Origin of the sequence: Segatella hominis, assembly GCF_019249725.2 — a bacterium.
Classification (GTDB): Bacteria; Bacteroidota; Bacteroidia; order Bacteroidales; family Bacteroidaceae; genus Prevotella.
This window is the reverse complement of the sequence record NZ_CP137559.1, coordinates 3,431,717-3,489,387: the sequence shown is the minus strand read 5'-3', so window position 1 is coordinate 3,489,387 and position 57,671 is coordinate 3,431,717. Positions and strand designations below refer to the sequence as shown.

The window sequence follows — 57,671 nt, the reverse complement described above, 5'->3', positions numbered from 1 at the left end:
CTCCACATTATCAGTGTGGCGCTCTAACCAACTGAGCTATAGGACTGTGTTGGTAAAGAGTAGCATCTCTGCCGAACATTCTCTATCTCTTATTTAATTAAACAGATGGTGCGTACAAGAAGAGAAGCGAACTTTTATCAGATTCCTATTTCTCCATAGGATAATCGTCTCTCCAGAAAGGAGGTGTTCCAGCCGCACCTTCCGGTACGGCTACCTTGTTACGACTTAGCCCCAATTACCAGTTTCGCCCTAGGCCGCTCCTTACGGTCACGGACTTCAGGCGCCCCCGGCTTTCATGGCTTGACGGGCGGTGTGTACAAGGCCCGGGAACGTATTCACCGCGCCATGGCTGATGCGCGATTACTAGCGAATCCAGCTTCGTGGGGTCGGGTTGCAGACCCCAGTCCGAACTGAGACAGGCTTTAAGGATTTGATCCGTTTTGCAAAGGACCATCTCTCTGTACCTGCCATTGTAACACGTGTGTAGCCCCGGACGTAAGGGCCGTGCTGATTTGACGTCATCCCCACCTTCCTCACACCTTACGGTGGCAGTGTCCCCAGAGTGCCCAGCTTGACCTGATGGCAACTAAGGAGAGGGGTTGCGCTCGTTATGGCACTTAAGCCGACACCTCACGGCACGAGCTGACGACAACCATGCAGCACCTTCACAGAGACCCCGAAGGGCGTCATTGTCTCCAAATCCTTCCTCTGCAATTCAAGCCCGGGTAAGGTTCCTCGCGTATCATCGAATTAAACCACATGTTCCTCCGCTTGTGCGGGCCCCCGTCAATTCCTTTGAGTTTCACCGTTGCCGGCGTACTCCCCAGGTGGGATGCTTAATGCTTTCGCTTGGCCGCTGACCTATTCAGGCCAACAGCGGGCATCCATCGTTTACCGTGCGGACTACCAGGGTATCTAATCCTGTTCGATACCCGCACTTTCGAGCTTCAGCGTCAGTTGCGCTCCCGTGAGCTGCCTTCGCAATCGGAGTTCTTCGTGATATCTAAGCATTTCACCGCTACACCACGAATTCCGCCCACGTTGTGCGTACTCAAGAAGACCAGTTCGCGCTGCAGTGCAGAGGTTGAGCCACTACATTTCACAACACGCTTAATCTCCGGCCTACGCTCCCTTTAAACCCAATAAATCCGGATAACGCCCGGACCTTCCGTATTACCGCGGCTGCTGGCACGGAATTAGCCGGTCCTTATTCATAAGGTACATGCAAAAAGTCACACGTGACCCACTTTATTCCCTTATAAAAGCAGTTTACAACCCATAGGGCCGTCATCCTGCACGCTACTTGGCTGGTTCAGGCTCTCGCCCATTGACCAATATTCCTCACTGCTGCCTCCCGTAGGAGTTTGGACCGTGTCTCAGTTCCAATGTGGGGGACCTTCCTCTCAGAACCCCTACTGATCGTCGCCTTGGTGGGCCGTTACCCCGCCAACAAGCTAATCAGACGCATCCCCATCCATCACCGATAAATCTTTAATCCCATTCGGATGCCTTCGTGGGATATCATTGGGTATTAGTCTTACTTTCGCAAGGTTATCCCCAAGTGGTGGGCAGGTTGGATACGCGTTACTCACCCGTGCGCCGGTCGACGCCCATCAAAAGCAAGCTTTCGATGTCGTTTCCCCTCGACTTGCATGTGTTAAGCCTGTAGCTAGCGTTCATCCTGAGCCAGGATCAAACTCTCCATTGTAAAATATCATTTTTACTTCTTGCCTCATTGCTGAAGCAATCGGTGTTTGTTGTCTGTACTTAGGACGAATATCCTTTTTCGTTTATTGAAGCTTAGTAAACCTGACTTGTCAATTTCTTGACGGTTCGTTTCTTTTACCCAGTCAACTTTCTTATTTCTAAGAAGTTAACCGCTTCTTGTACTACTTGTCTGTTTATGTAAAATCTTTCAAAGAACTCTTTCTTTTGTTGCTAAGAGAAAGTGTATTTCTCAAAAGCGAGTGCAAAAGTACTAACTATTTTTCATTCCACCAAATATTTCGAGAAAAAAGTTTCAAAAACAGCAAGATTTTAACATTTGATTACATATCAAAGAATAATTAATGCAAGTGCACATTATAATATACATACGCGCTCCTGCACCTGCACACTGGTACGCATACACAGGCATAAACATAATATGATTGGAAATTTGAAAAGCGAAACGAGAAAAAAACTTCACCCTTCACCTTATCAATATAAATATCTGGCATACAGATAGTTATAGACAAAACAACTAAAAACCACCCTTCACCACCCTTCACCTCCCATCACCTCAATCTAAAAATCGCATTTACCCTAAAAACCTACTATGAAGGCTAAAACTGGTCGTCTATTAAGACCAAAAGCAGTCGTCTATTAAGATCAAGAGAGTGTGTGCCACAAGTCCATGATGCAATTTTTCTCATCGGATTTAAACGGAAAAATATATATATTTTTCATAATCAGCCAAATTTCAAATAAAACGAAGAACCCGTCAATCCAAGCTAAAAAAGGCTAAAAACGGCAAAAAAAGTAAGCGGCTCCGCGTTTATACCTTGCATAATTGAAAAAAGCAGTAATAGCTGATTGAATAATGCTGTTACTGCTTTTTCCATCTGTCAGGAAGCAAGTCTCTGTATTTTTCCAATGGAGTATTTGGTTGCCATTCTACGGTCTTTTCTATGACGTCGCTAATGTATTCGAACAGATTAATGCCATTCATTTTGCATGAGATGGCGATAGAATATAGGATAGCTCCTCGTCTTGCCCCTTCGTGCGAACCAAAGAATAATGAGTTTCTTCTCGACAGCGATATGTACCTCTGGATTCTCTCAATATAATTGTTGTCGAGAGCAGTATCACCTCTTTTAAAAATGTCACAAATGGCATTATACTCGTTAAGGGCATAGCCGACGGCTTGCGCCAAGGGCGATTTGGGCAGCAAATCCTTCCTGGAAGATAATTCCTCCAGTTTCTCTAATAAATCCTGCAAAATGTCCGGTGCGTATGATTGCCGATAAGCCAGATGTTTCTCTATTGTCCATCCATTTACGCCAACCTTATGCTTTTTGTCTTCTTGATAAAATCTGTTGATGATGCCTGCTACTTCCTGTGCATCCTTGTCGTTCTTGCCACAGTCGATGAAGTTTCTCTTGACATGCTGCAGACAGGCAATTCTCATAATGTCCGGATAAGCATCCGACTCCAGCTTCCGGTAAGGAGCATATGCATCACTCTGTACTGTACCTTTATAATCCGAGAACACATCAAGTATGATCTGCTCAGAACGTGATCCAGCCTCATATACGAAGAACACAAGTCCCAGTTTAGGTGCGCTTACCGCCCACAGGTAACCTTTCTTCGAGCCATTGTCTGTAGGCTTTACCCTCGTCAGCAGTACTTTATGATAAGTTTCATCTGCCGTAACATAATCCTGCTGTAACACCTTTTGGCAGATGGCTCTATAGATATTTTCCAGTACGTCTGCGCTTCTGGCAATCAGCTTGTTTGCCGTGGCTTTCCTTAGTGTGAACCCACTGTCGGCAAAGTATTTGACGATTCGCTCCACCGGCATGGAATAGATATACCGCAACTGCAGTAGACCTGCTGCAAAAGAAGATGTATAGGATGAGTTTAGCAGCAATGCTGGTGGGGTCTTTCCTGGATACAGGACATTTCCATCCGTATAAGTGTTGATGTGATATACGGTCTTGATGAACTTGATGGGCTCCATGCTGTAACGCACACAGGTGCGGGTGCCATAGATGCGCAGCGTCTTCAAAAGTTCCGCATCCATGTCTGGATTAACCGTAACATGTTTCTCCTCCATCTCATAATGCATGTCACGCTTGGCCCCATTGTTTTTGCGCTCCTTTCTCTTTTCCGCCTGCTCTTTTTTCTTCCTGTCAAATTCTTCCTGAGTCATTGAGTCTTGCAGACACTTCTCCTGACGTTCGGACTTTTTGCCGGAAACGAGCTTGCCGAGCGCCCTGTTCTGACGATTCGCTTTGTCTATGGCGATTCCTTTCTGGACGAGTTGCTCTTCTAATGACTTTATACGTTCAATGAGTTCACCGACCTGTATGGTCAGCGAACTCACAGTATCGTTAGCAAGCTGAAGTTGCTCCTTCAAAAGTACTATGATTTCGTCCTTTGTCATAGTGCAAAGGTACGAAAAAATATTGAGACATGCAAGTATTATTGGATATTAATTTTATCTATTTTATTGATATACAGCACGTTATTGGCATTATAATACAGCTATAAGTTAAGCCTCTTTCTAAATCTCATACTTTTAAGGCAAATTCCGCTCATGATGGCAGACAGAGTCTTGTGCGGCATTTTGCATTGCTTGTTCTTAGGGTCAAAGAATGGCAATTCAAAGGTTCCTCGTTCCAGTCGCTTGTGATATAGCAAGAAACCATCGCCGTCCCATTTTAGCAGTTTAACCTGCTGGCGATTCTTGGAGAAGAAGATGAAGACAGCACCGCCAAGTGGTGGCAGCTCCATCTCCGTCCTTACTATCTGATACAAGCCATTAATACCCGTGTTCATTCGAACGTATCGCTGGCAGACATAGTATTGGGTGTTCTCATTTAATCCAAACATACCGCATCCTCCTTCTCATAAAGTTTCATTAACGCCATAACAGACTTGGCGCATCCTTTTTTGATCGACACAACGGTTCCATTGGGAAAGGTTATGTTTATGCCTTGAAGAAGATCCTCCATAGGAAGATCTATAGTTGGAGACTCCATAGGCACGAACATCACGCCGGTATTTGCAGTAGAGGCTTCTGCTCTTTCCTTACGGGCTGCCTCCTGAACTTCGCGGATTTCATGCTTGGCACGCAGGACAGAATATCCCTTCTCGGACATCCAATTTTGCATGGTACGGTGATTTACATGCCTTTCCTTCAAGAAAGGAGTCAGGTGAGCCTTTGGATTTCGATTCAAATAGATTAAGAAGGAATTCCAAGCCTTCTCAAAACGTTCGTTTGTTGTCATAATTCATGCAATTAAAAAATTATGGTGCAAAGGTACGAACAAACGAGAAAGCTACAATGGTATAAACGCGGAGCCGCTTACCTAAAAACGGCAAAAAAAGATGAAGGGCGGTGAAGGGTGGTGAAGGGTTAAATTTTACCATTCACCCACGAATCCCCAGTATTTATCGGCTTTTCAGGCGAACAGGTGAAGGGTGAAGGGTAAAATCGTTTTTCGATTTTAAATTTTCTATGCTATAAAGATTTTTCTAAAATCTACCACATTTATTTTTATATAAAGACCGCAACAAACATTTTCTATAATTAAGAAAATATGAGAACTGAATGCCAAGCAGATATTCTTGTTTCGCCAAGTTTGCAAAGTGCCTAAGGAAGGGCACTATTGTGCCAAGGCAAGGGCACCTTTGTGCTCGGATAAGAGCACTATTGTGCCCCCGAGAAGCGCAATGGTGCACAAGTCAGACACCACCCGTAAACCCGAAGCCCAGATTTCTATCTTTCAGAGATACAAGTCGCAAGCAAGTCATTTGGGCTTTGCAAACAAGCGATATACTACATTGAAATGACAGGCAAACGATTATATAGAAATGACATAAGTAGAGAATAAATGTTAATTATTAACGCATTTCGTGGCTATTCCAAGAAATGGCATTATCTTTGCAACCGTTAAATTGAAGAATAATGCTGCAAAATGAAGAATCATACATAATAGAGTAGGATTATCAAAATTTAGCAGGATTATCAAAACAAAGCAGTTTTATCAGAACAAAAGAATCATATAAACTAAATAAATAAGACTATGACAGAAAAAGAAATGTACAATTTCATAAATGAGCAGAATCAGGAGACTGGTTTCGCTTATAATGAGAAAGAGCGCGGTTTAAGCAACGTATTCTCTGCACTTATGCGCAAAGTATATGTATGGATGACCTTTGCACTCATTATCACAGGTGTTACCGCCTATGGTGTGGCAAGCAGTCCTACACTCTTAACTACGATTTACACTAACAGCGCTATCATGTGGGGATTGATTATCGCCGAGTTCGTATTGGTTTTCGCCATCAGTGGCGCAATCAACCGCCTATCATTGGGCACAGCCACATTGCTTTTCATTCTCTACTCCGTATTGAATGGCGCAACGCTCTCCTCCATCTTCGTCCTCTATGAGATGACAAGCATTGCAAAGGTATTCTTCATTACAGCCGGTACTTTCGGAGCAATGGCTTTTTACGGATACACGAGCAAGAGAGATTTGACCTCTATCGGCAAGATACTTTTCATGGCTTTGATTGGTCTTATTATCGCTACTGTGGTCAATATGTTCCTGAAGAGTCCTGGCTTTGACTACATTTTAAGTTATGTAGGCGTAGCCATCTTTGTTGGTTTGACCGCCTGGGACTCACAGAAAATCAAGCAGATGCTCCAGATGCAGTACGACATGAGCGAAGGCGCACAGAAATTGGCTTTACTCGGTGCACTCACCCTGTATCTCGATTTCATCAACCTCTTCCTTTATCTGCTCCGCATTTTCGGAGGCAGCAACAGAGACTAAAAAATAACAAAATACAGACGAAAAAGGGTGTGTCATAACTACATGACGCACCCTTTTTCGATGACACTCCCATTTTCACCAAATACTCTTTAAATATCCTTCTCTGCACGGGTATTTTTCCCTGCCCACGCAAGAATTTTTCCGTGGGCATGGAAAAATAAAAGTGGGTACATGGACGAAAAAACATATTATATAGCTATGGAAAGGGATTGAGAAAATCGATTGCAATAAGTAAAGGGAGTTACAATATATAAATATCCTACAGGATCTATCAGTATCATCTTATTTTCTTAAATTTTAATATTTAGGAGAATTCCCCATTCTGAAAGAAAGTTTTCCACCTTTCAGCAAATCATCATGAGACAAATAATAGCCAGACTTACCATTCAGGTCAACTTGCTGGATGTAGAAGTTCTCATCATCGACTCCCTCAGCAACAATTTCGAACTTTCTGCCGTTCTCCAAATTGAATGTAACCTTATCAAAACTTGGCGTGCCTATATAATAATAAGGTGTAGCCGGACATACGGGATAGAACCCGATGGCTGAAAACATATACCAAGCCGACATCTGACCCGCATCATCATTACCCGACAGTCCTCCAGGAGTATCATTATATTCGGTATTCAGAATATGATGAATGCGCTGCTGGGTCTTCCAGGGAGCACCAGCCTTATTATAAAGGTAGGCTATCTGATGACAAGGTTCGTTACCATGCCAGTACAATCCTTCATCAAACATTCTGTCCAGACGTGTGATGACGTTCTGCCCACTATTGTTGATAACTTGGAAAAGTCCCTCCACATTCTGAGGCACATACCAGGTATAGTGACAGGTAGCCCCCTCGGTAATATAACTCTTGCGATGCACCAGATCGAGATTATTTTCCCATTTCCGATTTTGATGACGACCGTCAGCCCATCCGGTCTTTGGATTGATGACATGACGCCAGTTTTCAGACCGTCGCATCAGTTGCTCATAGTCTGCTAATAGCATTTTCTTATCCAAGGACAGAAAATTGCCTTTATTCTTCTGATATTCCAGAGAATCAGCCAACAACTTTGCCATCTGTGCCACGGCAAAATCATCAAAAGCATATTCCAAAGTACGGGAGGTCTGCTCATTCTGATGAAAAGCCTCTTTCACACTATCCTCCATCGGAATAAATCCATATTTGAGATATGACTTCAAAGCCCTTCTTCCCATACCATTCTTATACTCCTCAAAAGACTTCGGACTCTGGAAAGCATTTTTACGCATCCCCTGGTATGCTGTCTGCGCATCAAAGCCACGAATGCCCTTGACATAAGCATCCGCCAGAGCAACACCGGCATGGTCGCCAATCATCGCTGCCGTATAACTGTTCCAACAAGGGAAAATTGGCATCCATCCACCCTCCTTGTACATATTGACCAGCGACTGCATCATGTCACCCGACAAAGTTGGCGTGATGATATTATAGAGAGGAAGTTCGGCACGATAGATATCCCACATAGAGAAATCTCCGTATGCTTTTGGAAGTGAAGAATGAAGAGTGACGAGTGAAGGATTCTCTTGCTTCGTCTCTCCATGAGCAAATGGTGGGTAGTCGCCATTCACATCACTCATCTGACGAGGCAGGAACGAAGCACGGTAGAAGGCTCCATAAAACTGGTTGACCTTAGCCGTATCCTTGCTTTGCACATCTATCGTATGAAAGCGGTCGCACCATGCATCGATGGCTCTTTCCCGCATCTCATCAAAACTACTTGCCAAGTTATCCACTTCTTTCTCTAAATTGGAAAGCGCATTTTCCTTGCCTGTAAACGAACTGGCGGTTCTTAATTCCATCGATTTTTCGGTCTGACCTTTGAAAGTAAGCCAAGCCCCGATGCGGGCACCTTTAGCCTCCAATCCCTTTCCTTTCTTATTCTCCTTGGAGAACACACCGAAATCAACCAGTCCTTCAGGATATTCCAAGATAAAATGCCCACTGAATCCTGCTGGTTCACCCCATCCTTGGTAGATGCGATGCACAGGATTATAACCATAAACTCTATGATTCAGCGTATCGATCTCTATGTATCCTTCCCCCTCGTCACTATTCGGATTGATGACGATATGAACATCTTGGTCTTCCTGTGGTGTTACACGCAAGATGGCAGTATGGCTCAAAGCCGTAAGTTCGGTTTTAAGATGTTCTTTCTTCAAGTTGATCGCATAGTAATGAGGGTGAGATATTTCATCTGCATGCGAAAAAGGAGTAGCACGTTCCTCTGGCTGCAATCTCAGTTTACCGCCCAAAGTTGCCACCGTAAAGGAACCGTAATCCTGGGTGCAACCTCCTACTATCCAATGGCTGTTGCGAAAGCCCTGCAATTCTGTATCCTTATAATAATAAGGTGCAATACACTTTTTCTCCGTATCTTGAGTCTGAGGAGTCCAGGAATTCTGTCCGTTAGGCACCAGTACGGCAGGAAGGGTTTGTCCATGTTCCTCACTTCCCTTACCAAACATGCCAGCCGTCTTGGTATTAGCCTGCGCTGTGCCCACCATCGTATTGAGGGCATGGAGCTGACGTACATGTTCTGCCTTGTCTATTCGGCTTTCCATATACTGCTTGAATTCTTCCCAGGAAAAATAGTTTTTATCATAAGACGGAGCATCAGAACCATAGAACACATCTTCCATGCCTTTGATCTGTGCCTCGTTCACCTCATTATACAACAGTCTTACCACAATATTTTTCTCAGGATGAGCCTCGTCCGGCACATCCTTCTTATAGAAAATCATCTGTAGGTTGGTAGCCATTGGAACCACAACATCCATGCGATTATAGTCATATCGGTCGCAGGAACTTTCAAACATTCCCGTCTCTTCAGTAACCCTTTCATAGCCAGCCCCCAAAAGAGTAAGCAGGCGATAGAGATTGGTATCATGTCCGAAGCGCAAATCAGCAGAAGGCTTACCCAAAGCCAAAGCCCTATCAGCATCATCTCTGATATGATGCCACAAAGAAACAGCAGAGCGCATCGGAATCCGTTCATTATAGAGATCCTCTCCATTACAGATCGTCATACGCTTATTGTTGGCTTCATAGAAAGCACGGAATTCCTCATCAGTAAAGAGGGCATTCAACTGCTCCTCTATATCTTTCGGATAAGACTTGAAATTCAAACCCACATCCTGAATAGAGGAAGTGATGGCCTGCATCTCCCCCATCAACTTCATCGGATCATCAATCTTGGAAATATCCTTGAAAAGCAGATGCATGAATCTTTCTGTAGAAACCTTTGGCGTAACCTTTGTCCTGTTTTCCAATGCTTTTTCTTCCGGAGAAGTATAGGCAATCCATGCCATATCAGCAGAATCGGTCTTTACATCCATCGTTAGTGACGGCTGCAAATGATGCAATTCATCCGTAAAAGCCAACATACTTTTCACACAACGGTCAACGACACTTGAACGTGCCGTCACACGATTACCTGTAGCAAAAATATGAGGAAAGCGTTGATACATACGATTGGCAATGCCCCGATGCTGAAGAGCGCCTAATTTCGACAGTTTACCACCATTACCCTGAGCATTATCCCATACTCGCCATAAGATTTTCCTTACCTTTTTTCCTAAAGGAGTAAGATTGGACACATCCTCAAAGTGACGGTTCACCCAGGTATAGCGGTCATCATGGGGCATCCAACGGGAACCATGACGACCATAATGACTTATATAGAAAGGAGTGTAACCCTCCAGAACCAGATTATCCTCATCCTCATATTTCTCGATGGAAAGAGTTTTACCAGTCTCTACCTCAGTAAAAGGATAAGCGCAGTACACCCCACCCATCTGGCGACGGGTCTGAGCTTGTACCAGCAAGAGACACATGACAAAACCGATTACTAATATTACTTTCTTCATTAGGCTTTTATATTTTTCCACAAAGTTACAAAATTAATTCTATTATTAGAACAAATCTGAAACAATTTTCCGTAGGAAGAATCATTTCCTGTCCGGAAGCATTCCTGTGAGGGTCCAATCAATACCTAAAGGATTGTTTTTCATCCAAAGCACCCATGGCAGTTGGTGACAAAGACTGATACACATCGTTGTGCCATCTATATCCGCCCGCACGACAACGATCTTTGCATCCCTTGACACCTGTCGCCAAGTAATATCATTATAGATGAAAGTACCAGAATGAAGCAACTGCTGTAAGGCTTTTCTGGAAATAAACAGGAAGGTACCATCACGCATACCTTTATTCTGCGACTTGTTGCAGACATAGATATTCTTTCCTTTCTGCGGACTATCCCAAGAGAAACCAGTAGCCTCATCCACCAGTCTTTCCGGTATCAGATAGACCGACTGGTTGCATTTCAAATACAGGGTGTCACGGTTTCCATTCAGATAAGTTGCCCCGAGCTCCCAATTGCGATACTGACGGTTTAAAACGAAATGAGAAATCCCTTGTGAAGGAATACTTTTCAACAAGTTATCCACATCTTGTTCACAACGTGGAAAACGCTCTTTCTGATTAGAAATCAGCATCTTAGCACCGTTATCAACAGTAGAATCAACAGCAGAAAAACCAGGAAGCACAAGTTTTCCACCATTTGTTAATAACTCATGAGTCAAGAATTTCCTATCCCAGGATTTCATCTTTTCATCCCTTACCACTTGCAGTTTTTTACCATTCTCCAGATGAATCGTATATTCAGGAATCAGCGGCGAGCCTACCAGATAGAGATTCTGTCCAGCCACGGGATAAAGCCCCATCATATTGAAGACAAGCCAGGAAGACATGGCGCCGCTATCATCATTTCCCGGCAAACCGAGCGGAGTATCGTTATAGTTGTCATTCACAATCTGTCTGATACGTGCTACACTCAGATCAGGTCTATCCACCCAATGGTAGAGATAAGGAGTCATAAAACTCGGTTCGTTAGCAACATTATAATGTTTGTTGGCAAAGAATGTATGAAGGCGCTTGATAAAAGCCTCCTTGCCGCCGCACAACTCTACCAATCCCGGCACATCATGCGGAATACTGAGACTATATTCAGCCGACAAAGCTTCATAGAAGAAAGTACTCCACCATGGCAGATACCAGGGAGCCACCTTCGTATCAGGGCGATAAGGAATCAGGGGATGGTAAACTTTTGATTTTCCCCAAGGCACAGAGTCGAGCCATCTCCCATTTTCATCACGAGGCATGATGAAGCCACGCATTCCCTGCCATTCATAATCACCACGCCAAAGATTGCGCCAGTTACCAGAGCGCTTGAGATATTTCTGATACAGGTCTTGATGTCCTAACCCTTTCGCCACCTGAGCGATACACCAATCATCATAACTGTATTCCACCGTACGGTTGCCAGCTCTGTCGATACCATAAGGGATATAGCCGAGCGTATTGTATTCCTTCAATCCACCACGACCCTGCTTTTCATCAGGCACACTTCCCAAATACCCATCATCATCCGTAGGTGGAACTTCAGCATCCTTGATCATAGCCTTGAGTGCCAATTCATAGTCGATGCCTTTCATCCCTTTGGCAAAAGCATCGGCTATCACAATTTCAGCATTGCTTCCTCCCTGCGTTCTTCCATTCCAATTACCACTCCGGGCATCCGGCATATAGCCATCATGCTTATAAATATTCAAAAGCGAATGGATCATATCCCGCTGCTTATCCTCATCTATCAGAGTAAGAAGCGGCATAGACGTACGGTAAGTATCCCAAATGGCATAGTAATCATCATAATAAGGAGTATCAGAGAAATGAGGGTTTTCCCCCGACTTATCCACAGGCATCAGCATCGTATGGTAGATGCCCGTGTAGAACATCCGTTTCTGTTTTTCAGTTCCTGCGATTTCTATCTTCCTCAATTTTCCATTCCAGGTTTCTCGTAGATGCTTCAACTGGGCATCGAAACCACAGGTAGGGATATTCCGCTTGGCTTGGGCGATACTGATATGCGAAATACCCAATTTCAGATTGGCAATACTTTTCAAGAAAGTGACATCCAATCTTGCTTTAGATTCTTTCACCTTATTATATAATAGAGGAACATCGCTCTGCAAATAGAAATATACGGTATAAGGACCGCCATTGTTCCAGCCGCCCCGAACCGTACTCCATCCAGAGACGGCATATTTTCCATCACAGGAAACATACGAATCCACATACTGCTGCGCTTCGCGCTTATCAGGAATCGTATCTATTCCTAAGAAAGTAGCCACATCTATCAAGAGTTTTCCCTTCTGCTTCTTGCCAAAGTCCAACCGATAGAAGGCACAACGATCAGAGGCAGTAATCTCAGTTCGTATTCCATTCTCAAAGGTACACGCATAATATCCCAAGGAAATCTTCTCATCCATCCGTTTCTGTATGATTTCCTTAGAATCGAGGTAAGGCTGAATCAGGATATTGCCATATTTCTGTCCACCTCCCGTTCCGCTGACATGCATCTGCGAAAATCCCTTGACAGGTTCAGGTATCGGTGTCCATCCTGCATTCGGCATAGTCACGGCATCCGGTCCCGGCTTTGCCATACCATAAGGCATACAAGGCCCAGGGAAAGTTCTTCCCAATCCCTCACTTCCGATACGTGGGTCCACATATCGGGAATAATCCTTAGCTGCAACCAGCAAGGCCACAGCCAAGAAGGCCACCAAAAGCTGTAAAGACTTTTTTCCTGCCAACCATAGTAATAAAAACAACAGGTTCCTTCTCACAATCAAACAGTTCTATCAAAATGAAACAAACTTCGCCTAACAATTAGGAAAAAGGGAGTGGCAGAACCCGCCACTCCCCATTTATCACAATCGATTAATATCCAGGATTCTGTTCCCAACCATTCAAATTGATTGTATTTTGTGGCACTGGGAAGATGCGATGACGCTTGTCAAAGCTTGCATCAGGGAAGTCCTTGTAATGAGGGAAGAACTCATCCTCATAATGGCCGAAACGAATCATATCGTTACGACGCCAGTTCTCATCAAAGAATTCACGACCACGCTCATCATAGATTTCCTGCAAGGTAGGTTCGTTAGCTATCGTTGGAGCACCTGCGTACGTACGAATCTGATTGAAGAGAGCTTTTGCACCACTACTACCCTGACGAGTAAGAGCCTCAGCCTTCATAAGAAGTATGTCGGCAAAACGGAAGATTGGCAGGTCATTAGACTGGTTACGACCATTATTATAGTCGGCTGGAGTAGTAAACCATTTGATGGAGTGACAACCCTGCTGATAAGCATTGGCGTCATTGCCAACATCGATGTTATTATCTTTCTTAGCAAGAGTGATGTCTTCCGTAAAATGTACCTGGTTGCCTTTATACATAAAAGGTTCAGTTGTAGGACGTAAAGTCTTTGGGTCACGAACATACACATCACCACGAAGAATACTGAGATTACGAATATCTCCATCCAGAGAGAACAATTTGGCAAACTCAGGAGTTACCACCATATTTCCACCAAACGACTGAGTAAACTTATCTGTTGAGCCATAGACATTTGGCAACAGATTTTTCATATCCTTGAATGTACGAGGACGAGCATACTGCATACCCTGACGATTGATGGCATCATATGGTATTGCGTATATGAAGTCTTCCACCTGCCAGCCATTGTCGTATGAGAACTTATGAAGATAGTCAACAGAACCCAAATTGAACTTACCACTATTGATAATTTCATCGCAAGCAGCAATACAAGCATCCAACTTTGGATTTGCAGCAGTTGCAGCATCATATTGGTCAACCGACTCAGCCGTATAGACAGGCCAGTTGATATATAGCTTGGCGAGAAGAGCCTCAGCCATCCATTTAGTAGGCTTGCCGTATGTATTTTCAGTAACATCATCCGTCAATGCAGGGATAATGTCATTAAGTTCACTCTCAATCCACTCCGCAACTTCCTTACGTGAAGAACGAGGTACCACAGAACCTTCAGCCTGAACTTTATCCAAAATAGGCGTATCGCCATAACTATCCATCAAAATCCAGGTATAATAAGCACGTATGGCACGAGCTGGCGCTTTCATCTGGGCAGAAGCTCCACTACCCAAGTCCTCCAAGATGGTATTCGCCTTTGTAATACCAGCCGTCACATCATCATACCAACCGATAGATGCATCATTAGGAGAACTACAATGAAGTGCTTGGTGAGCATAGGTACCACTGTCATAATAACCACCAGCAAAAGCGAGTGGAGTAAACTCATCGGAAGCCAAGCATTGTGCCTCCATATAACGGCGACCCAATGTTCCTGCAAGATGGTAATATACGTCCGCCATCTTTGCCTCCACAACAATCATAGGATCAACTCCTGAGTTTTGACTAGGATCCTCAGTATATTGCGAGTTTGGACTCATGTCCAAGTCCGTACAGCCGGTAAGTGTCATGGCTAACAATCCAGCTGAAATAAACAATCTATTTAGTTTCATATTCTGTAATCTGATTAATAGTTATTACTTAACAGTCACAATAGCAATACGATTAGCATGATTGGTATCCGCACCCTTGGCGATAATACGAGTCACATTCACGCCCTTATTCTGTAGATACTTAGCTACTGCATCTGCACGTTTCTGAGACAACTGCTGATTTACAGAAGACTTGCCTTCAGGAGAAGCGTATGCTACAATCTCGACATTAGAGCCACTCTTGATGCCATCAAGTTCTGAAGTATTGCCAATCTCTGCAGAATTTACAGGGAATGTCACAACGTATGTGCTCTGTACGAAAGTTGTCTTTCCAGGAACCTCCTTAACCACTTCCTTGATGACTGGTACTTCCTTGATTACCTCTCGGTCGATATACTGTGGCGTAACCTTTTTCTTCTTGCTTCCACCGAAATTAATCTTAACACCCACCATGAAGGTACGTGTATGTGGATAACGGCTCCAACGATAATCGATACCCGGGTCAATGCCACCCATATTCACCTCAGGATCAAGTCCCTTATAGTTAGTGATAGTAAAGAGGTTATTGGCTGTACCATAAAGAGTCAAGTCCTGAATCCAGTCATTAAAGCAATTACGGAATGTGTAACTCAAAGAGAGCGTCTGAAGACGAACGTAAGATCCTTTCTCTATATAACGGTCCGAAGGAAGTGAGCTTGAAGCATCGCCAACAGGATTAGAAAGGAATTCTTTCAATACGTTCTTACCATCTGAGAACATTTGAGCAGCCGTATAGTGAGCGCGAGGACTATTATAAACGTCATTACCGAACACACCTGTGATAAATGCGTTCAAACTCCAGTTCTTATAAGTAAGCGTATTGTTCCAACCTGCATTGAGCTTAGGTTGCGCACAACCTGTTATAGAACGGTCTTTCAAACTTGGATTATTGGTGGTTTCGCCTGTACGATTACCATTTTCATCAAGAACGTAGTACTCTGAGCGTCCATTTACAATTCCTGCATACTGATACGTATAGAATGTACCAATAGGTTCGCCCTCCATAATTCTCTGTGTCCAACCATCATCAGAAACACCAGCTACCATTGGGTCACCTTGGGTGAGATTAGTAGTATGGAATGTCTCATTCTGCATCTTATCGACAGTATTCTTGTTATGAGAGAGGTTGAGGGTAGTACTCCACATAAAATTCTTGGTACGAACAGGCACAGCATTCAATGTGAACTCAATACCCTTATTGGTCATCTCACCCACATTGGCATCCATCCAACCATATATGTACTGAGTTGTAGAAACAGGATAGCTCCAAATCAAGTCCTTGGTCTTCTTATGATAAACTTCCACAGTACCATTCAGACGTCCCTTCAAGAATGCGAAGTCGAGACCAATGTTCAACATACCTGTTGACTCCCACTTCAAATCAGGGTTTGCATTCTTGGTTGCACCGTATGAGCGATAAGTCTTACCATCATATACGAATGTACCAGAAGCACCATACGTATTATAAGAAGAATACACATCAAAGCCCATGGCATTACCAGAAATACCATATCCCGCACGAAGTTTCAAGTTATCGAAGATATGCTGGTTCTGCATAAACTTCTCCTCAGTGATATTCCAAGCAGCAGATACAGAAGGGAAAGTTCCCCAACGATTGTTCTTGCCGAATACCGAAGAACCGTCACGACGAATGGTTGCCTGAAGCATATAACGACTGTCAAAAGAGTAGTTCACACGACCGTAGAAAGAGATATTACGTACCTTCTCCAAATAGCCGCTCTGAACGGAGTTCTGAACGCCCAAGATGGTTTGTGCGTATGACATATTATACCATCCAAGATCATCATTATAGTAACCTTCAACACTAAGACCGAATCCATCGTTATTCTTCTTTTCTTCCCAAGAATAACCACCCATCAAGCCCCACTTGCTCTTTCCGACCTTGAAATCGTAGTTGAGATAAGTCTCAAAAGTCTGTTCACGACCAAAATAAGTATTACGGGTAGCCTGACCATTCTTGTTGCCAATACCCTCCAACTGAGAGTTACGGGTATTATAGGCACTATAAGTACTTTGATAATTACTCCAAGAATAGTTGACACTCCAAACGAATCCCTTCCAAAGTTCGAGGGCGGTCTTACCAACAAACTGGTTACGTTTCCAGACTGTCTCAGACTTATTTTCCTCCATCAATGCAAGAGGGTTATAGTTCTTGGAGCCAGAGCCTACGGTCCATGTTCCATCCGCATTTTTGATAGCATTAGTAGGAGAATAATAGTTCATGGCATCAAGCACAGATGCACCCTCATTGCCAGATGGTACGCCAAAGTGTTTGCCATACATCATATTCGCACCAATAGAAACCGTAAGGTGGTCTTTCAATGTCTTGGTTGACACAAGAGAACGGACATTGAAACGGTCAAAGCCTGTCATCTTGATGACACCCTCACGCTTTCTGAGATCGGCACTAATCATATAATTAGTAGAACCATTTCCACCACTAATGTTTACATTATGATTATGACTTATACCAGTACGAAGCACCTCGTCTTGCCAATCCGTATTGGCGCCACCATCCTTGAGAGTTATATTGTTGTCCTTTGCATACTGACGCAAATCATCAGCTGTACACACATCATATTTCTTCAGAATATTATCAAAAGCCACATAGCCATTGTAAGAGACATTGGTTTTCTCCTCAGCACCCTTCTTGGTAGTAATGATGATTACACCATTGGCAGCCTTGGAACCATAGATGGCCGTAGCTGTAGCGTCTCGAAGAACGTCAATAGACTCGATATCTTCTGGAGACACAATAGAAATATCAACTCCAGGGATTCCATCCACAACATAATAAGGTGACATGGCACCCGTACGGAGAGTAGAAGCACCACGAAGGGTAATGGTAGGAGAGCCGTTAGGATCGGCAGTAGAAGAAACCACCAAACCCGGAACCTTTCCCTGAAGCATCTGACCTGGGTCTGTAAACACACCTTGGTTCAAATCTTCTGCCTTCACGGTAGTAATTGAAGAGGTAACATCCTTACGGCGCATCGTACCATAACCTACAACTACGACCTCATTCAAGGCCGTATTGTCTTCTTGCAAAACAATCTGACTGTTGGAACCGGCCTTAACGGTCTGTGGCGTGAAACCGATATACGAAATTTTCAACTTTGCACCAGGCTTCACATTCAGTTTGTAGTTACCATACATGTCAGTAACTGCACCATTCTGCGTACCCACCTCCAAAACGGAAACGCCGATAAGAGGCTCGCCATTGGCATCCTTCACGGTACCACTGACATTACTCTGTGCAAACGTGAGCGAACTCACCAATAAAAGGGCGGAAGAGAACAAGACACGTCTCATGTTACTTCCAATAGTCTTTTTTACTATTTGCATAACCTATTAGATTTTAGTTATAATTATACGGCGCAAAGGTAATGGTACCTTATTACACCGGAGTTTAGTTCTGATTTCATTAGAATGAAAGAACTACAGAAACCATTTCGCATATAGAAATATTAATCATCTATGCCGAAAGTCTTTCCGCCATAGTTGATCTTAGGATCTGCAATTACTTTCAGGTCATCTACCTCCACATTGGTGGCTTGTTCCACATAGACTCCATATACCTTATTATATATAAAGCCCTCACCACGACATGGACGCTTATCATAGACGCCACCATCGTAAGAAGTCACTTTCTTCAGATTCAAATGAACATTGTTGAGATAAATATCGCGAACTTTATCCTTAGTATCTCCTCCGATAAAGCACCCGTTTTCAGAAGTTGCATAAATATTATTGAAGTAAATGCGGCTCACTTCTCCACACTTACCTACGGTCTGTCCTTTAGTGAAACGCCAGTTGGCATCCTTATGATTACCATTGGCACGAGGATAAGAAGTCACATAGATAGGTTCCGCCTTTCCCCACCAGACATCACTCCAAAGATGACAATCTAAAATAATATTAGAGAAGACCACATCCGTCACAGTACCTTCATCACGATTCTGGATACCCAAACCACGGTTACTGCCCTTGATCACACAATTGTCTATCACCACATGATAGATGGAATCCATATTCTCGCTGCCTATCTTGACTGTACAACTGCGACTTTCCATCACGCAATTGGTCACTACGATGTCATGACAAGAACCATACTCCTCAAACTCACGTCGGTTTTTCAGACAAATGGCATCATCACCACTCGTAATATGACAGTTGGCAATACGTACATTCTTGCTATGATCAATATCAATACCATCACCATTGCGTATTTTCAGATTATTCAGAAGATTAATTCCATCTATCAAAGCACCATCACAGCCTATCAGATGAACTGTCCAATAGGCACCTTCACAAATCGTAATATCACGGATAGACAGATTCTTCACACCTATCAGCGTGAGGACATGAGGACGAGGATCGAAGGTTGTTACAGGTTTCAGCTCATAACTATCAAACAACTCTGCTCCCATAAACTGAATACCATTGCCATGAATCGTACCATGTCCAGAGAAAGACAGATTTTCTATATCCTTAGCCCAAATCCACATCATACCTTCACCTTCATTCTTACCAAAGGCACTTTTCCGATAGATGCTTTCATCAGGATTCGCTTTCCAGACGGAATGGGTTTCCAGGACTATATTGACATTAGACTTCAATTCGACTGGTCCAGAAAGAAATGTATGATTAGCAGAGAAAACGACATTGCCTCCTCCTGCTTGCGAACAAGCGTCGATGGTTTTCTGAATGGCAGAAGCATCATCTGTCACCCCATTGCCTTTAGCTCCAAAATCCACTACGAGAAAATCTTTGGCCAAAGCAACAAACGGCATTGCCAACAGCAATATCCAAAATAAAGTAATTCGTTTTATCATGAAAGTTTAGTCTTGTTGAATGTTGTATTTAGGTTCATTTATGTTGCAAATGTAAACAAAATAATAATAAGTTGCAAATTTTTCGCACATTATTTTATCAAAAGACCTCAAAATTTAACACTTTAGCAAGTATAGAGCATAAGAAAAAGTGTACCAGACACTCTTTAAGCGTTGAGCACCTGGTACACCTTATTATATATAAGAGAGAAAATTTAATCAATCTCTTCGTCTGCTTCATAGCCGCCCATCTCGCGGATAGCATTCTTGAGCATGGTATATTGCTGATACAGATTGTTGACTGCCTCCTCACCTTGTGTATAATCATGCATAGGAGCCTTGAGGAAGAAGCTCAAGAAACGCTGGATACCATAACGGCCAGCACGGGCAGCAAGGTCACTCAACAGGGTAAGGTCGAGCAACAATGGTGCTGCAAGAATTGAGTCACGGCAAAGGAAGTTGATCTTGATCTGCATAGGATAGCCCATCCAACCGAAGATATCGATATTATCCCAGCCTTCCTTGTTGTCATTGCGTGGTGGATAATAATTGATACGTACTTTGTGATAATACTGAGTATCTTCATCGTTACCATGACCATAGAGATCTGGCTGTACGTCTGGCTTCAAGATGGTTTCGAGAGTAGAAAGTTTACTTACCTCCTTGGTGTGGAAGTTTGCAGGCTCATCCAGTACAAGTCCATCACGGTTGCCAAGAATATTAGTTGAGAACCATCCGCTCAAACCAAGGCAACGAGCACCGATCATAGGAGCAAATCCACTCTTTACCAAAGTCTGACCAGTTTTGAAATCCTTACCGGCAATAGGCATCTTGGTCTTCTCTGCCAATTCCCACATAGCAGGAATATCCACAGTTGTATTAGGAGCACCCATGATAAAAGGAGCACCCTCTGTCAAGGCAGCATAAGCATAGCACATAGATGGAGCAACATGCTCACGGTCGTCAGCCTTCATCGCCTCTTCCAAAGCAGCCAATGTGCCATGAATCTTCTCATCTACTGGTACATAGATTTCTGTAGAAGCAGCCCAGATTACAACGATACGGGCACAACCGTTCTTCTCCTTGAAGTCACGGATATCTTGACGGAGAGCTTCTACCATCTCCCAACGGGTCTTGCAATCCTTCACATTGTCACCAGTCAGACGCTTCGCATAATTCTTGTCGAACGCAGCCTTCATCGGAACGATTTTCTCCAGTTCATCTTTTACCGGATTAATATCCTTTTCCTTCAACACCTCAGCATACATCGCTGCTTGGTAGGCATTCTGTGGATAAACATCCCAAGTACCAAACACGATATCATCCAATTTTGCGAGAGGCACGATGTCCTGATAATGCAAATACTGCTTGTCTGCACCACGCCCCACACGAATCTTATCATACTGAGTCATAGAACCAACAGGCTTTGTCAAGCCTTTGCGAGTCATCAACACACCAGTCATAAAAGTAGTGGCAACAGCACCACAACCTACAACCATAATACCAAGTTTGCCATCTGCTGGCTTTACATTGTTTTGTTTCATCACCTTTTGTTAAAAATTTGATTATTAGAATTAATGTTTGGCAAAGATACCAAAAACTTTCAATAAATAGCGGGTTTTCGCATTCAATTCTCCTAAAATTTAGAAATATTAGCTTATAAAGCAGAAAATTACTACTAAAAGAATACAGAAGTGAATAAACGGATGCATACTTACAAGATTTACTGCATATTATTTCATTTTGCAAGAAAGAATACGATTATGCGCATATTTATGCGCTTTTAAAACAGTAATATGATATTTTATCACATATTAGTGCAATTTTATTGCAATTTATTTGGTAGTTTAGTGATATTATTGTATTTTTGCAAGCGAAATCCGAATAATAATACATCATATGAAGGTAAAGAATAGTAGAATGGAAACCCTGAAGATGCTTATCTCAAGTCAAGAGTTAAGTTCACAGGAAGAAGTTTTGAAGGCCTTGTCAAAAGAAGGTTATAAGCTTACGCAAGCCACTTTAAGCCGCGACTTGAAACAACTGAAAGTTGCCAAAGCCGCCTCTATGAATGGTAAATATGTATATGTACTCCCTAATGAAACCATGTACAAGCGAGTTTCCAATCCTCGTTCGCTCAAAGAAATGATGATGACCCCTGGATTTCTATCCATCAACTTTTCTGGAAACATGATTGTCATCAAGACTCGTCCGGGTTATGCCAGCAGTATTGCATATAACATTGACAATCATGACATTCCTGAAATCTTGGGTACAATTGCTGGAGATGACACGATTTTCCTGGTAAAGAAAGAAGATGCTTCTGAGGAAGCACTCCTGAAATCACTCGCAAATGCCATTCCAGAACTGAAGTAAGACATACGAGAACAAAATAGAATCTCATGCATATCTATGCATGCTTTTTCATATAAGATAACAAGAACATTATAATAAAAGAAAGAGAAATGGAAGAAGTTAAAGTAATGGTGGCTGACGAAAGTCACATCAAGTACATCGACACCATTCTGACTACAATTGCAGAAGCTGCAAAGAAGCGTGGTTCTGGTATCGCCAAGCGTTCACCAGAGTATGTTGCCACCAAGATGCGCGAAGCCAAGGCGGTCATCGCTCTCCAGGGCGAAAAGTTCGCAGGTTTCAGCTACATCGAAACATGGGGCAACAAGCACTATGTCACCACATCAGGTTTGATCGTTCATCCAGACTTCAGAGGTTTGGGATTGGCTAAACGTATCAAAAACTTGACCTTTACGCTTGCCCGACAGCGATGGCCTCATGCAAAAATCTTCTCTTTGACATCAGGTTCGGCTGTGATGAAAATGAACACCCAGTTGGGCTATCTTCCTGTCACATTCGCCGACCTGACCGATGATGAGTCTTTCTGGCGTGGTTGCGAGGGTTGCATCAACGTGGATGTCCTCCATCGCACCAACCGCAAATACTGCATCTGCACCGCCATGCTCTTCGACCCAGAGGAACATCTTCCTATCAAACTTCCTCAGGACGTGATAGAGAGAATCCGCAAGATTGACGGTCCATCTGCAGAGATTTAAATCCTTATATATAATTAAGGTATTGACAAGAATGCCAATTTAATATTTCACATTTAACATTTCACATTAATCATAAGATTATGGCAAATAAGAAAGTTGTAGTCGCTTTTAGCGGCGGTCTCGATACATCATACACAGTAATGAAGTTGACCCAGGATGGCTGGGATGTTTATGCAGCATGCGCTAACACAGGTGGTTTCTCTGCCGAGCAGTTGAAGACCAACGAGGAGAACGCATATAAGTTGGGTGCCAAGGCATACGTCACTCTCGACGTTACCCACGAGTATTACGAGAAATCATTGAAATACATGATTTTCGGTAATGTGCTCCGCAACAACTGCTACCCTATCTCTGTATCTTCTGAGCGTATCTTCCAGGCTATCGCCATCGCTCGTTATGCCAAGGAGATTGGTGCTGATGCCATCGCTCACGGAAGTACAGGTGCCGGTAACGACCAGATTCGTTTCGACATGACCTTCCTGGTAATGGCTCCTGGTGTAGAGATCATCACATTGACTCGTGACAAGGCGCTTTCTCGTAAGGAGGAGGTTGACTACCTGAACGAGCACGGTTTCTATGCAGACTTCACCAAGTTGAAGTATTCTTATAACGTAGGTATCTGGGGAACCAGTATCTGCGGTGGTGAGATTCTCGACCCAACCCAGGGTCTCCCTGAAGAGGCTTATCTGAAGCACGTTACTGCCAAGGAAGAAGAGGCTGAACTGAAGATTACCTTCGAGAAGGGTGAGATCGTGGCTGTCAACGGCGAGAAGTTTGATAATAAGATTGCAGCCATCCAGAAGATTGAGGAGATTGGTGCATCTTACGCCATCGGTCGCGACTGCAACGTGGGTGACACCATCATCGGTATCAAGGGTCGTGTAGGTTTCGAGGCTGCCGCTCCTAAGCTCATCATCGAGGCACACCGCCTGTTGGAGAAGAGCACATTGAGCAAGTGGCAGCAGTATTGGAAGGACCAGGTTGGCAACTGGTACGGAATGTTCCTCCACGAGAGCCAGTACCTGGAACCTGTGATGCCGGATATCGAGGCAATGCTGACTTCTTCTCAGCGCAACGTCAACGGTACTGCTATCCTGAAGCTTCGTCCATACAGTTTCCAGACTGTAGGTATCGATTCACCAGACGATTTGACCAAGTCTAAGCTCGGTGAGTATGGTGAGATGCAGCATGGTTGGACAGCCGAGGATGCGAAGGGCTTCATCAAGGTAAGCTCTACCCCACTCCGTGTTTATTATGGTATGCACCCTAACGAGGAAAGATAAATTATGATTAGAGTAGGTATTTTAGGAGCAGCTGGTTATACAGGAGGTGAGTTGATTCGCCTCCTTATCAACCATCCTGAGGCAGAGATTGTATTCGCCAACAGCGAGAGTAACGCCGGCAACCTGGTGACTGAGGTTCACGAGGGATTGTATGGTGAAACTGATTTGAAGTTTACCGCCGAGATGCCTTTCGACCAGGTGGATGTCATCTTCTTCTGCTTCGGTCACGGCAAGAGCGAGGCGTTCCTGAAGGAGCACAATGTTCCGGAGAACGTGAAGATTATCGACCTGGCACAGGACTTCCGTCTTGCCCCAGAGACTGTGGTTGCTACCCAGCAGCCAACCCCAGCCGCTCACGATTTCGTATATGGTCTTCCAGAAATAAATGAATCTAAGATAGCCACAGCTCAGCACGTAGCAAACCCAGGTTGTTTTGCAACTTGCATTCAACTTGGTTTGTTGCCTGCTGCTAAGATGGGCCTCATCAACAGCGATGTTTCTGTTAACGCCATTACTGGTAGCACTGGCGCTGGTCAGAAACCAGGTGCCACTACCCATTTCTCATGGCGCAACAACAACATGAGCATCTACAAGGCATTCAACCATCAGCACGTGCCTGAGATTTGTCAGAGTCTGAAGCAGACACAAGGTTATCTCGATGCAGCCATCGACTTCATCCCTTACCGTGGTGACTTCGCCCGTGGTATCTTCGCTACAGAAGTTGTGAAGACCGATAAGCCAATCGAAGAAATCGTGGCTGGTTACAAGGAGTTCTACAAGGATGCCAAGTTTACCCACTATGTGGATAAGGCTATCGACCTGAAGCAGGTGGTAAATACCAACAAGTGCCTGGTTCATGTGGATAAGTATGGCGATAAGCTCCTCATCACTTCCTGCATCGACAATCTCTTGAAGGGTGCCGTAGGTCAGGCTGTTCAGAACATGAACATCATGTTTGGTCTCGACCAGACAGCAGGTTTGAAACTCAAGCCATCAGCATTTTAGATAAAAGAATTCGGAAGAACGGATGAAAAATCATTCGTTCTTCTATCATAAAAAATAGTTTGTAATAAGATAACTCTATGAGTTGTCTTTCTTAAAACATAGATTTAACATGAAACTTTACGACGTATATCCTCTTTTCGATATTAATATTGTAAAAGGACAGGGCTGCAAGGTATGGGACGATAAGGGTCAGGAATATCTCGACCTCTATGGCGGTCATGCCGTTATCAGCATCGGTCATTGCCATCCTCACTATGTGGAGATGCTCACCAACCAGTTGAACAACCTGGGTTTCTATTCCAACTCTGTCATCAACAAGTTGCAGGTGAAACTCGCTGAGCGTCTGGGCAAGATAAGCGGTTATGAAGATTATCAGTACTTCCTCATCAACTCTGGGGCCGAGGCAAATGAGAATGCCTTGAAGCTGGCTTCATTCACCAACGGAAGAACCCGCGTACTCTCTTTAGAAAAGGCTTTCCACGGCAGAACATCCCTTGCCGTAGAGGTAACAAATAATCCTAAGATCATCGCTCCTATCAATGATAATGGTCACGTAACCTATCTTCCTATCAACGATCTGGAGGCTTGGGAGAAGGAACTTGCCAAGGGTGATGTATGTGCTTGTATCATTGAGGCGATCCAGGGCGTAGGTGGCTGCAACATGGTAACTCCTGAGTTTGCTCAGGGCTTGCAGGCAGCCTGCAAGAAATACGGCACCTTCCTGATTTGCGATGAAATCCAGTGCGGTTATGGCAGAAGCGGTAAGTTCTTCGCTCACCAGTGGTTGGGCATCAAGCCTGATCTCATCACCGTAGCCAAGGGTATCGGTAACGGTTTCCCTATGGGTGGCGTGTTGATTTCTCCAGAGTTTACTCCTGTATATGGTCAGTTGGGTACAACTTTCGGTGGCAACCACCTGGCATGTACTGCCGCTCTCGCCGTTCTCGATGTCTTCGAGAAGGAGAACCTGGTAGAAAATGCGCATGAAGTTGGTGAATATCTCATCGCCCAGTTGAAAGAATTGCAGAAGCGCAACAGTCACATCACAGAGGTTCGTGGCCGTGGTTTGATGGTAGGCGCCGTACTCGACATTCCTCACAAGGAAGTTCGCAGCAAGCTCATCCACGAGCAGCACTGCTTCACCGGTTGCGCCGGCACCAACATTCTCCGTATCCTCCCTCCATTGGTATTGACCAAGGAGAATGTGGATGACTTCATCGGAAGATTGGAAACCGTATTGAAGGAAGTTTAAATCCGTTGAGATAAGGATATAAAGAAAACACAACCCATAAAAGAAAGAGAAAGAAAAGAAAGAGAGCGGCAGTCGAATATATTTTTGGCTGTCGCTCTTGTTCTTCTTATCATATTCTTCACAAAACGAATCCACAGGTTCAAAAAACACGATACCCCAAAACATACTTTTGCATCAGATGTATGTTTCCGACGAGGCAAGTCCGCAATACAACTTCTGTACTTCATCCATAATGTAGAGGGTCATACATAATAAATCTTTCCATATATTGTATTCTTGCTGCAAAAGACTGAAAAACAATGTGATAGCAAAATTTATCACATTTTTATGAGGGACTTTTCGGGCTATCCATACACTTTTATGAGGGACTTTATGCTTTTTTGTCATCAAACCAAGACAACAACGTGAATTCATCATTGTTCTATGTTTCTTCCGAAAGAAGAAAATATGTACCAATGGGATTCATAAAGAGAGGCATAATCCATTTTAAGATTACACCTCTCTTTTCTTTAATTTCCAAATGGTGCACTTACTATGCGTTTTGCATGTTATGGCAAAAATGACATTTACGTTTGTTTTACGTTAAAATAAAACAAGAAGTTTGGCGGTGTGAGAAGAAAAATGTATTTTTGTATCCTGAAAACATTTTAAACGTTTAAAATGAGAAGCTTATGGAACAGACAACAATATTTAATCCTGTGCAGCAGCATTTGTTGAAAATGTTTGCCTTTGATGGTTCAGAAGCAAGACTTTTGGAGGTGAAGACAGTATTAGCAAACTATTTTCGTAAAAAAGCAGATGAATGTTTAGATTCTCTTTGGGATTCAGGAGTATTGAATCAAGCAAAATTGGATGAGTTACGTCATCAGGATTTACATGCCATGTTGAAAAAATAATGGGTATGGAAAAAATAGTACTCGATACTAATAGCCTCATACAGTGTATATCGTCAAGGAGTCCTTATCGTAAAATTTGGGACAGTTTCTTTGACGGTACTAATCTCTTGTGTGTTACAACTTCCATACTGAATGAATACGAGGAAATTCTCAATTTTCTGACAAATGAAGATACAGCAAAGTATATCATAGATGCAATCGTAAGTAGTCCATATACAAGGTTTGTCAATGTCTATTTTGATTTTAACCTAATCCAAAAAGATCCAGATGACAATAAGTTTGTGGACTGCGCTATAACAGCTGGTGCCAGGTATATAGTAACAGAGGATCATCATTATGATGTCTTGAAGTGGAAGGATTTTCCAGGACTTGACATTATTGGATTAGATGATTTCTTGGCTCATCTAAAGAATAATCCCAATCTGTGAGCTGATGGGCTTACAGATTGGGATAAAATATTGGCAGAACATATAATTTTCCTAAATGCGACTTTTCCACGTACATTAGCCGAAATTTCGTTATCTATAGCAACAGTATCTTTTTGTATTTCAATTGGCTCTATTTCCAACAGATCAAAAATTATTTTATCTGAATTGCAAATTTCATTCTTGAATTTAGAGATATTTTTATTAGAAGCATTATTCAAATATACGACAATTCTATTTTGAATAGGTCTGATACCAACAGCAACCCACCCAATTTCGTCTCGCAATGCAGCTTTCTTGGCAAAAGATACTTTCAATTTAGCGTTTAATTCTTTTAATTCTTGAAGAGAATAAGTACAAGATACAAATGTCACATTTGAATTTGTGCCTAGTCTTTTCTTTATATCTTCTATTCCTTTTGGACTTCCATTTTTGACCATGACAATAAGTTTATTTGCCTTGACATATGAGCCTCCAAAATATTCTGGTGTTATTATGTCATCAGATGTTGTGTTGTTTTCCCTTACTGCAACATTTGCATAAGAATCATATAACTTTTCATTAAGTTGTTCTATGTTGCTTGCATAAGAAGGACTACACTTATTACTATTCTCTGCACAAGAAGAGATAAATCCTAAAAGGATTAAAGAGAAGATTGTAAAGTATAAATTCTTACTATTCATAGTTGATAAAATTTAATAATACTACAGCATGGGTTAGTTCCACCCATCGAGTCGGACTCATCGTAAAAGCATTTGAGTCCGCCTCTTTCAAAAGGGGGTCGAATTCGCCCCCTTTAAAATTAGGGTTGTTCAACTGCTCTCAAAGTCCTAAGTACTCCAAGGTGTTTTTGGAACGCAACCAATTCTTTACCACATCTTTGGGCTCAATGGGATTCTTCTGCCTTGCTATATCGGTAATGCAGATGTTATCAACACCATCTTTGGTTAGTGTTTTTTCGTTTGGTTTCTTACAATAATCTTTGCCATAAGATATTTGTTTTTGCATTCATTTTTAGATTTTTGCGTTGTCGGTTTCCCGATTGCGAATGCGAATATACGAAAAATATCGCTAAAATGGGAACAAAAGAATAAAAAACGGATGAAATTCTGACATAAAACTTGTTTTTCTCTTATCTTATGGGTTAAATACGTACTTTTACAAAACAAAGCCATAGGTCCACAAAAAACACGATACATCCAGCCATACATTTTAAATATTATGCTTATCTTTGCACCAAACTTATCAGTATGGAAGAATTTCTCATCATATCAAATGCCAACTTCTTGCTCAGAGTGGCTTCCGAACAGATAGCATACGTCTGTTCGGAAGGAAGCTATTGCAATCTTCGACTCACCAACGGTGATGAATACACCTTCTCGTTCAACCTTGTGGTCTTTGAGAAGAAAATAGTAGAGCAACTTGCCCAAACGGCACACTTCTTCGCTCGTGTTGGCAGAAACTACATTATTAATAGTCAGCACATTTTCAGCATCAACCTCAACACTTCAGAACTAGTCTTGTACAACGAGTGGTTTCGCGAGAAATTCACCCTGCACGTCAGCAAGGAACCACTCAAACAATTAAAAGCACTTTTAGACAACCCCATAAAATCGTAAAAGGTATGAAAGGAAAAGACAATCAGGAAGAAACTTATTTCCTGGGCAAAGCACAGGAAACAAGATACACAAAATCTCATATATATAAAAAGGTATTTGGGATAGCCGCTTGCGTGATAGTAATAATAGGTATAACCATCGTCCTTATGTTCAAACAGCAAAGCGTATCACAACCTCATGTATTAAAGACGATAGCAGTTTTGCCAGAAGGTGGCCAGATGCCTATCTTCAACGGCAATGGCGACATCAACGATTTCTTGAGATGGGTGATGACAAACATCCAATATCCTAAAGGATTGGAAGACAAGCCTGCACGAGTAGTCATCAACTTCACCGTGCAAAAGGATGGAACATTGGGATTGTTTAAAGTTCTCGAAGCTCCCAAAGAAAAAGCCTACGAGCAGACTGTGATTGAACTTCTCAAGAGAAGCCCTCATTGGAAGCCTGCTCGACTCTCCGATGGCGAAGAAGTCAACATGGAGTTTACCTTGCCTGTCGTTTTCACTCCCGAAGTAAGAAAGAAATAATCAGCAAAAACGATGAAACAGTTTAGATTGATCCTTATATTATGGCTATGTATGGCAATGAATGGCAAGGCCAACGAGACCACAGCTAATTTACTTCAACAAGGAGATAGCTGTTTGAGTAGATATGATGTATTTCATGCAACCCAATACTACCAAAAGTATTTGGAAACGAATCCATCTCACCTGGAAGCACGCAGGAAACTGGCTTCCTGCTATCGGAAAGTAGGCAACTACACCGCCTGCATTTCTTGCCTTGACAAAATTCCATCAGATAGCATCAACCACGAAGACATGCGAATGTACTATTATGCTTATCTCAATCAGAACAACAATGACAAGGTTTCTCTCTGGGGGGAACGCATCGCATTCTTATTCCCTTACGACAGTGAAATTATCGCTTCGCTTGCCGTGCATTACAATGGGGTGAACAAACCAGACAGAGCAGAAAAAGTGACGAAGAATTACATTTCTCAATGTGATTCTACGAACTTATATGTAAACAAGGAATATGCCTATTCCCTATTCATGCAATTCAAATACGATGAGGCTATACCCTTGTATGATAAACTGATAGCACAAGGATTTGATAATTTCGAATCCAACTTCATCCTTGGTCTCTGTTATGAGGACCAGCCGGACAATGAAAAGGCGCTGAAACATTACCAGAAAGCAGTTCAGTTCAAAAGCGACAATGCCACTTGCCTTTTCCACTTGGCTTTGATAGAGAAATCCTTCTGCATGGATTCATTGTCTATGGCTCATTTCAACCAGTCGTTAGAGGTTTCCTTGCCAAAAGACAGAGCTTTGCGAACCTATAAATGGCTAGCCGACTTACATTTTCAACACAGCCGATATGCAGACGCAGCACGTGACTTTGAGTTAAGCATCCTTTACGATGAAGAAGACGACCCGCTCAACTATTACAATGCCACCCAAATGTTCATCGCTTCCAAGAACAAGCTGAAAGCGAAACTGTATCTCCAGATGTTCTTAGCAAATGCAAACAAACTGGAAGATAAAAAAGAGGCAGCACAACTCATATCCAAAGCCAAAGAGCAACTCAAGCAATAACCATCAAACTCACATAAATACATGAAAATAAATTTTATCTTAGGTTCAGCATTATTGCTGAGCCAGCCCCTTTGCGCTCAAAACGAAGAGGTAAAAGACACGCTTACCACCCAGATGATGATGCAAAACCTGCCCGAGGTTTTCGTCAAGGCGACACGTCCTATCGTCAAGGCTGAAAGAGGACAGTTGGTTTACAACATACCACTGCTCATAGAGAAAATGCCGGCAGACAACGCTTATGATGCCCTTACACGAATACCAGGAGTAAACGAACTAAACGGCAACATCAATTATGCAGGAAAGGAACTGACTCTCATCATCAACGGCAAACCAACCACGCTCAATTATGCACAACTGGCAGAGCGATTAAAAGCCATGCCCGCATCACAATTAGCCAAAGCCGAAGTGATGCTGGCAGCGCCAGCACGCTTACATGTTCGTGGAATGGTCATCAACCTGATTACCAAAGACTATGTAGGAAAGAACCTGCTTTCAGGACAAATACAAAGCATCTGGAGCCAAAGCAAATACGGAGAAGGGGAAGGCAAAGGCAACCTGCTGTTCCAAAAAGGAAAATTCGGACTGGATGCCATGTATTCATTTACAGATGGAACATCATACGGTGAAACTACTACCAATGCCAATCATCCCCTTCAAGGGAAACGAGTAGCGTATCATGACAAGACCTCACAGAAAACCCTTGGATTGACTCACAACTATCGCTTGGGACTGAGTTATGCATTTGCTGATAACCACCAGCTATCCCTGGCATATACAGGAAAATGGGACAGCAGTCATCCTCATCATGAAACGATGGGAACAGGCACATCCCAGCAACAGGGCAATGAACATACCTACCTGCACAATGTAGATGCCAGCTACAACCTGCCCTTTGGACTACAAATAGGCATATCCTATATCAACTACCAAAATCCCAGCCAGCAATATCTGGAAGGAACAATACTTGACGAAGAACGTATTCTATACACAAACAGCAAGCAGGTAATAGACAAATGGCTTTTCACCGCCGATCAATCCCACTCATTGAAGAAGGGTTGGGAACTGTCGTATGGTATGAAATTCCAAAACAGCAACAACAGAAGCTACCAAGCCACGACCAACAAGGATGGAGCAGACATTCCAGATGCAACCAGCCAGGTGAATATCGAAGAAAGAATCTTGAGTTTCTATGGCGGCATTAGCAAACAAATAAACGAGCGAATCAGCTTGGAAGCCTCTGTAGAAGCGGAGCAGTACCATTCTCCACAATGGAACAAATGGCATATTTATCCCACACTTAATGCATCGTGGAAAGCCAATCCTGGCAACATACTCAACTTATCCTTCAGTTCCAGCTCACAGTTTCCTAGCTATTGGTCAACTATGAGCAGCATTTACTATGCCTCTACCTATATGGAGATATGGGGAAATCCTCATCTCAAGCCTTACTCTACATACGAGACCGACTTGATGTGGACGATCAAAAGTCGCCATACATTGATGGTATTTGCAGAGTTCCAACCCAACTATTCTGTGCAGTTGCCTTATCAGACTACCGACCACCTGGCAGTCATCATGAAGGAGACCAATTTCGACTATAACCATACTATGGGCATTAGAGCATCGACGACTTTCGGAATAGGCAATTGGCTGGAGGGAAATGTTTCTGTCACAGGAATCTACAGACATGACAAGAGTAACGATTTCTTTGACTTGACCTTCAATCGCAAACATATCTCTGCCATTCTTGCCGGAAATCTATCCGCCCAGCTTAGCCGAAGCCATCACATCCATTTCATACTTAACCCATTCTATCAGTCGAAAGCCATTCAAGGACTCTATGACATCAAATCAGTCTTTCTCCTGAATGCTATGTTGAGGTGGGCTTCCGATAATGATAAATGGAGCATTGTGATTAAAGGCAGCAATATCTTCAACGAGGGATTCTCTACAAAATCAGTACAAGGCAATCAAGATTATCACATGAATATCAAGCAAGATTGGGCATCAGCCTCCATCTCCATCATCTACAAGATAGGCAAGTACAAGGAGAAGAATACTAAGGACGTGGATACTTCCAGAATGGGAGTAAACTAGCGAATTTCTTAAAAAATCGTCAGCAAACCAGCGTGTTTTCTTAAAAAATCGTCAATAAACTACTCTTTTTCTGATAAAAGTCGTATCTTTGCACCGTAATTGCATTTTAACTATAAGAAGACAATGAAAATAACAATTATCGGAGCTGGTGCTATGGGCGGTGCCATGGCAGAAGGCTTATTGAAGAGTGAGAACTTCACTCCTTCAGATATTACGGTATCTGACCACAACCAACCAGTATTGGATCACTTCGCAAGCGAAGGAGCCAGCGTAACCCTCGACAACCAGTTGGCTTGTCACGGCGCAGATATCGTATGCGTAGTTGTAAAGCCTTGGTGCGTGGAGAAAACTTTGAAAGGTATCAAGGATGTACTTGACTACAAAAGCCAGAAACTCGTAGTAGTTGCAGCCGGTGTTCCATCAGCCAATATCAAGGAATGGCTTGACAAGGACGGTTCTACCCCAACATTCTTCCTGGTAATGCCAAATATCGCTATCGCTTACAAACAGTCGATGACATTCATCACTCCAATTGATGCATCTGCTACAGAGAGTAAGCAAATTACAGATATATTTGATGAATTGGGCGAGAGCCTCATCATGGAAGAACGCCTTTTCCCTGCAGCCACAGCCATGTCATGTGCCATTGCTTATGCGATGCGCTATGTAAGAGCCAATGTGGAAGGCGGCGTAGAGATGGGCTTCAAAGCTAAGGATGCACAGAAGATTGTACTCCAGACTGTGAAGGGTGCTGTAGAATTACTGCAAGAGACAGGCGAACACCCAGAGGCTGCCATTGATAAGGTTACTACTCCTGGCGGCTGTACCATCAAGGGTCTCAACACCATGGAACAAGGAGGTTTCACTTCTGCCGTCATCAACGGCTTGCTGGCAGGTAAAAAATAAAAATATTCCATCACAAGAAGTGTATTGTAATAGTCGATACACTTCTTTTTTTTCTTATCGAAAATTTCCAGTAAAAGTCTTTGGCGTATTCATTTTTTCTTCGTATTTTTGTCCCCGACAATCTAAACGCTTGAAATTTAAAACCAATCAGAAGATGAATTACCATAAAAATCATGGCAATCTCAAAAGATGCTGGAGACTTATATTCTGTTCACTAAGCATATTATTAGGTGCCTGCACAACAAAAGTTGTCAAGCAACAAGACAACCAACCTATAGAGGATAGTACTGAAATCGAAGTCAACACAACTGTTCTTCCCCTACCAGACACCTTGTATCCGTCGGCAGAGAGAGTGCGCTACGATGTTGAAATCAAAGATTCCAGCGACCTCACCTTGTCCTCTTTGGAGAGTCTCTATGATGGGGAAGATGTACTGACTTTCAGGAAAACCCTACTGCGTGATGCCAACTTTGGCGGTAAGGTAACAGGAACACCTGCTACCATAGACACGGCATGGGTATTTCATACCTATTATAATACAGAGCAGACGAAATATGGAATCTGGGGAGGAGGTTCCGGATGGACAGGTCAGCCTCTTTATCACAAGAAGAGAAATGAGATTATGGTTGGATCTCTATGCGGCAGAGTCTATTTCATCGACTACAATACAGGAAAGGCGACAAGACAAGCAATAGACGTGACCAACACGATAAAGGGAACTCCATCGCTCGATCCTACTCTCGACAACCTCTATGTCGGACAGGGTGTTCCCTATCACCAACCATTCGGAAGTTTGACCATAGATCTGAAAAAGAACCAGATAACCGATTTCTTCGGACATGACCCAAAAGCACGCCGCGGTTGGAATGCTTTCGACTCATCGCCAGTAGTCGTAGGAGACTTCCTTTTCTGGCCTGGCGAAAACGGATGTCTGTATAAATTCCGCAGAGTCCAAGGCAAGCTTACACTTGCAGCAGCATTACGCTATACCATCAACGGTTCGGCTCCTGGAGTAGAGAACAGTCTCTGCGTATATCGCAACTACGGTTTCTTCGGAGACAATCATGGCAACATTCTTGCCGTCAACTTAAATACGATGAAACCAGTTTGGAGTTACAACAACCATGACGACATAGATGGCAGTATCGTATGCAAAGTAGAAAAAGACACACCTTATATATATTGTGGCTGCGAAGTGGACAAACAGGGAAATGAAGGTATTTGTCATATCGTAAAATTGGATGGAAGAAACGGCAATCGTATCTGGAATTTGCAGATACCTTGCAAACGCTTTACCTTAGGAGAAAAGGCGCTTGATGGCGGTATGTATTGTACTCCATTATTAGGAATGGGCGATTGCAGCCATCTTCTTTTCGCCAATATTTGCCGAAACGGAGCTGATGGAAAGGGAGCAGGATCTGCCGAAATGATAGCCGTCGATATTCAAACAGGTAAGATAGTCCACTCGACCCAGCTGAACCAGTTTGCGTGGTCATCACCTGTAGGATTCTTAAACGAGAAGAACGAAATGTATATTTTCACAGGCGACTCTGGTGGAACCACATATCTTATCCGCGCCAAGACCGGAGAAATACTGTGTAAGAAGCATTTTGCTCACAACTTTGAATCATCGCCATTGGTCATTGGCAATACCGCTATCGTAGGCTCCCGACAAAACGGAATCTATAAATTCGTTATCAAATAGAGGATTAACGCTGATTTTTCTTGCTCATATCAGCAAAAATTAGTACTTTTGCCCACAAACCAATAAAAATATAGAAATATGGACGAAGCAATCAAGCAAATCGGCGAGAGACTGAAAGGTCTTCGCGAGGTTCTCAACATCCCTGCAGAGGAGGTAGCTGAGCTTTGTGACATCAGTCTCGACCATTATCTCAAAATAGAGACAGGAGAGGCAGACCCTTCTGTGTATCGCCTCTCAAAGATATCCAAGCGGTATGGTATCGACCTTGACGTATTACTCTTCGGCGAGGAACCTCGCATGAAGGGATACTACGTGACCCGCAAGGGACAGGGACCGGAGATTGACCGTAACAACCAATATAAGTACCAGAGCCTTGCCGTTGGTTTCAAAGACAGAAAGGTAAATCCTTTCATGGTTCAGGTTGACCCATTACCTGGTAATGAGAAACCAAATAAGAACGGACACGACGGACAGGAATATGATTATGTGATAGAAGGAACACTTGAGGTAACCATCGAAGAAAAAGTCATGGTACTCAACCCTGGTGACAGCATCTATTTCGACAGCAAGAAACAACATTGTTTCCGTTCCCTCAATGGGGAACCTGCCAAGTTTCTTTGTATCATTATCTAAATAGAGAATTCAATTCTCTAAGCAAATCAAACAATTATGATTGAGAGATTTTTAAAACAAACTAAATTTACTTCAGAACAAGACTTCAAGGAGCATCTGGAGTTCATTATACCAGAAGATTTCAACTTTGCCTACGATGTAATGGACGAGTGGGCAAAAATCAAGCCAGACCATGTTGCACTGCTTTGGACAAGTGAACGTGGCGAGGAGATACGTTTTACATACAAGGATCTGAAAGAACAGAGCGACAAGGCTGCTGCCTACTTCCAGAGCCTCGGCATTGGTCATGATGATAAGGTAATGCTTATCCTGAAGCGCCACTATCAGTGGTGGCTTGCCATGCTCGGACTCCACAAGATAGGAGCCGTAGCCATTCCTGCCACCCACATGCTCACCAAGCATGACATCGTATATCGCAACAATGCCGCCAGCGTAAAAGCCATCATCTGCTGCGGCGATGATTACGTGGTAGAGCAAATTGAAGAGGCTATGCCAGAGAGTCCTACCGTCAAGACCCTAATCAGTATCGGTCCAGATATTCCTGAAGGTTTCCACGACTGGATGAAGGAGTGGAACGAATGCGCTCCTTTCGTTCGCCCGGAACATGTAAATTCCAATGAAGATACGCTCCTGATGTATTTCACATCAGGTACGACAGGCGAGCCAAAGATGGTGGCCCACGACCACCTCTATGCCCTCGGTCATCTGACCACGGGTGTATATTGGCACAATCTCCACGAGAACTCCATCCACCTGACCGTAGCCGATACCGGTTGGGGAAAGGCTGTTTGGGGCAAACTCTACGGTCAATGGTTTGCCGGAGCTACCGTCTTCGTATTCGATCACGAGAAGTTTACGGCTGATAAGATTATGCGCCAGATAGAAAAATATCATATCACTTCTTTCTGCGCCCCTCCTACTATCTACCGTTTCATGATTCAGGAGGATTTCTCCAAGTACGACCTCAGCAGTCTCGAATATTGTACAACTGCGGGTGAAGCGATGAATCCATCCGTAGCAGAAACCTTCCAGAAACTGACTGGTGTACAGATTTACGAGGGCTTCGGACAGACCGAAACCACCATGACATTAGGAACCTTCCCTTGGATCAAACCAAAACCAGGAAGCATGGGCAAGCCTAACCCACAATATGATGTTCACATCCTTCGCCCAGACATGACAGAGTGTGAGGATGGTGAAAAGGGTGAGATTTGCATCCGCATCGGTGATAACAAACCGCTTGGACTCTTCAAGTATTATTACCGTGACGAAAAGCAGACCAAGTCTGTGTGGCATGACGGTTACTATCACACGGGCGATATGGCTTGGCGTGACGAGGAAGGCTACTTCTGGTTTGAGGGCAGAATCGATGATGTGATCAAGAGTTCCGGTTATCGCATCGGTCCTTTCGAGGTAGAAAATGCCCTGATGACTCATCCTGCCGTAGTAGAGTGCGCCATCACCGGTGTACCAGACCCAATCCGCGGCATGGTAGTCAAGGCAACCGTCGTACTAAAGGATGAATACAAGAATATGGCAGGTCCAGACCTCATCAAGAAGCTGCAGGATCATGTGAAGCACGAGACTGCTCCTTATAAATATCCTCGCATCATCGAATTCGTAGATGAATTGCCAAAGACCATCTCTGGCAAGATTCGAAGAGTAGAGATTCGAGAAAAGGACGGAGTTAAGTGAAAAACGAAGAGTGAAGAGTGAAGAATTCTCTTGCTTTAACAAGCTAAAATTTGATATAAAAAAGCTATTGAATTCTTCACTCTTCACTTTAACATATATCATATCACATAAAATATAACAAGAAGAACAAGAATACTCTTCGTTCTTCACTCTTCACTTTAATCATGGGAAAAAGAATTGTAGTAAAGGTGGGCAGCAATGTGCTGACCCGAGAAGACGGAAAGTTGGACGTAACAAGAATGTCGGCGATTGTAGATCAAATCGTTTGGCTCCGCAAACACGACTATGAGGTAATTCTGGTATCATCAGGTGCCGTAGCAGCCGGAAGAGCCGAGCTGCATGTTGGCCACCATTTAGACAGCGTGGAGCAACGCCAGCTGTTCTCTGCTATCGGACAGGTGAAACTCGTAGGTCTCTATTACAACCTTTTCCGTGAATACAAGATTAAGATAGGTCAAGTATTGACCATGAAGGAAAATTTCGGTGCCGAGGAGCAGTATAAGAACCAGGAGGCCTGCATGCAGGTAATGCTGGAGAACAATGTACTTCCTATCGTCAATGAGAACGATACCGTGTGCATCACCGAGTTGATGTTTACGGATAACGACGAGTTGTCTGGCTTGATTGCCAAGATGATGAATGCCGACACACTTATATTATTAAGTAATGTGGACGGCATCTACAATGGCGATCCAAGCGAGCCTACCACCCGCATTATCCCATCGGTTTATTACGACCGCGATATCAGCGAGTACATTCTTGCCAGCAAGAGCAGCCACGGCAGAGGCGGCATGACTTCGAAAGTGAAAACCGCCCACGACGTAGCCAATGCCGGCATCAAGGTAATCATCGCCAATGGCAACACGCCAAACATCCTCATCAACCTGAAGGAGCATCCGATGGAGACACTTCATACAGAATTTGTAGCAAGACCGCTAAACAAGTAAAATCATTAGGGAAAAGAGATACAGATACCTAAAAAAAAGCAGCAAGCCTATTATAGACTTTGCTGCTTTTTTTATTATGAATATTGATACCTTATTCTAATACCAATACATGGCTGGTTCCATCGGTCTGGCTGAATACATTCAAGCCGACTTTCATCAGATAGTCACCGCTATACTGTTTACCATTGCACTCCAAATCAGATTCCTTTCCAGGCATCAGATTGGTCTCCTTGACAGTATATACTTTATCGGCATCCAAACCCTGCATCTTCACGTTCATCACAGGCTCCTTGTAGCGTGGGTGCAAGTCGTAAGCAAAGAGAACGGCACGCTGTTTGTCCTTGCTTACATAGTTGATAGCACAGTGGTTGCCCTCGTATGGAGAAACCAGGCGATACTGGTCGCCTTCGAGGATCATCGGTTTCATGCTGTCATAGTTCTTGACGGCGTTCTGAACGAACTTATAGTCATCCTTTGAGAGTGACTTGAGGTCGATGTCGAAGCCCAACTTGCAAGAGCTGCAAACATCGGTGCGGAACTTCACGCTGGTATTTTTGTTCCAATTGGTTACATGAGAGCCCATGGTCTTGGCTGGGAAGAACTTAGACAAGCTCCACTGGATGTAGATGCGCTCGAATGGGTCTGTATCGTCAGAGCACCAAAACTCGGTGAAGTATTTCAACATCTCGTAGTCCATTCTGCCGCCACCGCCAGAGCAGAGCATCATAGGCAACTTAGGATACTTGTTGTGGATGCGAGTGAGTACCTTGTAGATGCCACGCACATGGTCGATATAGAAGTTGCCCTGGTTCTCCTTGTGATATGGAGAGTAGATGTTGGTAATCACACTGTTGCAATCCCACTTGAAGTAAGCCACATCTGGGTTCTCCGTCATGATGCGATCCACGATGCCGAACACATAATCCTGTACCTTAGGGTTGCTGATGTCAAGCACCAACTGGTTGCGATAGTAATAAGTGTCACGCTTAGGCTGCATGATGACCCAGTCGGGATGCTTTTCAAAGAGTTCGCTCTTAGGATTCACCATCTCTGGCTCAATCCAAATACCAAACTTTACACCTGCCTTCTTGGCATCTCTTACCAATCCTGGTATTCCCTCTGGCAGCTTGCTCTTGGTAGCCTCCCAGTCGCCGAGACCTGCATGGTCGTCCTTGCGAGGATACTTGTTGGCAAACCAACCATCGTCGAGCAAGAACATATCTACACCCAAGTCCTTTGCATCCTTCATCAACTCAGCAAGACTCTGCTGGTTGAAGTCGAAGCCAGTATTCTCCCAGTTGTTCAAGAGCGTAAGGCGATCTTCCATACCCATGTTTACCTGATACTGGCGAGCCCAATTATGCAAATTACGGGAAGCCTCACCCATGCCATTGTCGCTCATGGCGAAGATGAACTCAGGGGTAGTAAATGTCTCTCCTGCCTTCAACTTATAGTCGGAAGCGTATGGGTTGATGGCTGGGATGACACGAAGTGCGCCCACGTTGTCCACCTCGAAGGTAAAGCGGAAGTTGCCAGGCCATCCGATGGTTCCAAGCATCACCTTGCCTTCTTTTTCCTTGGCAGGCTCATCAAATCCCAGTTCAAAGAATGGCTCCTCCTGCATGGCTGCACGGGTACCCAACTTGGTATCAACTATCTTTTTTCCAGCAGTCAACTGGCAAGTCTCAGGCTGTCCTTCCTTAGCCCAGTCGCTATGATAGTTGGTGACGAAGTATTTGTTTGCCTTGAAGTAGAGCATGGTAGAACTGTATCTCCAGAGGGTGACAGGGGCTTTCTCTTTGTGAGAGATTTCGCTCCAAGCCTTGATGACGTTCTCCTTAGGATAAGCTGCATAGTGGAGCTTCACGGTCAGCGGATATACTTTGTCCTGAAGGGTGATGATGGTTTCAGTACCCCCATTGATAGCTTTCTCCTCGAATGACTTATAATATAAATAGGTGGTCATGTTGCCATCGGCATGAGTCACTGCCACTGCCGGCTCGAAGAAATCTTCAGCACCAGAAGTTGCATAAACCTCATGACCTCGTTGACAGACGGCACCATCAGAGGCTGCATATACATCCCACTTCAGGTTCTGATAGTCTGCGGGATTCTTCAACTTGTCGCCTAAATACACTTGATAGAGACGACCTTTAGGAGAAACTTGCATCACGAGATCGGTCTTGTCGGTCGATACTCTGATGGTCTTTTGCGCGAATGCCATCACTGAAGTCATGCACACAGCTGCAATAATCATAAATACCTTTTTCATTGTTCTTTGGTTTTTATTTGATTGTTGGTTTTATTATTTTTGCTATTACGATAACGTCTTGCAGTCTTACTTTATTGCAATTTTCATCGTATATTATGAAAGCTTAGAACTTGATTCCTGCTGAGAACTCGATGGTGAATGGGCGAAGATAGCTGCCGCTCATATACTTGCCTGCATATTTACTGGCTTCTTCCTTTGTAATCAACTCCGAACCGTTGATGGTACCTTTGGCACCCTTCTCGTTGAGGATGTTGATGACGCTCACACCGAGACTCAGTTTCTTATTCACGTTCCAGTTGATTCCGCCGAAAGTCTCCCAGTGACCATTGAAATAGAGTGCCTCCTGGAGGTTGGCGTAGGTCTTGCCAAAGTAACGGAAGCTCAACCAAGCGTTCAAGTTCTTGGTGATGTCATACTTAGGATCCAACTCAATGAGTACCTGTGGAATCTCCTTCACAATCATGTTGTTCGCATTTACACCCATAGTCTGGCCATCATTGAACGTTACGCTTGCATTGTAGTTCTTATACACTGGCTTCTGATAGGTGAAGAGGGCGTGCATGTGGAAGTTCTTGAATGGATTGATCTCGGCAGAGGTGGTCCAACCCAAGGTCTGGATGTTGTAGATGAGCAACACGGTCTTGCCTTCAGACGTGCCAGGCTTGGTGAGGTTCTGCTGGTCGATGTTGTTCGACTTCGAGATGTAAGTAATCATGGAAGATAAGTCTATCCAATCGTTCTTGTAGAAGATTCCACCACGAATCAGCGGGATTGTAACTCGCTTGTACTGTTCCTCGGTAGGACCTGTTCCTGCATACTCGCTGATGCGTGGGAAGCGGGTGGCGATGGTTGCGTCAGCTGTCAGACCAAACTGGTTGGTGAGGTTGTACGTCAACTGCAGGGTAGCCGCATAGTTCAGTTTGTTCTTGGTCACCTTGGCTGGTTCGATATTATGCGCTGTGGCTACGATAGAACCATCCTCCGCAGTAGAATAGGTGTTGTAATTGCCGATATGGAATCCCTTGAAGCGTGAGGCAGAAATTTGGTTTGCCGACATGCGATAGTACTCCAGACGTCCGCCATAGAAGACTTTGAACTTAGGGGTTACTCTCCATTCGTCGGTAAAATAAACAGCCAACTTGTTCTCAGAACCCTTGGTGTATTCAGGACTCAGCTCGTTATATCCAAAGGTCTCGGAGCGACGTGCGGTCAGTGTAGGGTCAAGAGGATTTACGTACATTTGGCTCAATGTGCGAGGATAAGGCTCCACGGTACCAGCCCACTGGAAAGATGATGAATAGTAGTCGAGATGATAATACCACTCGTTCAGACCTATCATCAACTTGTGGTTGTTCAGCTGCTTGCTGATTTCTGTCGTCATGAGAGCATTACTCACCTTTCCTACGTGCAACCAAGTACGTCGTCCCTCAATGAGTCCGCTATAAGCTGAGCCATCGGAGAACTGATAACCATCAGCCTCGCTCACCTCCGAGATAGAGCTACCACCGTAATCCACGTAGTTGGCGCGAGGAGCATTCATGTATTTAGCGTTGAATTTCCACAACCATCCGTTGTCAAATTGGTACTGGCTGATGAGGGCAATCTCGTTGGCGTGGTTCTCGCTTCCGTTGCTCATGTTCCAGGTCTCCATCTTGCCAGTCTTGGTGTTCAAGTATTGGAAAGAACCTTGTCGCTGAACATAGGAGTCCATGCCTGGGTCGAAGCCGGCGATTTTCTTGATGCTGCCGTCACCTGCGTAGATGAAAGGTGCCGCATTAGCAAAGTTGCCTGGGTTCTTGCTGTTTGAGTACTTATATAATAAGGAGATGCGTCCCTTGCCTTCGTTCAGAATTCGGGTCAGACCGAAATGATAAATCTGGGTACGATCTGCGTAATCGGTGAAGCGAAGCTTGAAACTTCCTGGGTCGAAGTTCTGGTACATACTAGCAGTATAGAGCCAGTTGGTACCGATGCCACCAGAGAGGTTAAGGTCAAAGTTCTGCATACCGAAGTGGTTCGCCTTGTAATTGAGCTTGCCCTTGAACTCTTTCTGACCAAATTCGCTGAAAGAAGATACAGCGTAAGCAATGTTACCTGTGGCAATAGCCGACTCGGAAGGCGTCATCAGGTCGGTACCTTTCAGAGAGGCATCGCTGCGCCAGTGGGCTGAGAGTTTGTGAACTGAGGATGAATAAACTGCAGGAAGACCGTTCTCATATACGGTTACGTCTTCGCTCGGCAATCCAATCTGGATTTCACGAGGCTTGTTGGCGTCGGCAGCATTAAGCATCACGTTACGCTCTTCCTTCTTGTCCTTCTCTACGGATTCCTCTTCGAGGTTGAAAGACTTCTTTTCTTTTGTACTTGACTTCTCTTCATGATGATTAGAAGGAAGTGCATACATGTAGCTTGTCGCTGACATTACAGCCAAAGCCATGGAAAATGTACGGATTTTTAGGTTCATAACTTATTCTTTTTTTAGTTACATTATTAAATTTATTTGTTCATTCCAAAATGTTTTAATCTGAATCGAATGCGTTTAGATTTCGGTTACAAAGATAGATTGTTTTTAGACACCTTGGTGCTGTGTGTAGGGCGTGAGTAGATGCTTGGATACTCTTATAAAGACTTAACTGCCTAATAATCAGAATATATATAGAATTAATACTTTTTATGAGAGTAGATGTTGAAAAGAAGAATAAAAGTCGTATTTTTGCAGCCGTAAAGGGTTATTCTCTTTCATAACAAAGCAAAAACAGGTAAGAACAATAACAAACAAAGGACAATGAAGAAGATAGTATGGCTCTTGATGATGGTGGTGATGCCGATGTTGGCAAATGCGGCATTTTCCCGTAATGCGGATTTGGACGACGAGGATGAGTTGCTTCATCGTCTGGACCAATATATTGCTCGTCGGGACGAGTTCTCTTCCAAGAAAGAGAAGAAACTCATACGAATGAAGAAAAAACTGAATTTTACTTCCGACAAACGAGAGCGTCTGAGTCTTTACAATCAAATCTATCGTGAGTATTATACTTATCGATATGACTCAGCCATGGTATATGCCAACAGGGGCCTGCAATTGGCAGAACAGTTGCATGATGACTATTTCATCAACCTCAACAAGATCAATCGGGCTGCGGTGTTATCCACAGGTGGATTCTATAGTCAGGCAGAAGACCTGTTGCTTTCTTTGAAGCCAGAAGACATTTCGCCCAAGCTGATGCAATACTATTATTACACCTTGACATGGGTGTATAACTATTGGGAAGCTTTCTGCGAAAGGTCTGAATTCAAGGAGGAAATGCAAGATAAAAAAAGACTCTATCTTGCCAAGACCCTTGAATATGTAGGCAACAAGCATTCCGCGCTCTATTATTATCTGAGTGGTGAGTTGGAGTATTTGCTACATCGCACAGACAAGAAAGTGTTGGGCTGGTATCAGAAAGCCCTTGCCGCCAGTCCTATTGACAGTAGAGTACATGCTTCTGCAGCATATTGTATAGCTCGTTATTATCAGGACAATGGGCAGATGGACATATATGAGAAATATTTGGTAGAGGCGGCCATCTCCGACCAAATTTGTCCCTTGAAAGAAAATTTGGCACTTCAGGAACTTTCCACCTATCTATATAATAAGGATGCTAAGTATGCGAAGCGTGTGTCAAAGTATATCTATTGTTCGATGGAAGATGCTCAGTTTTATAACAATCGTCTTCGAATGGTTGAGATCTCTCGCATACTTCCGCTTATCACGGAAACGAATCATCAGCAAGGAATACGTCAAAATCGAATCATCACGGCATCGCTGGTTGTGGTAAGTATCGTGTCTCTTGGCTTCTTGGCGATGATGTTCTTTGTCTTCAGGATAAATAAGCGTTTGGCAAAGAGTCGTCGGGAGGTGAAGAGTCAAAATACACTCTTGGACGAACTGAACCAGAAGCTGCTCAATACCAACAAGCGCAGGGAGACTTATATGAGATTGTTTATGGACATCAGTGCCGTCTATATCAAGAAACTCGACGATTATCGCAAGTTGGTGAGCCGCAAGATCAAGGCGAAACAGACTGCCGACCTCCTTACCGCCATCAACAGCTATAAGTTGGCAGAAGAGGAAGCTTCAAGTTTCTACAACCGATTCGATAAGGCTTTTATGGACTTATACCCTAACTTCGTGGATGAGTTCAACCAACTGCTGTTGCCAGAAAAGCAGATTGTTCTCCCAGCCCCTAACAGTCTCACCAAGGAACTGCGTATCTATGCACTGATGCGACTAGGAATTACGGATGGTCAGGAACTGGCCACCCTCCTGTTCTATTCTACGCAAACCATCTATAATTACAAGACAGCCATCAGAAAGCGAGCGAAAGACCTCACCACTTTTGATGCAGCCATCAACCAACTATGCAATGTGATAGAATAATCAGAGCAAGTGCTTGGCAACACCCAAAGCGTATTAATTTGCAAACAGCACGCAGACAGGTTTTCCAACCTTTATATCTTGCTTCGTATCAACCATCATTCCTGTTTATTGAGGCTGAAAGCCCCAAGTCCTTGTCACCCATCATCATATTCACTCACGGCATAAACCCCATTTGCATCATGAATAAAAAAAGGGAAGGCTTTCACCTTCCCCTCCATATCATTTAGTATTTATTGTCAGTTCTCCAGCTTTAAGCTCGTTGGCTTCGCCTCTCAACTGCAGTGCAGAGGAATTGCGTGAACTCTGGATAATCACCTGCGCCAGTCCATTGAATGCAGGTATGCTAAACTCATGGCAGTCGTTATGATTAGGATGATCAGCACCAAGATAAGACGGATCTCCATTTCCTACACCGAGTATTTTGCCATCTCCTGAAAGTTTAAACGTCAGCTTCGGACAAGCATCGGGCACAATACGTCCCTTAGCATCCTGCACTTCTACTGTGACAACAGCCACATCGCGTCCGTCTGCACTGATCGTCTGACGGTCTGTTTTCATCACAATCTTATAAGCCGGCTTGGTAGTTTCCACCTGCTTGGTAAGCATACGTTTACCATTCTTATAACCAATAGCCACAACCTTTCCGGGCTGATAAACAGCTTTCCATTTCAGGTGACCGTTCTTAGGCATAGTCTGGCGTCCCAGTTTCTTTCCATTCACTATCAGTTCCACTTCGTCGCAGTTGCTATACGCCCAAACCTCCACGGTTTCACCTTCATGTCCTTGCAGATTCCAGTGTGGGAATATATGCAACACAGGCTCGTCAGTCCATACAGATTTCAGATACCATGCTTCATCTTTCATGAAACCGCAATAGTCAAGGATACCAAACTCAGACTCATGGGCAGGATATTTCAGCGGATTAGGTTCTCCACGATAGTCAAATCCTGTCCAATAGAAAAGACCGGCAGCCCATGGGCGTTCATCATAGAAATTCCATCCGCGCTCTATCACGTTTTCCACGCCAGGTTTTGTTCCTCTGTTCATGCTAACCATGTGTCCGGGCTGTTCTTTTGATTCGAAATACACCCCACGAGTACCACAACCGGTTGTTTCCTCTGTGCCCACGATTTTCCAGTCAGGATTAGCTTTTTTTCTATTATCCACATCGTTTTGCACGATATAATTAAAGCCAACCACATCCAGTCCTTTAATCATTTCCGAACCTCCGGCATTGGCAATAGTAGAATGACGTGTAGGATCGAGCAGTCGGGTATATTCTCGCATGGCAGCAGCAATACGTGTGCCCTGTACGGAGTTTTCTATTCCCCACTCCTCATTACCATCACTCCACAGAATGACTGATGGATGGTTTCGGTCACGCTTAATCATATTCTCCAGCAAGCGCAAGTGTTCTGTGTTGATACCAGTCAAACGGTTTTCGTCGATGACCAACATACCTTCTCTATCACAAATATCGAGCAAGGCAGGTGTCATGGGGTTATGTGAAGCACGATAGGCATTACAGCCAAACTTCTTGAGCTTCTTGATGCGCCAAGCCTGCAAAGCATCGGGAATAGCAGCCCCTACCCCAGCATGATCCTGATGCATATTGACGCCCTTCAGTTTGATGGGTTTTCCATTAAGCATGAAACCCGATTGAGCATCAAACACCACTTCACGGATACCAGTTGTCGTTTCATAGACATCTGTCACTTCGCCATTCACCTTTACCGTAGTTTCCACCTTATATATATAAGGGTCGTCAGTTGACCACAGATGCGGATGATCGAGAGCTATGGTCTGTTCGCAACCAAGGGTCTGTTTGGCGTTTAGACTAAGGTTTACGCTTTCAGCCTTTCCCACCAGTTTACCTTCTGCGTCCAGCAGTCGTTGCTCTACACTGCATTGCTGCGATTCAAGCGAATGGTTGTTGACCTCAGTTTTCACATGAACCACCGCAGCATCATAGGGCTTCTTGATATCGGCAAACACGAAAGTGCCAAACGGTGCCACACTTACGGAAGCAGACTTCAACAGCCAAGCATCTCGATAGATGCCTGCCCCTTCATAAAACCATCCTTCCTCTAATGTTGCGTCAGCACGCACACAGATGAGGTTCTCGCCTCCATAGTTGACATATTCGGTCACATCATACACCTGTGTAGCATAGCCACTCGGTTCCGTTCCCATATAAAATCCGTTGAACCACACTTGTGCGTTACGGAAGATGCCATCAAACTGAATGGCGATATGCTTTCCCAAGTCCTCCTTAGGAATACTGATAGTTTTACGATACCATCCTACACTTGTCTCTGGAAATTTATATCCTACAGTCTTATAACCATGCGAATGACTTGCATTCCGAGCATAAGACAGATTGGTCACCCAATCGTGAGGGATAGTAACAGACACCCAGGTGGAATCGTTGAATTTCTGAGCATACGGACCTGCGTTATGTATGGAATTTGCCTTGGTCAGATAGTTGAAATACTCAGTACCACAGCCAAAATCCTTGGCAGGATCGGCAGCATTTCCAAAAGCAAACTTCCATCCTTCGTCTATGAGAATCTTCTCACGTACGTTGTCAGCCATGACACCAGTCATCTGCATACTGGCAACAGCTAAGAGTAACCATTTTCTTATCTTCATTGTTTTTCCCTTAATTCCGCAACACTATTATAAATTAAATCCTCTAAGTACCTGAGCAACAAAAGTTGACCAGGATTTTGTCATGTCGAAGAATTCACTTATCTTAGTGTTGCAAAAATAAACAAGCAAAACTCTGATATGACATGGCAAAGATACAAATTAAATCTGAGAAACTCACTCCTGTTGGAGTGAATATTTTCAATCATGGAGCATTTGACTCCACATTGTCATCTGTAATCGACTCAACCCTCGGTCTAAGGTGTAAATCGTTCGGTTATCGGTACAGCGAAATCATCCGTTCTCTCATGAGTATCTACTTCTGTGGTGGCTCATGTATTGAGGATGTCACTACTCATTTGCTGAACCATCTCTCGCTTCATCCGACACTTCGCACTTGTAGCTCTGACACTATCCTCAGAGCGATAAAGGAGCTGACGCAAGAAAACATTTCATACACATCAGATACGGGTAAGAACTACGATTTCAATACGGCTGACACTCTCAATACTTTACTACTGTTCGTTTCCATCAGAAAGCGAGCCAAAGACCTCACCACTTTTGATGCAGCCATCAACCAACTATGCAATGTGATAGGCTAATAAATGGCAGAAAATTGAGAATATTCCTCAACTTTCTGCCTTTTTCTTTTGCATATTCAATAAATAGTTGTATCTTTGCCATTACAACAAAGTTGTAACACAAAAAATGTAATGGCGTATGAAACTAAGTAACAGGAAATTAGCAAATCCTTTCATCTATCAAGGTTATGAAAGTCCTGAGTATTTCTGCGACAGAGAGGCAGAAACAAAGACTTTGATATCGCACCTGAAGAATGGAAGGAACGTTACCCTCATTTCTCCTCGAAGAATAGGGAAAACAGGGCTTATAAAGAATACATTCTATCATCTGGATACAGAAGAGAAGGATACAGCATGCCTATACCTTGACATATTCGCCACCAAGAACTTGCACGACTTTGTGGAACAATTTGGCGTAATGGTTATCAATGACATCGTCCGCAAGAACTCCTCATTCATAGAGAAAACCATCGCCTTCTTCAGTGCCTTGCGCCCTGTACTCAGCATGGATCCATTAACTGGTGAACCTAGCGTATCTATCACAATAGAGCCATCCCAAGAGGACATCACTATCCGCAGCATCTTCAACTATCTCAACGAGAGTGGGAAAGAGGTATATATCGCCATCGATGAATTTCAGCAGATTGCAGAATATCCAGAGAAAGGCACAGAGGCATTGCTACGTTCTTATATCCAGTTTGCCCAACATGTGCATTTCATCTTCTCCGGCAGCAAGCATCATCTGATGGCTGAGATATTCGGCTCGCCGAAACATCCATTTTACCAAAGCACTGAGATGATGGGACTGAAGCCATTGGATTGCAGCATTTATTATGACTTCTGTCAAAACTTCTTTAAGCAGAAAGGCGGTAATCTATCGAAGGATGTTTTCGAACAAATCTACCACCAGTTTAATGGCCATACCTGGTATATTCAATGCATCATGAATCGCCTCTATGAAACGGAGCTTACCATTTACTGTATTGAGCAAGTGAATGCCGCCTTACTCTCCATCCTACAAGGCAGAGAACCACAGTTTGAGAACATGGTTCAGTTCTTCACTGAAAACCAGTTCGCTCTTCTGAAAGCTATTGCCAAAGATGACATTGTTACCCAGCCTACATCAGGCAAATTCATCAAGGAGCACAAGCTGAGTGGAGCTAGCAGCGTAAAGGCAGCCCTCAAGGTTCTGGAAGACAAGGAATTGGTATATAGAACCAATGAAGGATACATCATCTACGACAGATTCATGGATCTGTGGTTAAAGAGAATATAAACAAAAAATGTGCTTTAAACGTGCGGAATGCGTCTTTTTTAAGCACATTCCGCACGTTTAAAGCACATTTCTCTCCTAGAAAGCCGTACATTTTACAATGATTACGACCATGGGATTATCCGACAATCCTTATGCTTGGGATGTTCAGTCGGTAGTAACAATGGACGACTTGTTTGTTCTCTAAACATCCTAACTATATTAAGCTGGAGGAGATGGCAACAGAAGCCACAGAATCCGTTGTCAACATGCCTTCTTTTTTACAACAGAAGACTTACAGAAAGCAGGCATTGTACAATAACCGTTGTCCTTTGCAAATTTCCGTTCCCGACCTTACAACAGAATCTGTTCTGAAAGCATTCTGCAAAGCATTAAAGATAAAGCTCGTAAAAGAGCGTCTCCCTTTGCGTAAATTAAACGATGCTTGGGAATTCCTTTTCGAAGAAGCTGCAAGTATGTAAAAAGTACAAAACAGAAGAAAAAATGGCTTTTTTCAAAAAAACAGAATACAAGAGGGTGTGCCACAAGTCCATGACGCACCCTCGAAATTGTCTAAAAATTATTTTACAGCGAATTTCTTCACCAATCCACTTTTATTTCGTAAAATTTTAATTCCTTTTCCTAACCGTGTTTTTCTCCCACTACAATCAAATACATCATATTTTTGCATCAATTCTTCCTTTCGTATATTTTCAATTTGATTAACTTGCCCAACCTCTTCATAATTATATTGGGTCTTCACATAAGGAGCACCATCCAAAGAATATTCAGAAGTAGCCAATGTTCCATCATCATTAAATGTATATCGAAACTGATAATCAAAAACCTCTATACTACCATTATCGTCATTAGTATAAACAATGCGAGAGGGTAAATGACGACAACCTTTCCCAAGAAACCCAGTAACAAAGGCAAAACCATAATCAGCATCAAACAAAAATGTATTCAAACTAAACTGCTGATAAGTATTATTATACGAATCTTCATAAGAAAAAACATAATGACGTTTATCCCATTCACTATTTTCTGTATAATGATCCATTGTCAGGATATCCCCATTATTCCAATCGTATTTATGAACAGTTTTTTCGCCATCACTAAATTCAGTCCATAAAGCCAAATTATCCATATTATTATACTCAAATGAATATTGCCTTACATCCTTATCGCCACTACAATCCATCCAGTCTTCGCAAATCTTCGACAAAAAGCCCATGTTTGTTGTCTCCACAGATCCCCAACTCCAGACTTCCCAATCTTCACCTACGTTTGGAGTACCCCACTGTAAAGTCAACGGATTATATGAAATATACCATGGATCTTCATCTGACAAAACCTTGCACAATTGCCCTTTGTCATTGTATTCAAAATTAAAATTATCCAATTTCCCATTTTCTGTAATTATAGATTTGATTCTCACTACCTTGCCATTTTTACAAGTTATATAACCATAACAACACTCCTTGCCTGCATATACAAACAGAGAAAGACAACATAAAAAAGTTGTAATTATAAACCTAATCTTTTTCATAAACACGAGTTATGCCTTACAGAACATCCCCAACTAGGCGGTAAAAAATCCGTTAGATTTAGATACCCAAAAAAGACGTGGGAGTCTCTACTTCTCGTCCATCCCAAGTCTCAGGTTCTCGTATTTCCTATGCTCAAAGGATAGACAACACAGATAGCCCACATCATGACGCATTATAATATACCAATATACAGAACACAACTATTGTTATCAAACAACTGTCTGCCCTACACATCAGGTTACAATACACCCTTCGTGGACGTTCCCTGTTGTCGTTCTCTTCTTGAGCATATTCAAATTTGCGAGATTTGAGACTCAAAGATAACGTTCCGTAAACGTCCTTTACCAGTAAATAACCCACTCACCCATACAAAAGGGCTAACAGAGTTGGTGGCAAAAATAAAAAATAATATCGAAACCTCCAAACTTTTATCGTAAAAATTGAAGAGAAAGATTGTTTTTTCAAAAGAAAGCACTATCTTTGCACCATAATTATATAAAAACAAGGAATATTGATTTACATTTACGCCTTTGGCCACAATCCACCGCACATTCATGTACGAAGTGGAGAAGGTTCTTTTACGATTACTATCAAAGACAGAATCGTAGAAGGACGTGCTAAATCAAAGACGATTCGTTTGATTAATGACTTCATCGACGAACATGAAGACGAAATCATGGAACTTTGGGGTAAAGCCCAAAGAGGAGAAACAATAAAGAAAGTACAACGATAAAACAAAACGGCTATGATTTTAACGATTAAAGATGTAGACTACTTAGGAGATTATACTCTTCTTTGTACTTTTAATGACGGAATAAAGAAAAAGGTTGACTTAACCTCGCTCTTAAAATACCCAGCATTCAGCGAGTTGAAAGACAAAAGCAAATTCATTCAATTCGGATTAGACCAAACAATATTTTGGGCTAATGGTGCCGATATTGCGCCAGAATATCTCTATGAGCATGGAGTAACAGAAGACAACTAAACAACATGAAATCGGACAACGTATAGCGGAACAGACCGGAGCATCACGTGCAGAATACGGAAAGCATGTGATAGAGGTCGCTTCGGCTGCTCTTACTGAGGAATTCGGGAAGGGATTCTCATATACGAATATTGCCAATTACAAAAGGTTTTATCTGACATTCAACAACTTACAAATTCTTCAGACAGTGTCTGAGAAATTCAACAATCCAATTCAACAGGCACTGCCTGCTGAATTATCTACGCACTTTCAAAAAGGGCAGACAGTATCTGCCCAATTCGAACTACGCCTTCTTCCTTGGTCTCATTACGAGCGTCTATACGAGTAGAAGACAAGAAGGTTCGTGAATGGTATGCAAAGGAGGCACCATTACAAAAAGGTCAGACGCTGTCTGACCTTTTTTATCTCATTTTCTGTATAACTATCCATTTATCTATAAAACTATTACTTTTTCTTGCATAAAGTTTGCAATTTCCGATATTTATGCTTACCTTTGCCATTGTTAAGAGGGAACTCGTAACACATTACAAAATATCTTATCATAAAAATAAGAAAGGAAATAGCAAATGGAACTGAAAGAGACATTCCAAAAAGTGAAGGCAGCTAGCAAAACACTTGGTTTGCTAACTGATGATCAACGTAATGATATCCTGCAGGCGGTGGCTGATTCCATCATCGCCGAAACTCCTGCGCTCCTTGCAGCAAATGCAGAAGACCTGGCAAAGATGGACAAGGCGAACCCGCTCTATGACCGACTGCAACTTACTGAGCAGCGACTCCAGGATATTGCTTCGGATATGAGACACGTCAGCACGTTGCCCTCACCCCTTGGAAGAGTTCTCAAAGACAAGACACTCGAAAACGGATTGCACATGCAGAGAGTTGCCGTTCCTTTCGGAGTCATCGGCATGATTTACGAGGCCCGTCCTAATGTTACCTATGATGTTTTTTCTCTCTGTTTCAAGAGTGGAAATGCTTGCGTACTGAAAGGTGGTAAGGATGCAAACGCCTCTAACTCAGCGGGTGTCGAACTTATCCACAGGGTGTTGATAAAGTATGGAGTGAATCCTGACATATGTACGCTCCTACCTGCTACCCATGAAGCTACGGGAGAAATGCTGAATGCCGTTGGCTATATCGACCTCTGCATTCCTCGTGGCGGAAAGAAACTCATCAACTTCGTTCGTGATACTGCCAAAGTACCGGTCATTGAGACAGGAGCAGGCGTGGTACACTGCTACTTTGACAAGGATGGTGACTTGGAGATGGGCAAGCGCATCATCACCAATGCCAAGTGCCGAAGAGTAAGCGTATGCAATGCACTCGACTGTCTGTTGATTCACGAAAACAGATTGAGCGACCTCCCTGCCCTCTGTGAAGGTCTTGCCGAGAAACAAACCAAGATTCATGCTGATACCCAAGCTTACGAGGCATTAAAGGGACACTATCCTGATACCTTATTATATAAGGCAGAGGAAAGTGAGGCGAAGATGAAGGAAGCCGATGCCAACGTGAAGAGCATCTGGAACACCGAATGGCTCAGTATGCAGATGGGTATCAAGACTGTAGCTTCTGAAGACGAAGCACTCGACCATATCGCTACTTACGGAAGCGGACACAGCGAAAGTATCGTTTCTAATGACGAAGCAGCTCAAAAGAAATTCCAGATGATGGTAGATGCTGCTTGCGTCTATGTGAACGCTCCAACCAGCTTCACCGATGGCGCACAATTTGGACTGGGAGCTGAAATTGGTATCAGTACTCAGAAGTTAGGAGCCCGCGGACCAATGGCTCTCGAAGAGATTACCACCTACAAGTGGTTGATTACAGGAAATGGACAGACGAGGAAGTGAAGAGTGAAGAACGAAGAGTGAAGAATTCAATAGCTTTATATTAGAAATAACAAATAAAAACAAAATAACAATGAAGACATTCTTTAATGTTGAAGACCTTGGCGACTTGAAAGCAGCGCTCGCTGAGGCACAGGAAGTAAAAGCAAACCGTTTCGGTTATCAGGAGTTGGGCAAGAACAAAACCTTGCTGATGATATTCTTCAATAACAGCCTCCGTACCCGTTTGAGTACACAGAAGGCAGCTATGAACCTGGGCATGAATGTAATCGTGCTCGACGTAAATGCTGGTGCATGGAAGTTGGAGACAGAACGTGGCGTTATCATGGATGGTGACAAGAGTGAGCACCTGCTGGAGGCCATACCTGTGATGGGAAGTTTCTGCGACCTCATCGGTGTGCGCAGCTTTGCCGGTTTGAAAGACCGTGACTACGATTATGCCGAGACCATCGTCAACCAGTTCGTGAAGTACAGCGGCCGCCCAGTTTTTGCCATGGAGACTGCTACCGTTCACCCACTCCAGGCATTCGCCGACCTCATCACCATCGAGGAACATAAGAAGGTGGCTCGTCCTAAGGTGGTTCTGACCTGGGCTCCTCATTGTCGTGCCCTGCCTCAGGCTGTACCTAACTCATTCGCCCAGTGGATGAACGCAGCCGATGTTGATTTCGTGGTTACTCATCCTGAGGGCTATGAACTCGACCCTAAGTTCGTAGGCAATGCCAAAGTGGAGTACGACCAGAAGAAGGCGCTGGAAGGTGCAGACTTCGTTTATGCCAAGAACTGGAGCTGTCCGGGCGTAAAAGACCCAGCACAGTATGGTGAGATTCTGAGCAAGGACATGAGCTGGACCATCGACGAGGAGCACATGAGCTGGACCAATGACGGTTGCTTCATGCATTGCTTGCCTGTTCGCCGTGGTTTGATTGTTACAGATGATGTCATCGAAAGCCAGAACAGTCTGGTCATTCCAGAGGCAGCCAACCGTGAGATTTCAGCCGAGGTTGTCATCAAGCGTATGCTCGAATCACTCTAAAGCAGGAAATAAGAAAGAGATTGGGGGTGTGTCATAAGTTCATGACACACCCTCTTTTTCACTCTACTCAACATAATCCTATCCTCATTTCTCGGTATTTTAATCTTTTCATCCGATTTATATTCTTTTATCTCAGATATTATCCGTACCTTTGCTACCGAAAAAAGAAAAGAACAAGATGGATAAATACATAATATTATCACCAAAAGCCAAGGGAACGTTCAATGACCGTCTCAATTTTCTGTATCTGAAACTAGGTAACTATCTCGACACCGAGAAACCGGGAAATCGTACTTTGCAATATTGTAAAGTATTCCTCAGCGACGCCCAGAACCAGACTCAGGATTTAGAAGAGTCACTCCTTTATCAGGAGTATCTTAAGGATACCCATCTTACGGTTGTGGAGCAACCTCCGCTCAACGGGAACAAGATTTCACTTCTTATCAAGACCACAGACGATAAGACCCCTATCCTGTTCCACAGTCTCCGACTGACTGAGGAAGAAGCGAAGGGAAAGGATTCATACGAACAGACCCGAATGCTATTCGACAAATACCTGCAACTTATCGCCGGTACAGATATGACGATGGAGCGCAACCTGGTAAGAACATGGATATACGTAACTCATATCGATGTAAACTATCAGGAAGTAGTAGAAGCGCGCAATGATGTTTTCGACCAGCAAGGTCTGACGGCAGAAACCCATTATATAGCCAGTACGGGCATCGGCGGAGCAACATCCGTACGTCATGCATCTGTAGCTATCGACTTTCTGACCGTTCCCGGTATCAGGGAAGAAGACAAGCAATATCTCCAGGCACTCAACCATCTGAATCCTACTCACGAATACGGAGTAGCCTTTGAACGGGGAACCAGCCTTTCTCTGCCCCAGAAGAAACAATATTTCATATCAGGAACAGCCAGCATAGATAAAGATGGAGCAGTTGTATACGAAGGTGATATTATAAGACAAACCGGCAGATTGCTCGAGAACATCGGTGCTTTATTGAAGGATGGCGATGCGATGATGAACGATATCCAATACTTTATCATCTACCTGCGCGACATCTCTGATTACCATACCATAGAGCAACTGATGAATCAGTTTTACCCTCAGATACCACATATCATAGTAGAGGCAAGAGTATGCAGACCGGGCTGGCTGATCGAGATGGAATGTATTGCAGAAAAACAAGAACAGAAATAAATGCTGATAAATGCAGAAATTTACTTTCAAAGAGTAAGTTTCTGCATTTTTTATGATTCATTCTAATATATTTTTATTACCTTTGCCCCTAATAAGTTGCACCTTGGCAAAGAGTAAATGCTAAAACTTCACTACTTATACGAAACAAGATACACAGATATAAAAACTTATAAACCGACAAAAATGAGTGAACAGCAAACAAGCCAATCTAGTTTTGGCATATATTCGTTATATGTATTGGGAGCCATCGCATGCTTTGTGTTCTTCCAATTCTTCTATCCCTACCATCTGTTTTATCAGGAGCAGAACCAACTGTTTCTGTCATCATGGGATTATCTGACTACTTATCTGGACAAACCGGGATGGCTGGCCTGTCTGGCAGGCGATTTTCTAACCCAGTTTTATTATTTCCGCTATGCCGGTCCTATCATCCTTACCCTCTGTATTCTTATTACGGGATATAATGTAAAATGCGCAGTAAGAGATGCAGACATCCAATGGAAAAAGACGGCACATATCGTAGCCTTCATCATGATGATCCTATTGGTATGTTTCAGTTTTCACTACGACTACCGGCTTTGCAGCATTCTGGCAATAGCAGGTGGTGCCAGTGTGTTCCGTGTCAGCACCAAGCTGCTCACTTCCACCCGAATGTTTCTCAAGAAGATAGAGAAGATGGACGACAATCCTTCTGCCGCAGCAGGTTTGGGAGCAGCGCATTGGATTACCGCCTTCAGTATCATTGTTTCCGTATTCGTATGCCACTGGTTCTTTGGAAATGGAGTATGGATCTACGGAGCGCTGGTATTTACAGGCTGTCTTTCCCACATCAAGAAAGTGGGAACCTACTATCGCCTGGCTGCCCTCGTGATTCCTTTCTTCCT

The 57,671-nt window shown here is 43.4% G+C and carries 40 protein-coding genes, 1 tRNA gene, 1 rRNA gene and 2 pseudogenes (2 of these 44 running past the window's edge); 28 read left to right on the top strand and 16 right to left on the bottom strand.

Annotated elements, in window-relative coordinates:
* The 5 genes from KUA50_RS14130 to KUA50_RS14110 all read right to left on the bottom strand — a co-directional run.
* A tRNA-Ile gene (locus tag KUA50_RS14130) sits at positions 1 to 46 on the bottom strand (it extends 28 nt beyond the left edge of the window).
* A 130-nt stretch (positions 47 to 176) separates the two neighbouring features.
* Positions 177 to 1,708: ribosomal RNA gene (locus tag KUA50_RS14125) — 16S ribosomal RNA — on the bottom strand.
* 879 nt (positions 1,709 to 2,587) lie between these two features.
* The gene (gene tnpC, locus KUA50_RS14120; protein WP_218458237.1) at positions 2,588 to 4,147 is read right to left on the bottom strand and encodes an IS66 family transposase; all 1,560 of its coding nucleotides are present in this window, start codon (positions 4,145 to 4,147) and stop codon (positions 2,588 to 2,590) included.
* 101 nt (positions 4,148 to 4,248) lie between these two features.
* Complete coding sequence (gene tnpB, locus KUA50_RS14115; protein WP_022110333.1) at positions 4,249 to 4,596, bottom strand: IS66 family insertion sequence element accessory protein TnpB; 348 nt, start codon at positions 4,594 to 4,596, stop codon at positions 4,249 to 4,251.
* Complete coding sequence (locus KUA50_RS14110; protein WP_134842472.1) at positions 4,584 to 4,994, bottom strand: hypothetical protein; 411 nt, start codon at positions 4,992 to 4,994, stop codon at positions 4,584 to 4,586. Before KUA50_RS14110 ends, tnpB begins: the two co-directional genes overlap by 13 nt.
* A gap of 798 nt (positions 4,995 to 5,792) precedes the next feature.
* Here KUA50_RS14110 and KUA50_RS14105 point away from each other — a divergent pair.
* Entirely contained in the window at positions 5,793 to 6,545 is a 753-nt protein-coding gene (locus KUA50_RS14105; RefSeq protein ID WP_218456009.1) for a Bax inhibitor-1/YccA family protein, read from the top strand.
* 297 nt (positions 6,546 to 6,842) lie between these two features.
* Here KUA50_RS14105 and KUA50_RS14100 read toward each other — a convergent pair whose 3' ends face one another.
* From KUA50_RS14100 to KUA50_RS14075, 6 genes are all read right to left on the bottom strand, one after another.
* The gene (locus KUA50_RS14100; protein WP_218456008.1) at positions 6,843 to 10,442 is read right to left on the bottom strand and encodes a GH92 family glycosyl hydrolase; all 3,600 of its coding nucleotides are present in this window, start codon (positions 10,440 to 10,442) and stop codon (positions 6,843 to 6,845) included.
* A gap of 81 nt (positions 10,443 to 10,523) precedes the next feature.
* On the bottom strand, positions 10,524 to 13,247 hold the full coding sequence (locus tag KUA50_RS14095) for a GH92 family glycosyl hydrolase (protein WP_256624109.1): 2,724 nt from the start codon (positions 13,245 to 13,247) through the stop codon (positions 10,524 to 10,526).
* 109 nt (positions 13,248 to 13,356) lie between these two features.
* Positions 13,357 to 14,976, bottom strand: a complete 1,620-nt coding sequence (locus KUA50_RS14090; RefSeq protein WP_218456007.1) for a RagB/SusD family nutrient uptake outer membrane protein — start codon at positions 14,974 to 14,976, stop codon at positions 13,357 to 13,359.
* Between the two features lie 24 nt (positions 14,977 to 15,000).
* Positions 15,001 to 18,360, bottom strand: coding sequence for a SusC/RagA family TonB-linked outer membrane protein (locus KUA50_RS14085; RefSeq protein WP_218456006.1), 3,360 nt, complete (start codon positions 18,358 to 18,360; stop codon positions 15,001 to 15,003).
* A gap of 122 nt (positions 18,361 to 18,482) precedes the next feature.
* The gene (locus tag KUA50_RS14080) at positions 18,483 to 19,808 is read right to left on the bottom strand and encodes a glycoside hydrolase family 28 protein (RefSeq protein ID WP_256624118.1); all 1,326 of its coding nucleotides are present in this window, start codon (positions 19,806 to 19,808) and stop codon (positions 18,483 to 18,485) included.
* Positions 19,809 to 20,062: 254 nt separating this feature from the next.
* On the bottom strand, positions 20,063 to 21,391 hold the full coding sequence (locus KUA50_RS14075; protein WP_218456004.1) for an inositol-3-phosphate synthase: 1,329 nt from the start codon (positions 21,389 to 21,391) through the stop codon (positions 20,063 to 20,065).
* A 355-nt stretch (positions 21,392 to 21,746) separates the two neighbouring features.
* Between KUA50_RS14075 and argR the strand changes: the two genes are divergently transcribed.
* The 7 genes from argR to KUA50_RS14040 all read left to right on the top strand — a co-directional run bounded on the left by argR (position 21,747) and on the right by KUA50_RS14040 (position 27,782).
* Complete coding sequence (gene argR, locus KUA50_RS14070; RefSeq protein WP_022110423.1) at positions 21,747 to 22,223, top strand: arginine repressor; 477 nt, start codon at positions 21,747 to 21,749, stop codon at positions 22,221 to 22,223.
* Positions 22,224 to 22,312: 89 nt separating this feature from the next.
* Complete coding sequence (locus KUA50_RS14065) at positions 22,313 to 22,918, top strand: GNAT family N-acetyltransferase (protein WP_118117278.1); 606 nt, start codon at positions 22,313 to 22,315, stop codon at positions 22,916 to 22,918.
* Positions 22,919 to 22,998: 80 nt separating this feature from the next.
* Entirely contained in the window at positions 22,999 to 24,201 is a 1,203-nt protein-coding gene (locus KUA50_RS14060) for an argininosuccinate synthase (protein WP_218456003.1), read from the top strand.
* A 3-nt stretch (positions 24,202 to 24,204) separates the two neighbouring features.
* Positions 24,205 to 25,206, top strand: a complete 1,002-nt coding sequence (gene argC / locus KUA50_RS14055) for an N-acetyl-gamma-glutamyl-phosphate reductase (RefSeq protein WP_218456002.1) — start codon at positions 24,205 to 24,207, stop codon at positions 25,204 to 25,206.
* Between the two features lie 109 nt (positions 25,207 to 25,315).
* Positions 25,316 to 26,458, top strand: coding sequence for an aspartate aminotransferase family protein (locus KUA50_RS14050; protein ID WP_218456001.1), 1,143 nt, complete (start codon positions 25,316 to 25,318; stop codon positions 26,456 to 26,458).
* A 671-nt stretch (positions 26,459 to 27,129) separates the two neighbouring features.
* Positions 27,130 to 27,354 carry a hypothetical protein gene (locus KUA50_RS14045; protein ID WP_218456000.1) on the top strand — a complete coding sequence of 75 codons (225 nt, stop codon included), beginning with the start codon at positions 27,130 to 27,132 and terminating at the stop codon, positions 27,352 to 27,354.
* 5 nt (positions 27,355 to 27,359) lie between these two features.
* The gene (locus KUA50_RS14040) at positions 27,360 to 27,782 is read left to right on the top strand and encodes a putative toxin-antitoxin system toxin component, PIN family (protein WP_218455999.1); all 423 of its coding nucleotides are present in this window, start codon (positions 27,360 to 27,362) and stop codon (positions 27,780 to 27,782) included.
* On the opposite strand, the gene KUA50_RS14035 is transcribed toward KUA50_RS14040, so the two are convergent.
* Entirely contained in the window at positions 27,755 to 28,462 is a 708-nt protein-coding gene (locus tag KUA50_RS14035) for a hypothetical protein (RefSeq protein WP_218455998.1), read from the bottom strand. The genes KUA50_RS14040 and KUA50_RS14035 overlap by 28 nt on opposite strands.
* Before the next feature lie 567 nt (positions 28,463 to 29,029).
* Here KUA50_RS14035 and KUA50_RS14030 point away from each other — a divergent pair.
* The 9 genes and pseudogenes from KUA50_RS14030 to proB form a co-directional block, all read left to right on the top strand.
* A complete protein-coding gene (locus KUA50_RS14030; RefSeq protein WP_218455997.1) occupies positions 29,030 to 29,398 on the top strand; it encodes a LytTR family DNA-binding domain-containing protein in 369 nt (122 codons plus the stop codon).
* 5 nt (positions 29,399 to 29,403) lie between these two features.
* Positions 29,404 to 29,925: an energy transducer TonB gene (locus KUA50_RS14025; protein WP_218455996.1), complete on the top strand. Its 522-nt coding sequence runs from the start codon at positions 29,404 to 29,406 to the stop codon at positions 29,923 to 29,925.
* Between the two features lie 12 nt (positions 29,926 to 29,937).
* Positions 29,938 to 30,996 (top strand): tetratricopeptide repeat protein, encoded by a 1,059-nt coding sequence (locus tag KUA50_RS14020; RefSeq protein WP_218455995.1) that lies wholly within the window; start codon positions 29,938 to 29,940, stop codon positions 30,994 to 30,996.
* Positions 30,997 to 31,017: 21 nt separating this feature from the next.
* A complete protein-coding gene (locus KUA50_RS14015; RefSeq protein ID WP_218455994.1) occupies positions 31,018 to 33,093 on the top strand; it encodes an outer membrane beta-barrel protein in 2,076 nt (691 codons plus the stop codon).
* Between the two features lie 123 nt (positions 33,094 to 33,216).
* On the top strand, positions 33,217 to 33,999 hold the full coding sequence (gene proC, locus KUA50_RS14010; RefSeq protein WP_134843665.1) for a pyrroline-5-carboxylate reductase: 783 nt from the start codon (positions 33,217 to 33,219) through the stop codon (positions 33,997 to 33,999).
* A 154-nt stretch (positions 34,000 to 34,153) separates the two neighbouring features.
* Positions 34,154 to 35,704, top strand: a complete 1,551-nt coding sequence (locus KUA50_RS14005; RefSeq protein ID WP_218455993.1) for a PQQ-like beta-propeller repeat protein — start codon at positions 34,154 to 34,156, stop codon at positions 35,702 to 35,704.
* Positions 35,705 to 35,782: 78 nt separating this feature from the next.
* Entirely contained in the window at positions 35,783 to 36,337 is a 555-nt protein-coding gene (locus KUA50_RS14000) for a helix-turn-helix domain-containing protein (RefSeq protein ID WP_218455992.1), read from the top strand.
* A 36-nt stretch (positions 36,338 to 36,373) separates the two neighbouring features.
* On the top strand, positions 36,374 to 38,032 hold the full coding sequence (locus KUA50_RS13995) for an AMP-binding protein (protein WP_218455991.1): 1,659 nt from the start codon (positions 36,374 to 36,376) through the stop codon (positions 38,030 to 38,032).
* A 164-nt stretch (positions 38,033 to 38,196) separates the two neighbouring features.
* Positions 38,197 to 38,967, top strand: a pseudogene (gene proB, locus KUA50_RS13990) (glutamate 5-kinase); the annotation flags it as partial.
* A 103-nt stretch (positions 38,968 to 39,070) separates the two neighbouring features.
* On the opposite strand, the gene KUA50_RS13985 reads toward proB, so the two are convergent.
* The gene (locus tag KUA50_RS13985) at positions 39,071 to 41,251 is read right to left on the bottom strand and encodes an alpha-galactosidase (protein WP_218455989.1); all 2,181 of its coding nucleotides are present in this window, start codon (positions 41,249 to 41,251) and stop codon (positions 39,071 to 39,073) included.
* Between the two features lie 103 nt (positions 41,252 to 41,354).
* On the bottom strand, positions 41,355 to 43,715 hold the full coding sequence (locus KUA50_RS13980) for a TonB-dependent receptor (RefSeq protein WP_413777432.1): 2,361 nt from the start codon (positions 43,713 to 43,715) through the stop codon (positions 41,355 to 41,357).
* 321 nt (positions 43,716 to 44,036) lie between these two features.
* On the opposite strand from KUA50_RS13980, the gene KUA50_RS13975 reads away from it, so the two are divergent.
* On the top strand, positions 44,037 to 45,674 hold the full coding sequence (locus KUA50_RS13975; RefSeq protein WP_218455988.1) for a DUF6377 domain-containing protein: 1,638 nt from the start codon (positions 44,037 to 44,039) through the stop codon (positions 45,672 to 45,674).
* Positions 45,675 to 45,893: 219 nt separating this feature from the next.
* On the opposite strand, the gene galA is transcribed toward KUA50_RS13975, so the two are convergent.
* Positions 45,894 to 48,326, bottom strand: a complete 2,433-nt coding sequence (gene galA, locus KUA50_RS13970) for a beta-galactosidase GalA (RefSeq protein WP_256624107.1) — start codon at positions 48,324 to 48,326, stop codon at positions 45,894 to 45,896.
* A 143-nt stretch (positions 48,327 to 48,469) separates the two neighbouring features.
* Between galA and KUA50_RS13965 the strand changes: the two are divergent.
* The 3 genes and pseudogenes from KUA50_RS13965 to KUA50_RS13955 form a co-directional block, all read left to right on the top strand.
* Positions 48,470 to 48,844: pseudogene (locus KUA50_RS13965) on the top strand (IS1380 family transposase); the annotation flags it as partial.
* 199 nt (positions 48,845 to 49,043) lie between these two features.
* Positions 49,044 to 50,180 (top strand): AAA family ATPase, encoded by a 1,137-nt coding sequence (locus KUA50_RS13960; protein WP_218455987.1) that lies wholly within the window; start codon positions 49,044 to 49,046, stop codon positions 50,178 to 50,180.
* 212 nt (positions 50,181 to 50,392) lie between these two features.
* The gene (locus KUA50_RS13955; protein ID WP_218455986.1) at positions 50,393 to 50,638 is read left to right on the top strand and encodes a hypothetical protein; all 246 of its coding nucleotides are present in this window, start codon (positions 50,393 to 50,395) and stop codon (positions 50,636 to 50,638) included.
* 98 nt (positions 50,639 to 50,736) lie between these two features.
* Here the strand turns inward: KUA50_RS13955 and KUA50_RS13950 are convergent, their stop codons facing one another.
* Positions 50,737 to 51,708, bottom strand: coding sequence for a DUF4595 domain-containing protein (locus tag KUA50_RS13950; RefSeq protein WP_218455984.1), 972 nt, complete (start codon positions 51,706 to 51,708; stop codon positions 50,737 to 50,739).
* Positions 51,709 to 52,220: 512 nt separating this feature from the next.
* Here KUA50_RS13950 and KUA50_RS13945 point away from each other — a divergent pair.
* The 7 genes from KUA50_RS13945 to KUA50_RS13920 form a co-directional block, all read left to right on the top strand.
* Positions 52,221 to 52,442, top strand: a complete 222-nt coding sequence (locus KUA50_RS13945; RefSeq protein WP_256624106.1) for a DUF4160 domain-containing protein — start codon at positions 52,221 to 52,223, stop codon at positions 52,440 to 52,442.
* A 12-nt stretch (positions 52,443 to 52,454) separates the two neighbouring features.
* The gene (locus KUA50_RS13940) at positions 52,455 to 52,694 is read left to right on the top strand and encodes a DUF2442 domain-containing protein (RefSeq protein WP_218455982.1); all 240 of its coding nucleotides are present in this window, start codon (positions 52,455 to 52,457) and stop codon (positions 52,692 to 52,694) included.
* Between the two features lie 10 nt (positions 52,695 to 52,704).
* The gene (locus KUA50_RS16940) at positions 52,705 to 53,022 is read left to right on the top strand and encodes a DUF1016 N-terminal domain-containing protein (protein ID WP_218456029.1); all 318 of its coding nucleotides are present in this window, start codon (positions 52,705 to 52,707) and stop codon (positions 53,020 to 53,022) included.
* A gap of 238 nt (positions 53,023 to 53,260) precedes the next feature.
* Positions 53,261 to 54,547 (top strand): glutamate-5-semialdehyde dehydrogenase, encoded by a 1,287-nt coding sequence (locus tag KUA50_RS13935; RefSeq protein WP_218455980.1) that lies wholly within the window; start codon positions 53,261 to 53,263, stop codon positions 54,545 to 54,547.
* Positions 54,548 to 54,617: 70 nt separating this feature from the next.
* On the top strand, positions 54,618 to 55,580 hold the full coding sequence (locus tag KUA50_RS13930; protein WP_118117288.1) for an acetylornithine carbamoyltransferase: 963 nt from the start codon (positions 54,618 to 54,620) through the stop codon (positions 55,578 to 55,580).
* Between the two features lie 178 nt (positions 55,581 to 55,758).
* On the top strand, positions 55,759 to 56,787 hold the full coding sequence (locus KUA50_RS13925) for a Rid family hydrolase (protein WP_218455978.1): 1,029 nt from the start codon (positions 55,759 to 55,761) through the stop codon (positions 56,785 to 56,787).
* A 183-nt stretch (positions 56,788 to 56,970) separates the two neighbouring features.
* Positions 56,971 to 57,671: the 5' end (the start) of a DUF6057 family protein gene (locus KUA50_RS13920; RefSeq protein WP_218455976.1), read on the top strand. 994 nt of this gene lie beyond the right edge of the window; only the first 701 of its 1,695 coding nucleotides appear in the window; it begins with the start codon at positions 56,971 to 56,973; its stop codon lies off the right edge, out of view.

What these genes read in the sequence shown, in the direction of transcription:
- tnpC (WP_218458237.1), bottom strand. Translation starts at nt 4,147, where the DNA reads ATGACAAAGGACGAAATCATAGTACTTTTGAAGGAGCAACTTCAGCTT.
- tnpB (WP_022110333.1), bottom strand. Translation starts at nt 4,596, where the DNA reads ATGTTTGGATTAAATGAGAACACCCAATACTATGTCTGCCAGCGATAC.
- KUA50_RS14110 (WP_134842472.1), bottom strand. Translation starts at nt 4,994, where the DNA reads ATGACAACAAACGAACGTTTTGAGAAGGCTTGGAATTCCTTCTTAATC.
- KUA50_RS14105 (WP_218456009.1), top strand. Translation starts at nt 5,793, where the DNA reads ATGACAGAAAAAGAAATGTACAATTTCATAAATGAGCAGAATCAGGAG.
- KUA50_RS14100 (WP_218456008.1), bottom strand. Translation starts at nt 10,442, where the DNA reads ATGAAGAAAGTAATATTAGTAATCGGTTTTGTCATGTGTCTCTTGCTG.
- KUA50_RS14090 (WP_218456007.1), bottom strand. Translation starts at nt 14,976, where the DNA reads ATGAAACTAAATAGATTGTTTATTTCAGCTGGATTGTTAGCCATGACA.
- KUA50_RS14085 (WP_218456006.1), bottom strand. Translation starts at nt 18,360, where the DNA reads ATGCAAATAGTAAAAAAGACTATTGGAAGTAACATGAGACGTGTCTTG.
- KUA50_RS14080 (WP_256624118.1), bottom strand. Translation starts at nt 19,808, where the DNA reads ATGCCGTTTGTTGCTTTGGCCAAAGATTTTCTCGTAGTGGATTTTGGA.
- KUA50_RS14075 (WP_218456004.1), bottom strand. Translation starts at nt 21,391, where the DNA reads ATGAAACAAAACAATGTAAAGCCAGCAGATGGCAAACTTGGTATTATG.
- argR (WP_022110423.1), top strand. Translation starts at nt 21,747, where the DNA reads ATGAAGGTAAAGAATAGTAGAATGGAAACCCTGAAGATGCTTATCTCA.
- KUA50_RS14065 (WP_118117278.1), top strand. Translation starts at nt 22,313, where the DNA reads ATGGAAGAAGTTAAAGTAATGGTGGCTGACGAAAGTCACATCAAGTAC.
- KUA50_RS14060 (WP_218456003.1), top strand. Translation starts at nt 22,999, where the DNA reads ATGGCAAATAAGAAAGTTGTAGTCGCTTTTAGCGGCGGTCTCGATACA.
- argC (WP_218456002.1), top strand. Translation starts at nt 24,205, where the DNA reads ATGATTAGAGTAGGTATTTTAGGAGCAGCTGGTTATACAGGAGGTGAG.
- KUA50_RS14050 (WP_218456001.1), top strand. Translation starts at nt 25,316, where the DNA reads ATGAAACTTTACGACGTATATCCTCTTTTCGATATTAATATTGTAAAA.
- KUA50_RS14045 (WP_218456000.1), top strand. Translation starts at nt 27,130, where the DNA reads ATGGAACAGACAACAATATTTAATCCTGTGCAGCAGCATTTGTTGAAA.
- KUA50_RS14040 (WP_218455999.1), top strand. Translation starts at nt 27,360, where the DNA reads ATGGAAAAAATAGTACTCGATACTAATAGCCTCATACAGTGTATATCG.
- KUA50_RS14035 (WP_218455998.1), bottom strand. Translation starts at nt 28,462, where the DNA reads ATGAATAGTAAGAATTTATACTTTACAATCTTCTCTTTAATCCTTTTA.
- KUA50_RS14030 (WP_218455997.1), top strand. Translation starts at nt 29,030, where the DNA reads ATGGAAGAATTTCTCATCATATCAAATGCCAACTTCTTGCTCAGAGTG.
- KUA50_RS14025 (WP_218455996.1), top strand. Translation starts at nt 29,404, where the DNA reads ATGAAAGGAAAAGACAATCAGGAAGAAACTTATTTCCTGGGCAAAGCA.
- KUA50_RS14020 (WP_218455995.1), top strand. Translation starts at nt 29,938, where the DNA reads ATGAAACAGTTTAGATTGATCCTTATATTATGGCTATGTATGGCAATG.
- KUA50_RS14015 (WP_218455994.1), top strand. Translation starts at nt 31,018, where the DNA reads ATGAAAATAAATTTTATCTTAGGTTCAGCATTATTGCTGAGCCAGCCC.
- proC (WP_134843665.1), top strand. Translation starts at nt 33,217, where the DNA reads ATGAAAATAACAATTATCGGAGCTGGTGCTATGGGCGGTGCCATGGCA.
- KUA50_RS14005 (WP_218455993.1), top strand. Translation starts at nt 34,154, where the DNA reads ATGAATTACCATAAAAATCATGGCAATCTCAAAAGATGCTGGAGACTT.
- KUA50_RS14000 (WP_218455992.1), top strand. Translation starts at nt 35,783, where the DNA reads ATGGACGAAGCAATCAAGCAAATCGGCGAGAGACTGAAAGGTCTTCGC.
- KUA50_RS13995 (WP_218455991.1), top strand. Translation starts at nt 36,374, where the DNA reads ATGATTGAGAGATTTTTAAAACAAACTAAATTTACTTCAGAACAAGAC.
- KUA50_RS13985 (WP_218455989.1), bottom strand. Translation starts at nt 41,251, where the DNA reads ATGAAAAAGGTATTTATGATTATTGCAGCTGTGTGCATGACTTCAGTG.
- KUA50_RS13980 (WP_413777432.1), bottom strand. Translation starts at nt 43,715, where the DNA reads ATGAACCTAAAAATCCGTACATTTTCCATGGCTTTGGCTGTAATGTCA.
- KUA50_RS13975 (WP_218455988.1), top strand. Translation starts at nt 44,037, where the DNA reads ATGAAGAAGATAGTATGGCTCTTGATGATGGTGGTGATGCCGATGTTG.
- galA (WP_256624107.1), bottom strand. Translation starts at nt 48,326, where the DNA reads ATGAAGATAAGAAAATGGTTACTCTTAGCTGTTGCCAGTATGCAGATG.
- KUA50_RS13960 (WP_218455987.1), top strand. Translation starts at nt 49,044, where the DNA reads ATGAAACTAAGTAACAGGAAATTAGCAAATCCTTTCATCTATCAAGGT.
- KUA50_RS13955 (WP_218455986.1), top strand. Translation starts at nt 50,393, where the DNA reads ATGGCAACAGAAGCCACAGAATCCGTTGTCAACATGCCTTCTTTTTTA.
- KUA50_RS13950 (WP_218455984.1), bottom strand. Translation starts at nt 51,708, where the DNA reads ATGAAAAAGATTAGGTTTATAATTACAACTTTTTTATGTTGTCTTTCT.
- KUA50_RS13940 (WP_218455982.1), top strand. Translation starts at nt 52,455, where the DNA reads ATGATTTTAACGATTAAAGATGTAGACTACTTAGGAGATTATACTCTT.
- KUA50_RS13935 (WP_218455980.1), top strand. Translation starts at nt 53,261, where the DNA reads ATGGAACTGAAAGAGACATTCCAAAAAGTGAAGGCAGCTAGCAAAACA.
- KUA50_RS13930 (WP_118117288.1), top strand. Translation starts at nt 54,618, where the DNA reads ATGAAGACATTCTTTAATGTTGAAGACCTTGGCGACTTGAAAGCAGCG.
- KUA50_RS13925 (WP_218455978.1), top strand. Translation starts at nt 55,759, where the DNA reads ATGGATAAATACATAATATTATCACCAAAAGCCAAGGGAACGTTCAAT.